Below are 57,671 nucleotides of genomic sequence, written 5' to 3'. Positions count from 1 at the left end.
GTGTAATCATTGGTGCTCTTATCGTATTGCTAGTTGTCCCGAATATTGGTGGTATTTTATCCAAAAACACAACACAAGATAAACAAGAAACAGCTACTGCTATTCCTAATAAAAATAATGTGCAAGGGAAAAATGTTTCTCTTAATGTAACAACAGATGTTACGAATGCAGTAAGTAAAGCAGAAAAAGCAGTTGTGGGGATTGCAAACATACAATCTCAAGGCTTTTGGTCACAGGATGGCATAAGCGGCAGCCAAGGAAAAGGTCGATCAACTGAACAAGAAACAGGGTCAGGTTCAGGAGTTATTTATAAGAAAGCTAACGGAAAAGCCTATATAGTAACCAATAACCACGTGGTAGAAGGTGCAGATCAGCTAGAAGTAACTTTATCGAACGGCACAAAACTTCCAGCAAAATTATTAGGCAGTGATATATGGACAGACTTAGCAGTAGTGGAAGTGGACGGTTCGAAAGTATCAACGATCGCACAATTTGGAGATTCTAGTAAATTGAAGCTGGGTGAACCCGTTATTGCAATTGGTAACCCACTAGGCGAACAGTTTGCTGGATCTGTAACACAGGGTATTGTTTCTGGTATCAATCGTACTGTACCAGTGGACATTAATAACGACGGTGTAGAGGATTGGCAAGCGGAAGTAATTCAAACCGATGCTGCTATCAATCCTGGTAATAGTGGTGGAGCACTCATTAATATTGACGGTCAAGTAGTTGGTATAAATTCCATGAAAATTGCTCAAGAAGCCGTTGAGGGAATTGGATTTTCTATCCCAATTAATTATGTAGAACCAATTATTACAAAGCTTGAGAAGTTCGGAAAGATTACAAGACCATCTATGGGTGTAACTTTACAGAATGTTAGTGACATACCGGCATATCACCAACAAGAAACATTACACTTACCAAAGGATGTTACAGACGGTGTTATGATTGAATCTGTTGACCCTAAATCACCAGCTGAAAATGCAGGTTTAAAAGAACTTGATGTAATTATAAAATTAGATGGACATAAAGTTAGCGATGTCCTTGAATTAAGAAAGTATTTATACGATAAGAAAAAACCTGGTGATACAATGAAGGTTACATTCTATCGTAATGGTAACTTAAAAGAAGTTACTGTAAAATTGTCTAATGAGTCAAGAATGTAATCACATGTGAATAAAAAAAATGCAGGGGATAAATGACCCCTGTATTTTTTTTGTGGATAAAAAACTATGGTATGATGGAATGTGGATAATATGGAATACAATCAAATTTTTAGGTAAAAAGCAGGAAAATTATTATGCAAATATGACCGTTGATTGGGTCTTAAGCACTTATCCACAAGTGTGAATAGAATAATATATATTGTGGAGAACAAATATTCCTATACAAAATGTGGATAGATAATGTGGATATGTGGATAAGTTCTGTGGATATCTTGTTTGTAATCTGTTTGTAAAGTGGGGATGAATTGTGAATATCTCAATTATCGCAGTTGGAAAACTAAAAGAAAAATACTTAAAACAAGGAATAGACGAATATTTAAAAAGATTAACCGCCTATGCAAAAGTAGAAATCATCGAAGTGCCAGACGAAAAAGCACCGGAAATTCTAAGCGAAACCGAAATGGAACAAGTCAAACAAAAAGAAGGAGAACGAATCCTAGCGAAAATCAGCCAGGATACACATGTGATCGCTCTGGCAATTGAGGGTAAAATGAAAACTTCAGAAGAACTTGCAGATGGATTAGACAAGCTCGCGACATATGGGAAAAGTAAAATTGCATTTGTGATTGGTGGCTCGCTTGGATTAAGCTCGGAAGTTATGCAGCGAGCGAATGAAAGTTTATCCTTTTCGAAGATGACGTTTCCGCATCAGCTGATGAGATTGGTGTTGGTGGAGCAGGTGTATCGGGCGTTTCGGATTATTCGGGGGGAACCGTATCATAAGTAAATGAGGTTTTAGAAAACGGGGGAATTTCATCATTTTATTAATAAAAGTAGTTTAATAGGTGAAGTCCAGTTAGCTTAGTTATATAAATATATCGCAGATAAAGGTAGTTTTTTATTGGGTCATTGTAAAATTTTCTCTGAATAAGAGTTTAAATGGATTTTTAAGTATGTGGTTGACAAAGTAATGAACTACTACTAAAATTAAAAATTATTTAGCAATAATTAATAGAATTTAATCATTAGCAGGCTATGATTGCTATGGATCACACTATAGCAGGAGCAGCTTCTGGAGAGATCGCAAGAATTTTGCGGCGCCGAAGGGTTCACAATCTCAGGCAAAAGGACAGAAGAGTACTGAATATTTATTTTTTGTGCTGATTATATTTAGCATAACAAATATTATTTATTATTCTTTTGGAAAAGAGATTGGATATCCTCCAATCTCTTTTTTTATTGGTTTAACTAAAATATTTAATTAGGGGGAGTCAGGATTGGCACAACAAGAATTAAAGAGGGGTTTATCAAATCGTCATGTTCAACTAATCGCAATTGGCGGCACCATTGGTACGGGATTATTCTTAGGATCCGGTAAAGCCATACAATTGGCAGGCCCTTCTATCATCCTTGCTTATTTAATCGTAGGAATCGCCGTTTTTTTTGTTATGAGGGCGCTTGGAGAACTCCTGTTGTCTAAAGCGGGATATCAATCGATTACAGACATTGCTGAAGACTATCTTGGACCTCGGTTTGCGTTTGTAACCGGATGGACCTATTGGTTTTGTTGGATTATGACTGCTATGGGTGATGTGATAGCAGTAGGTGTTTATGTACAATATTGGTTCCATATTCCGCAATGGATACCAGCGCTCGTCAGTTTGATGATTTTACTGGGACTCAATCTACTAACTGTAAAGATTTTTGGAGAATTGGAGTTTTGGTTTGCTTTAATAAAGGTAATCACGATTCTTGTATTAATTGTCATTGGGATTATATTACTGGTGATGGGATTCAAGACAACTCAAGGCATGGTTACGTTTAAAAATATTTGGGAACATGGGGGACTTTTTCCAAACGGAATCACGGGTTTCTTACTTTCGTTCCAAATGGTTGTATTTGCATTTGTCGGTGTGGAATTAGTAGGTGTATCGGCAGCGGAAACATCCAATCCAGAAAAAAATATTCCATCGGCTATAAATAAAATTCCTTTAAGGATTCTATTTTTCTACGTTGGCGCGCTTATTGTCCTTTTATGTATTAACCCATGGACGGAATTAAATGCAGCAGAAAGTCCTTTTGTTAAAACGTTTAGTTTAGTCGGGGTACCGATTGCAGCAGGAATCATTAATTTTGTCGTATTGACTTCAGCAGCTTCTGCTTGTAATAGCGGAATGTTTTCAACAAGCCGTATCCTATATAGTTTAAGCAATCATAACCAGGGGCCATCTAATTTTGCAAAACTAAATAAAAATCATGTCCCAGGTAACGCGTTATGGATCTCTACGCATGTTCTATCGGTGGGAGCTATTTTGACCAAACTTATTCCGGAACAAGCTTTTGGAATCGTGACAACCATTAGTGCTATTTGTTTTATTTGGGTTTGGGGCGTCATTCTAGTTTGTCATTTAAGATATAAGAAAAAACGTTCAGAATTACAGGCAAAATCAAATTTTAAAGCGCCATTAACACCATTTATTAACTACGTTGTCCTAATCTTGTTTGCCATCATTCTTATTATTATGCTGTTTGCTGAAGCTACACGGTCTGCCCTTTTGTTAACACCTCTATGGTTTATACTATTATTTATTTGGTATTCATATAGGAAGAAAGAAGAAAAAAATATTACATTATCAGCATAGAATCAACCATTAAATTATATCTGAGCCCTTATATATTAATGCTTACGGGATGCAGAACCGTACCATAAGTAAATCAGGTTTTTGAGATAAAAGTAGCAGCACCTCTAATTTGGTGGAGAGGTGCTTACTTCTAAAACTAAAACGAGTCACCTAAAATAAATTAATGAAAGTCTCCTTAAAGTTTTGTGCAGTTTTGGACAAGAATTGATTTTCTATCCATATAAGTGCAGTATCGGATTTAATTTTAGGTATGATTTCCGCATATGATAATGATTCTTTCAGTCCTAATTGCACCGCTATTTTAGGAACAATGGCGATTCCTATCCCTGAATCCGCTAATTTCATTAGTGTTGTTACATCTGGGCTTTCGCAAATAATCTTTGGATTAAATTCGTGGATGTTACATGTCTCAACAAACTTATGAAAAACACTATAATCGCCTTGCCCATGCAGTACCAAAAGAGGATATTTCTCTAATTCTTCAATTGAAATGGTTTTTCCCTTAAAGATATTCCAATTAGCTGGTTGGATGGCTACAAGTGGGTCGGATTGCAACGGATAGATGGAAATGTTATTAACATTTTGGGACTGTAAAGGTAATCTTATAATCCCTAGTTCAATTTCTTTACTTTGCAGAAGATCCTCTACTCTTTGGGAATCTTCCTCAAAAAGTTGAAAAGAAACGTCAGGATACTTTTCTTGGAAAACTTTTAAAACCGGAGGAAGGTAAGGTACACAAGACATAACAGTCCCAATAGATAATTTTCCTCTAATACCTGCTTGCTCCTCCTTTACCTCTGTTACCATTTCATTAATAGAATTTAAAACCTCTTTAGCTCTTTTATAAAAAGTCAGTCCAGCAGGTGTTAATTCAAATGCAAATCCCCCTTTATCGCGTTTAATTAATATGACACCCAATTCTTCCTCTAAAGATTTCAACTGCATACTTAGAGGAGGTTGAGCAATATGTTAGCGCTTCGCAGCACGAGTGATTTGTCCTTCTTCAGCAATTGTAACGAAATAGACAAGCTTTTTTAAGTCCATTATTTTAGCACCTTTTTCAATTATATATTTTATATATATTTACCTATTATTATATATATTTTACATACATTCAAACCTAGCAATAAAATAAATAGGTGAAGATAATGAGCGAAAATTATTTAAGGAGGGAAATATTTATGAAGCCAATTAAAAGTTTTCGGGAGTATGTGCAAATTTTAAAGGAATACAACGAGGTAGTTGCTATTAATCAAGAAGTAGATTGGAATTTAGAAATGAGTGCTATCATTCGTCGCGCTTATGAATTACCTGCTCCAGCACCACTTTTCAAAAGTATTAAAGATAGTACACTCGGCTTTGAAGTGTTAGGAGCACCAGTAGGAATGAGCCCCAATAAGGAACATCCATTTATACGAGTAGCTCTCTCCCTGGGATTACCAATAAATACTCCTGCCCCTGAGTTAGTTGAAGCATGGTCTCATCTTCCCGATGTTACTCCCATTTCACCCCGCTTAGTTACAGATGGTGAGTGTAAGGAAAATAAATTGTTTGATGATGAGATTGACCTTACTAAATTGCCTACACCATATATTCATGTTGGAGATGGAGGACGTTATATTAATACTTACGGTATTCTTATCGTCCGTACACCTGATGGCTCTTGGGTGAACTGGTCCATTTCACGTGTTATGCTCGAGGGACCCCCCCGTACAATGGCTGGTGTTGTTATCGCATCACAGCATCTTGGGAAAATATATAAAGAATGGAAAGCAATCGGTAAGGAGATGCCGTTTGCCCTGTGTCTAGGTGTAGATCCTGGTATTGCGATGATAGCAGGATATCCGCTTCCTGATAATGTGAATGAAGGTGAAATGATAGGAGGATGGTATGGTGAACCAATTGATGTTGTCAAATGCGAGACAAGTGATTTAGAGGTACCTGCTACAAGTCAAGTGAGATTGTGATTGAAGGAACCGCCTCCTTAGAAGAGATGATTCCTGAAGGTCCAATGGGTGAATATGCTGGTTATACATGGGTTGGACATGAAAAACCAGTACCACGCTTTCACGTAACCGCCATGACACATCGAAATAATCCAATCATGCCAGTATGTGCAGCAGGTATTCCACCTGAAGAAAATCACACCAATTGGGGAGTGGCTAATGCAGCAAGCATTCAAAATGAGCTGCGAAAAAAAGGATTACCTATTAAGGAATGCTTTATTCCATTAGAATCAGCTGTGCATTGGCTTGTAGTCACTGTAGATCGTCGTCAACAAAGAGATGATAATGAAGAATTGGCTCATGAAATTGGTAAAACCGTTTTTGCTACTAGAGGTGGTTCTTACGTCCCTAAAGTAATTGTTGTAGATGACGACATTGATCCAAGTGACATTAATCAAGTAGTGTGGGCTTTAGCTACTCGCCATCATCCAGATAAAAGAAAAGCTATGAAGGATCAAAATGTCTTACCTCTTGTTGCTTACCTAGATGCAAAGGAAAAAAGAGGAGGGCAAACAACAAAGATCGTTTATAACTGTTTATTGCCTTTAAAAAAATGGGCTGATAAGAGCCCTCTTGAGGCATCGTTTAGGGGTTACCCCGAAGAATTACGTAATCACATCATTGAAAACTGGGAAAAGTACGGGTATTAATTCCGTTTCATAGAAAAGCATTTATACCTTCATAGGAATTAGAATTTTTTTAGTAAGTGGAAGAAGGGATTTATAAGGATGAAGTTAATTTTAGGAATAACCGGTGCAACAGGAGCCATGTTTGGTGTTCGTCTTTTACAGTTTCTCAAGGATACGAGTATTGAAACACATCTCATTATGTCTTCATGGGCTGCTGTAACCATCCAGGATGAAACTCCTTATACCGCCAAAGAAGTTTCACAGCTGGCAGATTACTCGTACTCAAATAAAGATTTAGCGGCCAAGATTTCCAGTGGTTCATTTCAAGTTGATGGTATGATCATTGCCCCTTGCACAATGAAAACATTAGCTTCCATTCGTGTAGGTCTTGGTGATAATTTAATTACTCGCGCAGCAGATGTCATTTTAAAAGAACGCAAAAAGTTGGTATTGGTGACACGGGAAACACCGCTCAATGATATTCATCTTGAGAATATGTTAGCTTTATCTCGTATGGGAACCGTTATACTCCCTCCAATGCCAGCATTTTATAACCACCCTGAATCGCTAGATGACATAATTAACCATATTGTATTTCGAACACTGGATCAGTTCAACATACATCTGCCGAAGCGGAAGAAAAACGTTGGAATGGTTTTATCAAAAAAGAGAATAGCAATGATCAAGGAAACACTTTTTGATTAAAGAAGTAAATAAGTCTATTGTTCAAGAATTGCTTCTTAACTGAGGACAGTACCACAATAGTGGTAAAGCGTGTAGTGGATGAAATGGTTACTCTGAAAGATTGTGTTAAGTAAATAAAATCAAAATGACCGGAAAAGTGTTCCCCGGTCATTTTTTTTGAGATGCCTTTAAGTTGGTTAAATAGAATGACCGACAAATGTCTGCATTCTTGCAAGAACCCTTTTTTCACCCATTACTTTCATAATATCGTACAAATCAGGTGTAGTAGTTCTGTTAGTTAGAGCTACCCTAATTACCATCGCTACATCACCAACATGCCCTTTGTAATGGTTAGGGTTAGCTTTAAATTGCTTCATATCCTTTGCAAATCCGAGTTTCCCAGCAAGTTCTTTTATTTCATGGAACCAAGCATCCTTTTCATTATTAAACCTATAAGTTTTGCTGAAACCTAGTACAATTTCTTTCGCAACATTAAAACTTACATTTGTAGGTAACTTATAGTCACCCAATACATCCTTTTCAAACCATTCGTCATAAAAGTAAGCAATCATTGGCTTCACATCGGACCACTTTGCATAATCTTTTCTTGGTTTCTTCATTGTTCTTCCTATATCTAGAATGTGTACAGTATATTCCTTATTCTTGTCAATTAAACTATAAAGCTCAGAATCAAATTCCTTTGACCAAGTATATAAATGGTCAAATACTTGCTTACTGGTGAGCTTAGAGATAACATCCTTGCTGATGTCATTTAGTTTATTCATGTCTAATAAAGCACCACTGGCATTCATTTTATCCGTATGGATAAAAAAGTCTCTAAATGATTGATGGGAGTTTGCCATCCTCCATTCTTCAAAGTCAGAGTTGATGAGATTCATGAAGTATTCACTTATAGCCAATCCTGGGTATCCTTGTTCTTTGTAATACTCAGCGGTGCCATCAAGATCCTTCCGTTTACTAAATTTCCGTTTAGAAGCTCCGACTTGCTTCATGATTGGAGCGATATGTCCGTATTCTGGTATTTTAAAACCTAAGGTTTCAAACAACTGAATATGGATAGGCACGGAAGAAAGCCATTCATCGCCTCTAATGACATGGGTTGTACCCATCAGATGATCATCTATGGTATGAGCAAAGTGATAGGTTGGTAAACCATCCGTTTTCATAATAACAATATCTTGGTCATTTTCCGGTAACTCTATCGGACCTTTCACCAAATCATGGTATGTTATTCTCCTATCTGCTGACCCTAAAGATTTAAGTCTAATAACAAACGGTTTGCCATTTAAAATCTCTTCCTTGGCTTGTAGAAAAGAAATATCTCGATGTTTAGCCCACTTGCCATAATAACCTGTTCTTATTTTTAAGTTCTGCTGACGTATTTTTATCTTTTGTAAATCGTCCGCATCACAGAAGCAAGGATAAGCTAATCCATTTCGGACTAAATGCTTAATAAATACCTTATAAATTTGTATTCGTGAGCTTTGTTTATAGGGTCCATAGGTCCCCTTTTCGTCACCTATAAGGAGAGGTCCCTCATCGAAATCAATCCCGAAGTATGACAATGAATGTATAATATTTTCGATGCTGCCTGTTACTTCACGTTTTTTATCTGTGTCTTCAATACGCAGGAAAAAGACTCCATTACTTTGATGGGCTAATCTTTCCGATATTAAAGTTGCGTAAAGCCCACCAATATTCAATAAACCCGTTGGGCTCGGTGCAAAACGTGTTACCATAGCAGATGAAGACAAATTTCTTGGCGGATATAGTGAATAAATATCTGCCGGTAACTGCCTGACATCCGGAAATAACAGTTCTGCCATGTTCTCATTTGACATAATCATATCCCCCTATAGATCAAAATAAAAAAAGCCCTCCATCCTATTAAAGGACGAAAGGCATACTTCCGCGTTACCACCTAAATTGGTTAAAACCCGCTCATAATGCAGCAATTCATTATTCTGCTGCACATTTCTTTAACGGGAAATCCCCGGTAGACTTACTCCAATTTTTCAGTCGACTGCTCCAAGGCTTCTTTCATTAAGCTCGAATACCCATTTTCACCAGCATGGGCTCTCTAAGATTCGAGTGATTAATTACTCTTCCTCTTCATTGCATTTTACAATTGTGGATATAATTAGTGATACGATAATACATTATAACCAAACTGTCAACAATCAAATTTGGACTTTAAGGATGATAGTCTATTAGCTGGCGCCCTTTGCTCGTTAAAGTCGGGACTAACGGGACTAAAAGAAATGAGTGAAGAGAGGAGAACCGTTTTAGAAGTAAATAAGGTTGTTAGATGATCAATAGAAACTACACTTTGTTTTTTTCAATAAAACTTAGAATTTCACGGAGAGATTGATTATGCTTTTCTGTTGTTAACGTCTTAAACAAATCCCCTTTTTCCTCTATCCTTCTCCTTATATTTAAAATAGTAAATTCTGTAGGTTGTATACCTTCTTCTAATTCAGACCAGGTCAGCGGGGTCGCAACGGTTGCATGTCTTTTGGCTCTTGGCGAGTATACGACTGGCATGGTTCTTCCTCTCCATAACTGTAAGTAATCAAAATATAGTTTGTTTCCTCTTTTTGAAACTACTCTTTCAATGGTAATCTGCTTTGGCATTTGTTCTTGAAAATAATTTGCGATAAAGGTAGTAATACTTCTTGTTTGTTCGAATGAATAAATGGGTTCAATTGGTACAAATACTTGAAGCCCTGATGAACCTGATGTTCTTGGTACAGATAGCAGACCGAGGGATTGAAGAAGTTCCTTCAGTTTCAAAGCCACTTCTACTACCAAATGAAAGCTTGTATCATCTGGAGGATCTAAATCAAATACCATTTCCATAGGAAAATCGGGCTTATCATGGCGATCAAACGGAACGTGAAATTCAATTGCACCGTAGTTTGCAGCCCAAACCAGTGTCGCAGTGTCATTTAATAGCATTCGCTCTTTGTTTTTATAGAAAATACGGCTGATCCATTCTGGTGCAGACTCAGGAACCGACCTTTTTTCGATTTTCTTGCCAGCTATTCCATGCGGGTAAAGCCAAACCATTAATAGTCTGTCCTTTGCATGTTCAATCAGATAGTGCGATACATTTATTAAGTAGTGAATAAAGTCGATCTTTGTTATCCCTTGCGTCTCCCAAATCATTTTGTCTGGGTGTGTAATTTCAATCCGTCTGCCATCAACGACAATTTCCTCCACCAGAATGGCCTCCTATTTTTTCTCTATATTTTCATCGATTTGTTAAAACTATGTATTATAAATGCTCTTTTCTTAAACTTTATTGTTTTTGGTGACGAAAACCTTATATCCATCCTTATTTTGGTTAAGAATCCCAATCATCTTAAGAAAAGATGCCCCGAAACCAAGTCTATATTAGGATGGGAAACAATAAATGAAAAACAACAATATATGCAAAAATAGCCTATCTAAAAATTGGAGTGATAAATCTGGAACCTATTTTACCGATGGAGCCGGTTCCTAGTAGTACCATCCCAACGGGAGAGGAATGGATTGCACAAGTGAAATGGGATGGTGTCCGCGTTCTTACCTATGCAGATAATGGCGGAGTACGGCTGTATAATCGCAAAAAAAATGAGCGGACAATGCATTATCCTGAGATTACAAACATTAGTGAATATTGCACCAGTCGTTCTGTCATTTTAGATGGGGAAGTGATTTCTTTAGGTGAAAACGGTAAGCCTTCTTTTCAACGGGTGATGAGGCGAGATGGTTTGAGAAATATGGATCGTATAATGATTGCTGCCGAATCTGTACCGATTATTTATATGATTTTCGACATTGTCTATTTAAATGGAATGTGGATTAATGACAAGCCGTTTCATGAAAGAAATGAGATGTTGTCTCATATCATTACACCTAATAAACATATACAGCTGGTTCCATCAGTAAGCCAAACCCAAGGCTTATTTGACGCAGTTAAGGAACAAGAGATGGAAGGCATTGTGCTAAAAAGGGTGAACTCCCCCTATGCAATTGGGAAGAAAAGGGGAGATTGGCTCAAGGTGAAAAACTTTCAGGATATCATCGCGGTCATTGGGGGCTTTACTCTAAGACATAACACTGTTAATTCCATTTTGCTTGGGTTATATGATTCTGAAAGAAGACTGCATTATGTGGGACACACAGGGACGGGAAAAATGACAGTAAGCGACTGGAGAGAGCTAACGAATGAATTAAAAGAGTTTGTAACCGAGCATCTTCCCTTCCATAAGATACCGCAACGCCATGCGGATGCCGTTTGGGTACGGCCAGAAAAGACAGTAAAGATAAAATTTGCCGAATGGACAGAAGGTGGAGCACTGAGGCAGCCTAGTATTGAGGGATTCATTGAAATTCCACCAGAAGAGTGTTTGTTTGAAAGAGTTTAAAAAAAAGACTAAATGGACTATCCAAGTAAAAGAATATCCCAATGTAAAAAGAAGACAATAAAATGGAAAGGAGGGAAAAATAGATGAAGAGCCAACGAATTCCAGAACATAAACTTAATACTACTACCACCGCAGGACAGGTGATTGAGGAGATGGCAAATAAAGAATCATCGATGCCGAGTCCATCTAGCTCGATTGAAACAAAGGAAACCCATACAAACAAGGCGAAGTAAGTTCTTTCGAAATACCTGAACCCACGCTAATTTTTTGGTTTTATTAGTAAATGAATCATGGACTTTACAAAAAATGTCAATAAAATAACATTATCAAACATAGTTGAAATGGATGATTCATTGGAACAGACTATCTTGGAGCAGCAGGTCATTCAACAGCAGAATAAAACAAAAGAATACAGCTTATTAGGGTTTAATTGTCCTCATCATTAAAGGCTTTCAGCAACTGGGCTGAGGGTCTTTTTACTTTTTCGATATATTTACAAATCTATAAAAATAGATATAATGTTGTTATGGAACCTTCACTAATCTATAAAGCATTATCAAATGAAACGAGACAACAAATTCTATTATGGTTAAAGAATCCAGAAAAATATTTTGATGAAGAGCCTTATTTACAACAAGGGATTAGTTTTCAAGTTGGGGTATGTGTAGGGGAGATTCAATTGAAAACTGGACTGGCACAGTCTGTTATTTCTAGTTATTTATTGACGATGAAAAAGGCTGGATTATTAGAATCCGAACGAATTGGAAAATGGACGTATTATCGTCGAAATGAAAAAACAATACAAGAATTCGCCGAGTACGTTCAAAAGGAATTATAAATAGAGAGGAGGATTTCTTTTTTTTAAACAACACATCTACTTATATAGATATCTGATATTATATGTACATAAAAAGTACGATGCGACTATTTTTTGTCACGTGAAATATTTAGACTTTTAAAATCACTATAAGAATGGAGATTTCATAAATGAAAAAAGTAAGCCCTCTGCTTATTATTATACTGGCATTAGGTGTATTTGGAATTATTACAACAGAAATGAGTATTGTCGGGGTATTACCACAAATAGCGCAAAAATTTGCGATTTCAACTTCACAAGCGGGCTTATTAGTAAGTATATTTGCTCTTGTTGTTGCTATCTCTGGACCATTTTTAATATTACTAGTAACTGGGATAAATCGTAAGCTACTTTTATTAACAGCAATATTTATGTTTGTTATTTCAAATATTATTTATGCTTTTACAACGCATTTTGAGGTTATGCTTATTTTTCGTATTCTTCCTGCAGCGCTTCACCCACTCTTCTTTTCAATAGCGCTTGTAACTGCAGCTTCATTTGTACCGCCAGAGAAAAGCGGTCAAGCAGTTACGAAGGTTTTCATGGGAATTACAGTTGGATTTGCTTTAGGTGTACCATTGACTTCTTATCTTGCAGAACGATTTTCATTAGAAATTGCTTTCTTGTTTGGAGCGATTGTAAATGCTATTGCCTTTATAGGAATATTTATTTTGCTTCCTTCAATGCCCGTTAAAGAAAGAATGACCTTTGGTAAGCAAATTAGTATATTACGTAAACCAGGATTATGGCTAAATATTGCAACGGTAGTGTTTATTTTTGCAGCTATGTTTTCAGTATATAGTTACTTTGCTGAGTACCTTGCAAAAGTAACCTCCATGAATGGCTCTCTCATCAGTGTCATGTTACTAATATTTGGTGTAATTATGATTGTAGGTAATAATTTGTTTGGAGTGTTTTTAAAGAAAAGCATTATAAAAACCATAATATCATTTTTAATTTTGTATTTAATCGTTTATTTGTTGGTATATTATTTAGGCTTTTATTTCGTTCCAATGATTTTTATGGTATTTATTTGGGGAATTGTACATTCCGGTGGATTAATAGTTAGTCAGGCGTGGTTAATAAGTGAGGCAAAAGAAGCTCCTGAATTTGGCAATAGCTTATTCGTCTCGCTCTCAAATCTTGGAATTACTTTAGGAACCTCTATTGGCGGCTTGTTTATTTCGCAATTAGGAATTCACCAACTTATCTGGAGTGGCTTTCTATTCACACTGCTTTCTTTTTTATTGATCATAATAAAAATCAAATTTTTTAAATCTAGTACTCATCCATCGCCATTAAATTAACATTACTTATATCTAAAACTAGAGAAGGTTTATAAAGAAATACTTAAACCTCATTTAGATTTACGACGGAAAATCGAATCGTTAAATAAATGAGGTTTTCGTATATCAGCAAAGCCTATTAATAGTAGAGATTTCCACGTTTTTGTAAAATCCTAGCTAAAAGAATTAAATAGAAACTACAATTTCTTTTCTAACTTCCAGTTTTCTATATACAAGCGCAAGCACCATCGCTGGAATCGTACAAACAATCATTCCAATAAAGGCATATCTTGGCTCAATTTCGTATAAGTAGCCGCCGAAAATCGTAAATACGGCAGTGCTCCAGCTAAGAGCCAATGCTGAATATATTCCTTGTGCTTTCGGAATCTGTGCAGGTGAAATGTTTTTGATTAGGTATTTCATAAAGGCATAATGTCCCATAGCAAATGAGCATGCATGCAAGGTTTGCGCAATACAGAAAATGATTACATTAGGAAAGGCAAATACTAGTATCCAACGTACAGTTGATCCAAGTGCTGCCAGTGCCAGCAAGGAGCCTGCTGAAAACTTATGAAATTTCCGATCTGCTATTGAAAAGAAGATGATTTCTGCGACCACAGCAATATTAATAATGGCACCTATTAAATATTTTGGTGCATGGATTTCTTGTAAAAAGAGATAACCATAATTGTAATAGGAAGCATGTGCTGCTTGCAGTAAGATTACGATAATGAGTACCAAACTAAAGTGTTTGATATGGAATAATTTTAATATACCTCCTTTTTGTATTTTATCTGCTGGTGGCTTTTTAGATAAAATAACAGGTGCACGCATGAAACCAAGACATACTAATACCACTGTACCAAGTAAAAACGCCCATAAAATCACTTTATCTCCAAGCATCCCTGTAAAGACAGATAGAATCATGCCGGCCAAGATGAAACCAATGGATCCCCACTGACGGCTTTTCCCATAATGTCTTAATTCGTTACTTTGTACGAGGACGCCAGCAGCGCTGTCCAAGGTAGGCATCAATGCTGGGTAAAAAAAGTGAAATACTAATGTGACTATAAGTAAGCTGTTAAAGGAACCTGACGGAATATAAAACAAAATAGCAATTAACGTACCAATTCCCGCTCCATTTAATAAGGTTTTACTACTAAATTTCCCTGATAAATATGGGAAGGCAAATAATGTGGAAAGGCCCCTTGCAACTAAGCCAAGGCTCATAATCAAGCTTGCTTGTGGAACCGTAATCCCTTTAGCATGAATAATCCATCCTGTCCAATAAGGCAGAAAAATACCCCATGTCATAAAAAAACTAAAAAATTGCATACTCATCCATCGATGTGTGTTCATTTTATTTCCCTCCATTGTTTGCATGTTATCATGGAGATACGAGAAAATAATATGAGATATCTCATATTTTTGAGGTGGATGATGGAAATCTACAAAGGTGAGAAAAAGCGACTGCAGATGGAGAAGAACTCTATTGCGCATTTATTTTCTTTTCCAGTGGAAGAGTTTATGGAAGTGCACGAGTATCAACGGGATGAATGGATTATCCAAGAAGGCACAAGGACCAACTTTCTATTTTATGTTATTGAAGGAAAGGCAAAAATTTATGTAACACATCAAAATGGGAAGGTTTCTTTAATTAATTTTATCAACGCAAATGATTACATCGGGGAAATGGAATTATTAAATGAGGTGTACTATACGAAAGGAATTCAAGCTTTAACAAAGACCATTTGTTTCGCACTTCCTATTCATCGTTGTCGTACACAATTGATGGAGGATGCAAAATTCTTACGTGAATTAACCAAGTTTTTAAGCATAAAGGCAACACTTATGGCCGCAAAGTATTCACAAAGCCTTGCCTTTCCGCTTGAAAACCGGCTTGCGGATTTTATCTTGCAAACAGCTGATGAAGGAATTTATAAGGAGAAGCACGTAACGGTTTGTGATTATTTAGGCGTATCCTACCGTCACTTATTGCATGTACTAACACAATTTTGTGATAAAGGGTACTTACAGAAGGCAGGACGGTATTATCATATTAAACAATACCACTCTTTATATGAACTTGCAGAGATGTTGAAGAATAGGTAACTGTTTAGGATAGAAGAACGTTCTAATGTTACCAAATGTAGTGGAGGGAACCCTGTTGAAATCAATGTCAAAAAAGAATAAGATACTTATTTTATTATTCATAATAATACTTTTATGTATTGCTGGTCTATTCGATATTAAATATAAAGGCTTTTTCTATCGATTATTACCTAATTCCATTCAATCCTATTTAGCTGATATCTTTTAATTATATGACCTCTTGTCTTTTCTCGAACGATCACACTATTTATTTCACATAAATTATCCTGGACAGTTATAAATTGATTAATAGGTTAACTTGATGGCAGGAAATGGTTAAGTATTCCAGCATAGACTCGCTATCGATAACCCATTGATTTGTACGCAGGATTTCGTAAATGAAAGGGTGTGATAGTAATGAGCAAAGGGAAGAAGCCAATCCGTGGAGAAAAAGAACCTGAACTAACTGGCCGCATTGTTGTTCCTGGTGACAAGGAATATAATGCAGCTCGAAGGGAATTTAACACTTTTTTTAATAAATTTCCTCTGGTCATCGTTTTTGCCCAGAATACTCAAGATGTATCCAATGCGGTGCACTGGGCCCGATACCATGATGTTCCGATTCGTATACGATCAGGCCGTCATAGTTACGAGGGGTTATCAGTGGTTAACGCAGGCATTGTAATCGATGTTAGTGAGATGAACCGGATAGATATTGATCACAAACGCGGAACCGTCACTGTGCAGACTGGCTTAAGGGATATTGTTATATATGAAACTCTTGGATCTGAAGGATTAATGGTACCAGGGGGTCTTTGCCCTACCACCGGCATCGCTGGGCTCACTCTTGGTGGTGGCCAGAGTATTGCAGCCCGTACGCTCGGGCTTTCTTGTGATAGCCTGCTTGAGTTGGAGATGGTCAATGCTAATGGGGAAGTTCTCCATGCCAATGCTGATCACAATGCTGATCTTTATTGGGCATCGCGTGGTGGAGGTGGCGGTAATTTTGGGATCTGTACCTCTTTTCGCTTCCGTACTTATAAGATTGAAACAGTCGCGTATGCTAATATTAGCTGGGATTTGCGGTACCTGAAGCCTGTACTGCGAATTTGGCAGGAATATACAGAGCCCGGAGTTGATGAAAGACTTACACCACTACTTACCATCGCCTCAGGATTACAGTCAACTCTGCTTATGCAGGGGGTGTTCTTTGGTTCGGCCGAAAAACTCCGCAAGTTGTTGCAGCCGCTGCTTATAGTTGGTCCTCCGCAACAGGTGTTCATCGAAGAGATTCCATGGCTTCAAGCGGTGGAACGAATAGCAGCCACCCAGCCAGGATCTCCCGAGCCCTTTAAGAGTGTAGGTCCCTTCGTAGAACGATTGCTCCCAGAGGAAGCAATCGACTTAATATCTAACTTTATTAATGAACCACCAACTTCTTCGGTCTCAGTCTTTTTTCATGGTCTTAACGGAGCTGTCTCTAAAGTATCGAGTAGGGCAACAGCATATTACTATCGCAAGGCTCTTTCAAACATGTCGATATTTGCCACATGGAACAAAAAAGCTGGGGCTGCTTTGGGTATACGTTGGGTAGAGGACTTCTATAAAGCAATGCGCCCATTTACCCGAGGCGTATATGTTAATACCCCTGACTTATCAATTGAAAACTGGCCTAAGGCTTACTATGGAAGTAACTTTGAACGTCTTACTAGGGTTAAGGCTAAATATGATCCAGATAATGTTTTCAATTTTCCTCAGAGCATTCCGCCTGCCCGCTAATAGAGTAAACAATTTTTCTGCTTTTTTGCTGATCTTTCGCCATAAAACTAATCATGTTTACTAGTGTTATACCAGATCCTTAAGTTTATAGAGGTAAAGTAGAAGTAGGACAATGTTCTCCTGCTTCCTTTTTCCGTTGAGTCTGAAGAAGAGAGGCATCACATGTTTCATTGCTTTCCGAAAAGATAAAAGTTAAACTTTCTTGTATATTATGATGTTGAGCAGGTGCGAAAGGATGAATAGTAGGCAGAAGGATTTATTGAAGATTTTGCTCGTTCATGAGGATGGGGCATTACATATAAAGGATTTGGCACGGGAAGTAAATTGTTCGGAGAAAACTGTACGGTTTTTGGTTCCAATCATGTTATATATTTTTTAAATGAAATCTATCGTTTTCAATTAAAACTACCTTACAATGCTCCGGAATAAATTAGAGTAGCATTTAATTGATATTTTACCATTTTTATATTAACCAAATATCACCCAAAATTTATTTTTTGGTAGTATAATGAAAGCGGTATATAATCTTTGTTAAGGAAAAATTCCCAACATTGATTTACGAATTAATCTATCAATCCGGGAATATTGGTTACAACATGAAAGGTCACTTGATTCAGCAGAATTTGACCTCTTATTGTAAACTAGTAACAAGGATAAGGGAGTTAGCTATAACTGTCTTATTATGGATGATGCCTATTTATGAGCATTGCCTTAGGAAAAGGTGACAAAAATGCATAAAGGAGAAAAACAATGGCTTTTAATAATTTGGTAGCACGTGTCGAATTAAAAAATATTTCATTTGGTGAAGTTGCCTCTGTTATAGGAAAAGCAGGAGGAGATATTATATCCATTGATGTTATTAGTTCCAGTGGGGAATCTTCCGTACGTGACATCACAATTGAAGTAAGTGATAAGCACGAGGAACAAGTTCTTGAACATCTAAGATCTACCTCAGGTGTAAAAATAATTAACGTATCAGATCGGACATTTCTTGCGCATTTAGGTGGAAAAATCTCGATTAAATCAAAGATACCTATCAAAAATAGAGATGATTTATCAAGGGTTTATACTCCAGGAGTTGCTCGTGTTTGTTCCGCTATTCATGAAGATCCGAAGAAAGCTTACTCTTTGACGATTAAACGAAATACTGTCGCAGTAATTTCAGATGGCAGTGCTGTACTCGGTCTTGGAGATATAGGACCGCTTGCATCGGCACCTGTTATGGAAGGTAAGGCGATGTTATTTAAGCAATTAGCGGATGTTGATGCCTTTCCAATCTGCTTGGATACACAGGATACAGAAGAGATCATTCAAACAATAAAAAATATAGCACCTATTTTTGGCGGGATTAATTTAGAAGATATTAGTTCACCACGTTGTTTCGAAATTGAAAAGCGTTTGACGGAAGAATTAGATATTCCAGTTTTTCATGATGATCAACATGGAACCGCAGTGGTTGTCGTTGCAGGTCTTTTAAATGCTTTAAAAGTTGTGGGTAAAAAGATGGAAGACGTTCGTGTGGTTGTGAATGGAATCGGAGCTGCCGGAGTAGCCATTTGTAAAATGCTTATTAATGCGGGTGTAAAACGTCTCGTTCCTGTGGACCGTGATGGGGCAATCGTAAATGGTGGAACCTATCCTTATCCAATGTGGCAATGGCTAGCGGAACAAGATCAAGTTGAAAAGCAAGAAGGAACGTTGAAAGACGTTATTAAGGATGCGGATGTTTTTATTGGCGTATCAAGAGGCGGTATTTTATCAGCTGCAGATGTTCAGAAAATGGCTGAAGATCCAATCGTTTTTGCGATGGCTAACCCTAATCCTGAAATTTCACCTGAGGAAGCTCAGGATCATGTAAGAGTATTTGCTACAGGACGCAGTGACTACCCTAACCAAATCAATAATGTGTTAGCGTTTCCTGGTATATATCGTGGAGCTCTCGACTGTCGGGCAACTTTAATTAATGAGCCAATGAAGCTTGCTGCTGCTCGGGCGATCGCATCGGTTGTTACGGAAAAAGAACTGAACGAGCAATATATAATTCCTAGTATTTTTAACGAACATGTCGTTTCGAAAGTACGTCAAGCTGTTGTACAAGCAGCAATCTTAACAGGAGTGAACCGTCGAATTCCTAAGGATTTTAGATAGTAAGAAAAGCGGAAGCGCCGCAGCTCTAGCGTACGGATTTCGTAGTCTTCGACCGATATAAAGGAAACCGTGCTGAGGTAATTCACTCGCTATTGAAAAATAGCTCTTCCATTTTTACCTGATGTTGACTTATCGACCGGAGGAGACGGAGAAATCCGCTAGCTGCTTGCGCTAGACAGTGTCTATTTTTTATTTTTCTTTAATATGGACAGCTATTGGACTTTACTAAATAGGAGAGCGAAAAATATGTCAATCACACAAAGTCAAATGCGTACTGAAAAGGATTTTTTAGGATCAAAGGAAGTTCCTGCTGAAGCTTATTATGGGATTCAGACACTCCGGGCAGTTGAGAATTTTCCAATCACTGGGTATCATATCCATGGAGAATTAATAAAGGGTATGGCAATCGTGAAAAAGGCAGCTGCACTTGCAAATATGGATGTTAAGCGTCTCTACTCCGAACTTGGAGAAGCAATTGTTAAGGCAGCAGATGAAATGATAGAAGGCAAATGGCATGATCAAATAATAGTTGACCCGATTCAAGGCGGAGCAGGAACATCGATTAACATGAATGTGAATGAAGTCCTTGCCAACCGTGCTCTCGAATTGCTTGGGAAAGAAAAAGGGGACTATTTCCATTGCAGCCCTAATACTCATGTTAATATGTCCCAATCCACAAATGATGCATTTCCTTCGGCGATTCATATTGCCGTGTTAAATCTTTTGGAAAACTTATTGGCTACCATGGAAGAAATGCGTGCAGTTTTTGATGAGAAGGCTCAGGAATTTAACCATGTCATTAAAATGGGGCGCACACACCTTCAGGATGCTGTGCCGATTCGGCTTGGACAGGAATTTGAAGCTTATAGCCGCGTTATCGGTCGCGATATCAAACGAATTCAACAATCACGTCAGCATTTATATGAATTGAACATGGGGGCAACAGCAGTTGGAACCGGATTAAATGCTTATCCGCGGTACATTGAATTGGTAGTAAAACATCTGGCAGAGATTAGCGGCTTACCGTTAATCGGTGCTGAGCATCTTGTTGATGCCACCCAAAATACAGATGCTTACACAGAAGTATCAGCAGCATTGAAGGTTTGTATGATGAATATGTCAAAAATCGCCAATGACTTGCGTTTAATGGCGTCAGGACCAAGAGCCGGATTAGGTGAAATCACACTGCCTGCAAGACAGCCGGGTTCTTCCATTATGCCTGGTAAAGTAAATCCTGTGATGGCAGAAGTAATTAATCAGGTGGCATTCCAAGTTATTGGCAATGACCATACAATCTGTCTGGCATCCGAAGCAGGCCAGCTTGAGTTAAATGTTATGGAGCCTGTTCTTGTATTTAATTTGCTGCAATCCATCAGCATCATGAATAATGCTTTCCGCACTTTTACTGACAATTGCTTAAAAGGCATACAAGCTAATGAAGAAAGAATGAAAGAGTATGTTGAGAAGAGTGCAGGACTCATTACTGCAGTAAATCCCCATATTGGGTATGAAGCGGCAGCTCGTATTGCCCGCGAGGCAATCTTAAGCGGTGCACCAATCCGGGATCTATGTTTGAAATATGATGTATTAACAGAAGAAGAGCTAAATTTGATATTAGATCCGTATGAAATGACACATCCAGGAATTGCTGGTGCTGAATTACTCGAACGAGATTAATACTTTAATAGGGAATTCCTAAATAAAAATTTGGATTTTTTAGGTGTCTTAGTTCATTAACTTGTCCTTCAACTTGGGTCCATTTAAGGCTGGATAATTTATAACTTTTTAATTACAGCCTCTTAAGTTGATATAAGAAACTGCAAACCAAAGCCTCAACCTTTTCGAGAAACTGTTAAGGCTTTGGTTTTTGTGTGCGCAAACGTATGGGTGCAAATACCCACTTTTTACTAGATTTTCAAATAGCTTATAATTATCAAATAATCCTAGTTATTTTAAACTAGAAATAATAGTGATATAATATAAGAAGGAAAAAATTGATGCAGAAATGGTGTGACTAGGTCGCGCCATGGCTTGCTGTGACGCTTTAGCAGGATAGCCTACATCCTTTCTGCAAATATAGGGAATAAGGATGAAAAAAATGAGCAACCGTGATACTAGAACAGACGTTATTTTAATTGGTGCCGGAATCATGAGTGCGACTTTGGGAACACTCTTGAAAGAACTAGTTCCGGATTGGAATATTACTGTTTTTGAGAAGCTCGAATGGGCAGGAGAGGAAAGCTCTAACGAATGGAATAATGCGGGAACAGGGCATTCTGCACTTTGCGAGCTTAACTACACCGTAGAAAAACCGGATGGATCCATAGATATTAGTAAAGCGATAAATATTAATGAACAGTTCCAGGTTTCAAGACAATTTTGGTCTTATCTTGTAAACAGTAATTTAATCAGTAATCCTCATGACTTTATTATGCCATTGCCTCATATGAGTTTAGTACAAGGGGAAAAAAATGTAGAGTTTTTGAAAAAACGTTTTGAAGCGCTTTCGAACAATCCTCTTTTCCAAGGGATGGAATTTTCTGATGATCCGGAAACATTGAAGGAATGGATTCCGCTTATTATGGATGGCCGTACATCGAAGGAACCTATAGCTGCAACCAAAATTGACACAGGAACGGATGTCAACTTTGGTGCTTTAACACGCATGTTGTTCGACCACTTAGAGAGTAAAAACGTTCATATCAAATTTAAACATAAGGTTAATGATATTAAACGTACTGCCGATGGAGCTTGGGAATTAAAAGTAAGGAACGATAGAGGCATTGTCGAACGCCATACAGCAAAATTCGTCTTTATTGGTGCCGGTGGCGGAAGCTTGCATTTACTACAAAAAACAGGTATTCCTGAAAGTAAACATATTGGAGGATTCCCAGTAAGCGGATTATTCCTAGTATGTAACAATCAAGAGGTTGTAGAGCAACATCATGCAAAAGTATACGGAAAAGCTGCAGTTGGTGCTCCTCCAATGTCTGTGCCGCATCTTGATACACGATATATCGACAACAAAAAATCATTGCTATTCGGACCGTTTGCCGGCTTCTCACCAAAATTCTTAAAAACGGGTTCTAATATGGATTTAATCGCATCTGTAAAACCGAATAATGTCTTTACGATGTTAGCAGCAGGTGCAAAAAACATTCCTTTAACAAAATATCTCGTTCAACAACTTATGTTATCGAAGGAACAACGTATCGAAGAGCTACGAGAATTTGTTCCTAACGCTAAAATTGAAGATTGGGATATCGTGGTAGCAGGCCAACGTGTTCAAGTTATTAAAGATACGGAGGCTGGAGGCAAAGGAACGCTTCAATTTGGTACGGAAGTTATTACAGGTGCTAATGGCACCATCGCTGCATTGCTTGGCGCTTCTCCAGGTGCTTCTACCGCTGTTCAGGTTATGCTTGATGTAATAAACAAATGCTTCCCGCAACATATGAAGGAATGGGAACCGAAAATTAAAGAAATGATTCCTTCTTATGGCTTGTCACTAAGGGAGCATCCAGAGCTTATCGAGGAGATTCATACTTCAACAGCACAGGCGCTTGGCTTAAGTAATAACGATGAGTCACAAAAGGAAAATGCATACGTATAAAATTGTTAAAAGGGCATCTTTATGGGTGCCTTTTTATTTTTATATAAAAATTGAAAAAGATATATTTCATGAATTTAGTTTTAAGCATTAGTTTTTAAAGCGTTATGGTAAAACATGTTATAAGTAATTTATTATCTTGTATTGAAAAAAGAGAAGTTCATCATAAGATACTTCTCTTTTTTTTAGTTAAATTTGAAAAGTGAACTCGGCTTATCCTATTTTCTTAGGTGTTGGCTAATGTCGTCGACTTATTTTCTAAATTAATATTATGAAATAATAATATGATTAGTAGTTTTTTCTTTATAGTCCAATTTTGCACAAAGAGCTGAACGAGATTTAATCCCTGTTTTGCACAAAAAGTATGGTGATATTTGGTCTCTACATTTTTAAAATAAAGAGTTATATTATATTCAAGCAATTGCTAAAAGAATAAAAATACTTTTTTGCACAAACTTCGTGCAAGGGAGGTATTTATCTAATGTCATTAGATCAGCGCAGTACCGCAATACTTTCATATTTAATTAAAGCGCAAACGTATGTCAAAGTTGAGGAAATAATTGAGAATTATCATATTTCCAGGAGAACGGTTTATTACGATATTGGAAAAATCAATGATTGGTTAAAAGAAAACGATTTACAACCAATTAAACATGTTCGTTCAGCAGGTTTCCTTATTGAAGAAGAAACAGCTAGAGAGATTCCTAATAAGTTAGGGACATTAAGAACATGGCATTATGAATATTCCGCGAAGGAGCGGAAAGCTTGGCTGGCTATTTATTTAATGGCGCGAGACAATCCATTGTACCTTGAGAATCTGATGGGGAAAATTCGTGTAAGCCGTAATACCACCATTGAGGATTTAAAAGGTTTAAAGCTGGAGTTGGACAGGTTTCATTTAACATTGGAATTTGATCGGAAATCGGGTTATGTGATCATCGGGGATGAAGAAGATAAACGAAAAGCAATCGTACATTTTCTTCAGCATGTTTTGCCAAACGAAAATTGGCAGTCGTTTTTAGCCAAAATTCCAATGATACTAAATAAGGATTCAAACCAATTTGCTTTTGAGAAATTGAAAGCGGTTCAGCAAATTGTAGGGGAAAGTGAACAGGAATTAAATATTCAATTTACCGATGAAATTTTGTACAGTCTTTCTTTTCGTCTCCTATTGTTTTGCAGGAGGGTTTCCCAAGGGAAGAAGATCAAGATAGATCCAATTGAAAAGGACGTTTTACGGGAAACGAAACAGTACGAAGCTGCACAAAAAATTGGAGATAAACTATCTGCCCTCTTTGAAGTTGATTTCCCGGAGGATGAAATTTTCTATATTACAAAGCATCTGTTGAGTTCAAGGGTTCAATTTTCAGAGGATATAGAGTCTGCTAAAAACAGCAGTGACTCGGAAATTCTAGCAAAAGTTGTTACACAGATGGTTACAGACTTTCAAAAGTATGCTTGTGTTTTCTTTAAGAACCGTCAAGAAATCGAAAAAAGCCTTCTTATCCATGTCCAGCCTGCATATTACCGTATTCGCTATGGTTTGGAATTTGAAAGTGATATGACCGAGTTTATTAAGGAACAATACCATGACATCTTTCTATTAACCAAAAAGGTAATTACTCATCTGGAAGCCGTTGTTGGAAAAGAAGTAAATGAAAATGAAATTGCCCTCATTGCCATGCATTTTGGGGGATGGATGAGAAAAGTGGGAGCCAAGCCTGCCGAACGAAAGAAAGCATTGCTTGTTTGCACAAACGGTGTTGGCACTTCAAGACTGCTCTTGCATCAATTGGAGGGACTTTTTCCCACAATAGATTTAATTGGCAGTGTTTCTTTGAGGGAATATGAAAAAAATCGATATGATGCGGATTTTATTATTTCAACAATTCCACTTCAGGAAAAAAGCAAACCGGTCTTTGTTGTAAATCCAATTTTAACAGAGGCAGAAATGGAAAGCTTATTAAAAAGAGTGAACGTCTACTTTGATCATAGTTCCAAACAAAGTTCTTCCGTTGATGTATTGATGGAAATCATTCAGAAACATACAACGATTATCGATAAAGAACTATTACAGCAAGAACTGAAACAATATCTTTATAAGCCTGAAAAGGTGGCAAAGGAAATAGGAAAGCCTTCTTTAAGCAGCATTCTTCAAATGAAGTATATTCAATTGAAAAAGGAAGTATCTGATTGGAAGCATGCTATCCAGACGGCAGCAGATCCTCTTCTTCAGGAAGGAGCAATATCAGAAGAATATGTTCAAGCCATGATACACAGTATCAATAAGATGGGGCCATACATTGTAATTTCACCGAAAGTGGCCATACCGCATGCACGACCTGAAGATGGGGTTAAAAAGCTGAGTATGAGTTTGTTAAAGTTATCAAAAGCAGTACCATTTTCGGAAAGTAGAAAGCATGATATCCAAATTGTGATTGTGTTAGCTGCGATAGATGGAGAAACTCATTTAAAGGCACTTTCACAGTTAACGGAAATGTTTTCTAATCCAGATAATCTAAATAAAGTACTAATAGCTAGATCTACAGAAGAAATATTTGATCTAGTTACTGCCTACTCTTTGTAGGAGAAGTTGTAGCAACAGTGAGGGGAATCCGTAATGAAGTTTTTAGAAAAGAATCTAGTAGAATTTGACGTTGATGTTACCTCTCCAGATGAAGCAATCCGAGCAGCCGGCAGATTACTTGTGGGCGAAGGATTGGTAGAGGAAAATTACGTGGAGGCAATGGTGCAATCTTATCATAAAAATGGACCGTATTTTGTCCTTGCCCCGCAAATCGCACTTCCACATGCAAGACCGGAAGATGGGGTAAAGGAAGCATCTGTTTCCTTTATACGATTAGCGAATCCCATTGTTTTTGGAAGCGCTACAAATGATCCGGTGAATTTGGTATTTGCTCTTGGGGCATCATCAAGCAATGAACACTTAGAGATATTGCAAAAATTAATGACCCTATTAAACAATCAGGATAACGTTAAAAGATTAGTGGAGATAACATCTTATTCGGAAATGGAACAATTATTAGGAGGAATGGAATCATGAAAATTTTATGTGTATGTGGATTAGGGCAAGGAACAAGCTTAATTTTGCGAATGAATGTAGACACTGTTTTACGTCAATTAGGGATTCAAGCAGATGTAGATAATACAGATGTATCCAGTGCTTCCAGCGAAAGACCTGATTTCATTATTACAAGCAATGAATTGGCTGAATCATTAGAAGGCCATCCTAGCAAAATAGTAATTGTAAACAATTACTTTGATTTAAATGAAATTAAAGAGGCGTTAGAAAGCCAACTTAACTAATATCCTTTAGGGGGAGGACAGCTATGCAAGTACTTACTTGGATCGCAAATAATATATTCGGTGTACCGGCGTTTCTAATTGGAATTATTGTTTTAGTAGGATTGTTGTTGCAGAAAAAAACAACTAGTCAAACGATAACTGGTACATTTAAGGCGATGATTGGTTTTCTAATCATCAATGCCGGCGCCGGTATTATTACTGGTGCATTAAATATATTCCAGCCAATGTGGGCAGAAGTATTTGGATTAAAAGCAGGCAGTTTAGGTCAGTTTATGGGGCAAACTGCATTTAATATAAAATTTGGTTCTGCTGTAACATTAGCGATGTTTCTTGGATTTTTAATCAACGTATTGTTAGCGCGTTTTACAAAGTTTAAATATATATATTTAACAGGACACATGATGTTTTGGACTACAACGATATTTGCCGGAATTATTGTAGAAACAGTAGGTTCCAGCCACGTATCTTTAGTAAAATTAGTCATTTTCTTATCTATTTTTATGGGCTTATATTGGACTTTCCAACCGGCACTTGTTCAACCATTTATGAGAAAAGTAACCGGCGGGAACGCTATCGCATTAGGTCATACGTCTGCAATTGTTGCGATTCTCTCTGCTTTACTTGGGAAAGTTTTTGGTAATAAACAAAACGATTCGGAAAAGATCAAATTACCAAAGGGTCTTGAGTTTTTAAGAGATTCTAATGTTATCACTGCTTTAACAATGGGTGTATTATTCTTGATTGGCGCCATTATCATCACTGTAAAAGGTACACCAGGATCCCATGCTTTAGTTAAACAAGCTGCTGGGCAAAACTTTCCTATGTACTCTATCATACAATCATTTACATTTGCAGGCGGTATTGCGGTTGTATTGCTTGGGGTAAAAATGTTCATTGGTGAAATTGTTCCTGCCTTTAACGGTATTGCAACAAAATTAGTGCCAGGTGCTGTCCCTGCACTTGATTGTCCAGTTGTGTTCACCTTCGCTCCAAATGCAGTTATTCTTGGGTTTTTAGGAGCATTCTTCGGTGCATTAATTTGGTTAGTTGTAATTGGAAATACCGTATCTTATGTGTTTGTTCCAACTATGATTGTATTGTTCTTCCATGGTGCAACCGCAGGGGTTTTTGGAAACTCTACCGGCGGTGTACGCGGTGCATTAATTGGGGGATTTGTAACATCTACCGTCGTTGCTTGGGGCCAATATATTATGGTTCACTTCTTGGTTTCCTCAACCATTCCTGATACAGCAATGTGGGCGGCCGATTGTGACATGTTTGTACTCGGACCAATTGTGAAGGCGCTTGCTCATTTACTCTTTTAATCTTATAACCTTGTTTTGAGTAAAGGGCTGGCAGTTGCCCTTTACTTATTTGGTGCGCCCAGCATGGGTGCAGTCTATAGGGTGAAAGTCCCGAACTGTGAAGGCAGAAGTAGCAGTAGCTAAACGCAAGGGTGTCTGTGGTGACGCAGAATCTGAAGGAAGCGGGCGGCAAATCTCCGGTCTGAGGGACACGAACTTCATATAAGGCTAGGTATCATTGGATGAGTTTGCCAAACAAAACGAAGTCCTTTCTGCCAAAGATGATACAGAGTAAATGAAGCAGATAGATGGGGAGAAAGACTGTACTCTTACCTGGGGAGGTCTGGCTGAAATGCCGAGCACACTCGGTAACTTACTTTGTGAAGGGTAATTGAACAGCCAGAAGTCAGCAGAGGTCATAGTACCTGACTAGCTTAAGATGGTTAGGGAAGGACTGAACATTTAAGGAGAATATACACTAGGCGTTCATTGTTTATGATGATACAGACAATCCAATTGGACTTACTTAAAGGAGGAAGTGGTGAATTCCACAGGGGACTTTAAGAGGGTGGAATAAACAATGGCACAAATAGCACGTATATTCACGTGAAAGGATGTATCGAAATGATGGAACGAATACTGTCACGGGACAATCTACTTTCGGCATTGAAACGTGTCGAAAAGAATAAGGGTAGCCATGGAGTAGATGAAATGCCTGTAAAATCCCTACGAGCGCATATTCTACAAAATTGGCAAGAAATCCGAAATTCAATAAAGGACGGAACCTATGAGCCTATGCCAGTCAGACGAGTCGAAATCCCGAAACCAAATGGCGGCGTTCGTTTATTAGGTATTCCTACCGTGACAGACCGTTTTGTCCAACAAGCGATTGCCCAAATATTAACCCCAATCTATGACCCAACCTTTTCCGAACATAGCTATGGGTTTAGACCCAGAAGAAGGGCACATGATGCCGTTAGGGAAGCAAGGCAATATATAGAAGAGGGCTACAGATGGGTAATAGATATGGACTTAGAAAAGTTCTTCGACAAGGTAAATCACGATATGCTTATGGGACTCCTAGCAAAAAGAGTCAAGGATAAGACGATTCTAAAGTTAATTAGAAAATACTTAGAGTCGGGGATTATGATAAACGGTGTGGAAACTATCAGCGAAGAAGGTGTTCCTCAGGGTGGACCATTAAGTCCACTACTTTCCAATATCATGTTAGATGAATTAGATAAGGAACTAGAGGAAAGAGGACACAAATTTGTCCGCTACGCAGATGATTGTAATATTTACGTAAAAACCAAGAAGGCAGGTTTACGCGTCAAGAGTTCTATCACTACTTTCATTGAAAAGAAGCTTAAACTAAAAGTAAATGAAGAGAAAAGTGCGGTGGACAGACCGTGGAAACGAAAGTTTCTTGGATTCAGCTTCACATCAAACCGTAATCCAAAAATCCGTATCGCAAAAGAAAGTATAAAGAGAGCTAAAAGTAGAATAAAAGAACTAACATCAAGGTCAAAACCCATTCCATTGGAATTGCGTATTGAGAAACTAAATGAATACCTTGTTGGTTGGTGCGGATATTTTGCGCTGGCAGACACGCCAACTCCCTTTAAACAACTGGATGAACATATTCGAAGAAGACTCCGAATGTGCCTTTGGAAACAATGGAAACTACCCAAAACAAAAATTAAAAGGCTCATATCCCTTGGCGTTCCAAGAGAGAAGGCCCATGAATGGGGAAATTCTCGTAAGAAATATTGGCGCATTTCGAATAGTCCTATCTTACACACAACACTAAATCTAAAGTTTTGGAGAAATCAAAAGCTTAAAAGTCTGTTAGATAGATACAACCATTTGCGTCATACTTAAGTGAACCGCCGTATACCGAACGGTACGTACGGTGGTGTGAGAGGTCGGGGGTTAGTCACCCCCTCCTACTCGATTTTTAAATTTATTTTAGATGGAGGATGATCAGCATGAGTTTCGTTCGTACTTTAAAAGGTGATATTCAACCCGAGGAGTTAGGATTTACCTATTCCCATGAACATATTGTCTGCCGTCCGGCTTACTGGGCAGAAAGAGGAGCAGACGATCTATTGCTTGATGATAAGGAAAAATCAAAATTAGATGTTCAAGATTTTAAAAATCATGGCGGGCGTTCCATTGTGGATGCCACTGCCGTTGATTATGGCCGTGACGTGCAAGCAGTAAAGGAGATTTCCGATGAATTAGATATTCATATTGTTGGAACGGCAGGATTTAATAAAAGCTTCCTTTGGGATGCCAAAATAAAAGAAGAATTAAAGTCAATCATCGGAAACTACAATACTTACGCAGAATGGATAGATCGTGCAAGTATTAATGAATTAACAGAATTCGTTGTTCGTGAGGTAGAAGAAGGCTTAGAAGGAACACCTTTTAAAGCAGGACAAGTAAAATTTGGAACCGGCTATAATCGTATTACTCCTTTAGAAGAAAAAACATTGCGTGCTGTTGCACGTGCCCATCATGAAACAAAAGCTCCGATGCATTCCCATACAGAAGCAGGAACCATGGGGCTAGAGCAGATTGAACTTTTGAAAAGCGAAGGAGTCGACCTTCAATATATGAGCTTTGGCCACATGGATCGCAATCCGGATCCATATTATCACGAACAAATTGCCAAAACAGGTGCATTCTTGAGCTTTGATGGAATTGCCAAAATCAAATATGCTCCGGAAAGCACGCGCATTCATTGTATTTTGGAGCTTGTTAAAAAAGGGTATGAAGATCAAATCCTAGTAAGCGGGGATACGGCCAGAAAAACATATTACAAGCACTATGATTACGGTCTTGGGCTAGAATACATCATTGCAAAATGGGTGCCGCGTTTTATTGATGATGCCAACCGCCAAGGTTTTGACGGGGAAAATCTAATCCGTAAATTCTTTATCGATAATCCAGCACGATGCTTTGCTTTTAAAAAATAATAAGGGGGCTTTCAGCATGCTTTTTCAACAAGAAAATTCATTTGAAGTAAAAGAAAAAATTGAGAAAAGCTTGGTGGCCATTTTACCAATTGGTGCCGTAGAAGCACATGGTCCGCATCTGCCGCTTGGAACCGATAATTTCTTAGCTGAAAGACTAGCTGTACGTGTGGCTGAAAGTACCGGTGCTTTCGTTCTTCCAACCCTGCCTTATGGACAGGTTTGGAGTTTAAAAAACTTCCCCGGAAGCATCAACATCAGCAACGAATCGTTAATTAGCTTTATTTATGATATTGGTGTTAGTCTCTATGATCAAGGATTCCGAATTTTTGCCATGATTAATGGCCATTTAGGAAACGCAGTTGCCATGAAAGAAGCAGCTCGTAAGCTTTATGCTGGATATCCCGATTTTAAAGTTCTTTACCTCTTCTATCCAGGTGTAAGTAAAGTTACAGAAGAAGTTCGAGAGGCGAAATCCGCTCATTCAAGTTATTTTCATGCATGTGAAATTGAAACATCTTATATGCTTTATTTGGCAGAAGAGTATGTGGATATGTCCAAAGCCCTTCCAGAAGACCCGCAAATACCAATGAGTGCGGATGTAACCCCAACTCCATGGGAGGAGTTCACTACTACTGCGGTATTAGGCAATGCAACCCTTGCTACAAAAGAAAAAGGTGAAAAAATAATTGAAATCGCCATTAAAAATATGATTAAGCTGATTGAAGGTGCGAAGGATGGATTTAAAAAAGCTGAATAAATTGGATGACTTTTTACTATTTAATTTTCTTGCAAAAGATAAGCAAAATGCAGAAGAAATTATAAATGCTGGTCTTGGATTTGTTGTTCCCGGCATCGTATCTTCTGATTTTTCTAGAATAGAAGATGGAATAAAAAAAGTAGAAGAATTAAAAGAAGTTTCTCCTGTGGTCAGTATTGGCTTGGGGGATAATGGAAATCCCGCCAATTGGGACAAAGTCCTTCATATTGCTACTGGTTCTAACCCTGGGCACATTAATCAGCCATTTGAAAAATCAAGTTATTCTATAGGTTATTTAAAGGCAAAAGGGCTCGATCAGGCGGTAAATGGTCTTGTTTCTCCAGCCGGCAAGGTAGGATATGTGAAACTATCGGGCATTGAAATGAGAGTGGAAGATTTAGTAGATTTAGCTGTTTCGCTGGGAGTGGAATCTATAAAATTCATGCCTTTAAAGGGGCTTACACATCTAGAAGAGCTAGTCTATTTATGCAAAGTAGCTTCCGAAAAAGGAATCGTCTCTATTGAGCCTGCAGGAGGTATTTCAGCAGAAAATATTGTGGAGATTGTGAATGCCGTTAGAGGTACGGGTATTTCCGTTTTCATGCCGCACATTTTTGGTTCGACCATTGATAAAACAACCGGGAGAACCATACCTGAGGAAGTAGAAAAAATCGTTAGCCTGGTTAGGGGATGAGGATATATGTTATCAAACTACTTTGAAATAGCAAAAGAAAAGATTGAATTAGTAGAAAAAAATGAGATGGGCAATATGAAAAAGGCGGCAGAGAAAGTAGCAGAAGCCATCCGAAACGGCGGTATCATTCAACTTTTCGGATGCGGGCACTCTCATATTTTAACAGAAGAAGTATGCTATCGAGCTGGCGGTCTTGTTCCTATTAATCCTATCTTATATGAACCATTAATGCTTCATGAAGGGGCACTGCGCTCCTCCGAGTTAGAACGTCAAAATGGCTTAGCAGATGAATTTATGAAGGATCAAGACATCCGCAAAGAAGATGTTATGTTTGTTTTCTCCACTTCCGGGCGCAATCCGGTTCCTGTGGATGTTGCTCAAACAGCAAAAGCAAAAGGTGCATTTGTCATTGGAATAACTTCTTTGGAATATTCCCAGAGCCAGCCTTCCAGACATGAGAGCGGCAAACACTTATTTAATTCTGTCGATTTAGTCATTGATAATTATTCGCCTAAAGGAGATGCAGCCCTTTCTTATGATAAGGTCAGTGTTCCATTTGGTCCTACTTCAACAGTTGTTGGAGCGGTTATTATTAATGCCATCCTTGCTGAAGCTGTAAAAATTCTGGCTGACAACGGATTTGAGCCACCAGTATTTTTAAGCGGAAATATTGAAGGGTCAGATGAGCATAACCAAAGGTTAGTAGAGAAATACCGTGGAAGACTTGCTTTGTTGAAATAATTGATGTACCTAACAATAAGTAAATTATTAGAATAGTAATTTTAGAAGCATCATTGACTGAGTCGCCCCCTCCAAAAGTTATTTGTGCTTTACAATGGAAGGGGGCATTTTTATTTTTAGGTCTCCCGTAAGATAGGTAGGGTACAACAACGAAAGGATCCGCCGGATTTAATGATTTCTGTGATATCCACTTCAATAACTTGAAAGCCATGGTCACGAAGTTGCTGGTTTACCTTTTTGTTGACAGGCAAACTCAATAATCGCTTGTTTCCAATACTTAACATATTTGTACCCAATTGAAATTGTTCTTCTTCCGACACTTCAATTAACTCATAGCGAGAAGCAAAATAATCGATGTATTTTTTCGTTAATGCATTTGGATAGATAAGTGCAATATCAGGTGAAACGACATTAAATATACAATCCAAATGTAAGTATTTATCTTTAAATGGGATGGGAACCACATTAAATTGATTCAGAAGGCGCTGTAACTGATCTGCTGCTTTTTGATCTGTGCGGTTGCTCAGCCCCACATAAATGGTTTCCTGGTCAATCACAACATCTCCGCCTTCGATTCGTTCCTCGACTAAATTATAATAAGAAATTTCTTCATCCTCCAACCATTGCTTTAAAACGTCTTCCTCTCCTGCACGGACTTCTGTCGCCATCTTAGCAACAAAGATGGTTTGTCCCAGTGTAAAACCAATATCCCTAGTAAAGACTTGTTCAGGATATTTTTTATGATAAGGCAATAAAATAACCTCGATGTCATTATCCTTTAGTGTTTTGACCAATTCCCCGTGCTGCTCGAGCGCTCGTTCAATATGGATACCTTCATTCTTAAAATGCTCCTGGGTTTCATTAATAACTTCGCGGATTGTCATATATTGAGGCTGACAAAGGATTACTCGTTTTAATATGTCATACTCACTCATGCAAAAAGTCTTGCTGTTTGTCGTAGGGCTTTTTGCCATTTAATTGCCCTCCAGTCTACCTTTTTACATTAGGATTTCCTAAACTAACGTTATTATTTAGAAAATCTCATCCAAGTCGCTTTAATGAAAGAAACAAAAAGAAAAGGAGAGCAATGAACGTAATCAGCTCTCCTTTTCTTATATATTCATGTTATATTTAATTTCGAATGAGATAATCAAATGCGCCTAAAGCGGCAGTAGCACCTGAACCCATCGAAATAATGATTTGTTTATACGCGCTATCTGTACAGTCACCTGCAGCAAATACGCCTGGGATGCTTGTCGCTCCATGCTTATCTACAATGATTTCACCAAAGCGAGTGCGCTCAAGAGTTCCCTCTAACCAGTCGGTATTTGGCACAAGACCAATTTGAACAAAGACACCTTGCAATTCAATATGATGTTCTTCGCCTGTTTCACGGTCAACGTACGAAATACCGTTTACTTTGTCGGTACCCGTAATTTCTTTTGTTTGCGCGTTCTTGATGACTGTTACATTTGGAAGGCTGTATAGACGATCTTGTAATACAGAATCTGCCTTAAGCTCTGGTGCAAACTCAAGAACTGTTACATGTTTTACAATTCCTGCAAGGTCAATAGCCGCTTCAATACCGGAATTACCACCGCCGATAACAGCAACGTCTTTTCCCTCAAATAATGGACCATCACAATGTGGACAGTAGGCTACACCTTTGTTTTTAAACTCAGCTTCACCTGGGACTCCAATATTGCGCCAGCGTGCACCAGTTGAAAGGATAACCGTTTTACCCTTTAGAACAGCTCCATTTTCTAACTCCACTTCAATGAAGTCTTTCTTTTCTAGACGTTTAGCACGTTGTACATTTATCACATCAACATCATAATGTTTTACATGTTCCTCTAGACTTGCTGCGAGTTTAGGGCCTTCTGTGTATTTTACGCTGATAAAGTTCTCGATGCCTAGTGTATCCATAATTTGGCCGCCGAAGCGTTCAGCGACAATACCTGTTCGAATGCCTTTACGGGCTGCATAGATTGCTGCACTGGCTCCGGCAGGGCCACCGCCAACTACAAGCACGTCATATGGTTCTTTATCAGAAAGATCGGAGGCATCTGTAGTATTTCCCATCTTAGCAAGAATTTCTTCCAGTGTCATACGGCCACTGCCAAATGATTCTCCATTTAGGAAAACAGTTGGTACTGCCATAATGCCTTTGCTTTCTACTTCTTCCTTGAAAGCTGCGCCATCAATCATGGTGTGGCTAATACCTGGATTAAGAACACTCATGATGTTCAGTGCCTGCACAACATCAGGACAGTTGTGGCAGGTTAGACTTACGTAAGTTACAAAGTGATATTCATCTGAAATGCTTTTTATTTGATCGATTACTTTTTGTTCGATCTTAGGTGGTCTGCCGCTCACCTGAAGCAGAGCCAGCACAAAAGAAGTAAACTCATGTCCTAGAGGAATTCCAGCAAAAGAGATTCCTGAATCCTCCCCGACACGGTTTACACTAAAGCTTGGTGTTCTCTCCAATGTTGTTTTTTCTACTTTAATTTTAGATGACATGGTCGCTAGCTCATCCATTAGAGCTAGCATGTCACCGGATAATGAATCGGAGCCTGCACTGACTTTAAGCAGCACATCGTTCTCCAATAATTGAAGGTATTGATTTAGTTGTGCCTTAATATCTGCATCAAGTATCATTTGAAGCACTCTCCTTAAATTTTGCCTACAAGGTCTAGGCTTGGCTTAAGTGTTTCAGCGCCTTCTTTCCATTTTGCTGGGCAAACTTCACCTGGATTGTTGCGAACATATTGTGCTGCTTTAATTTTGTTAATAAGGGTGCTTGCGTCACGGCCAATGCCATCTGCGTTAATTTCAATAGCTTGAATAATACCATCAGGGTCAATAATGAAAGTACCGCGGTCAGCTTGTCCTAATTCTTCAATGAACACATCAAAGTTGCGGGAAAGAACATGTGCAGGGTCACCTATCATTGTATAAGTAATTTTACCAATTGCTTCTGATGTATCGTGCCATGCTTTATGTGTAAAATGAGAATCTCTTGAAACAGAGAATACTTCAACGCCAAGTTCTTGAAGGGCAGGGTATTGATCTTGAAGATCCTCAAGCTCTGTTGGGCAAACAAATGTAAAGTCTGCTGGGTAGAAGCAAACAACACTCCAGTGACCTTTCATATCTTGTTCGGTTACTTCTAAAAATTCACCGTTTCTGTAAGCTTGTGCTTTGAATGGTAGTACTTCTTTTCCGATTAAAGACATAATGTATATTCCTCCTAATATTTTGATGATTTATTAGTAATAACGAATAATAATTTGCTTTTAATTATGATTCGTTATTTATAATAATTTTAATACAAAAACTATTATTATATACTTTTTGTTGTTTTGTCAAGAAGAATGATTCTTATTCGAAATAACTATTTTTTTGTTATGATTGCTTTATTTACATAAATAAATGAGATTACCGCATATTTTCAATTGATATTCCAATTTCTCAATTAAAAGGTATATTAGGATAAATAATTGAGGTTCAACTAAATATATTGATAATAAACAAGAGGTTATCCATTATAGATAAGCCTATTAAGATGAACTACGGGGTATTTTGGATAAATTAGGGTAAAAAAGCTGCATCCATAATAGGTACGATAACATTTATGTCAGACGGTTTCTAAGCAGAAATTCGATTTTGTTCTGCTGCCTTTTTGGTACGTCCGATTGCCCATCCCTACGTAAGATCGTTTCCTGATCAAATACAAAATAACCGCCTACCATTCGTTTCTCGACTAAGTAATAGATATAAATGGGGAAATATTTAAAAACAAGAGGTGCTGTCAATTGATGCACCTCTTGTTTTTAAATATATATCATTCTGAAATGATTAGATTTGTCGGAGACTTTTTAAATTGATTGATCAAAACTTGATTTATGTTTTGATCTGTAATAATATAATCAATTTTTTCAAGTGGAGCTATTCCAATGGTAACATTCTTCCCAAATTTTGAACTATCAGATGCAACATAGATTTCATTAGATAATTCAATCATTTTCTTTCGAGTAATGGCTTCTTCAATATTGTAGTCAGAAATCCCTTTTTCGATTGTAATGCCACTGGCACAAATAAACGCCTTTTGAATGTTTAATTGATTAAAATTAAATAAATATTCATAGGTGACGACGGATTGTTCGTTTTTTCTTATTTTTCCACCTATGATAATCAGTTCGACATCACTATTCATTAGTTCAAGAATGATCGGGATGGAATTGGTTATTACTGTAAGGTTCTTTTTATTTTTAATATATTTTGCAATTTGAAAGGTAGTGGAGCCGCTATCTAGATAAATACAATCCCCATCGTTGATATATTCACTGCATTTTTGTGCGATGCTATTCTTTTCCTCTAGATGGCTGATCATGCGTTCATCTATAGTAGATTCTCCAAATTGCGATTCTATTAATTTAATTCCACCATAAATTTTCTTGATTTTCCCTTCCTTCGTAAGCTGGTTTATGTCTCTGCGCAATGTATCAACAGACACTTCCAATTCTTTCGTTAACTCCGTTATCTTCAATACTTTTTTTATTGTTAATAGATCCATAATTTTTTTTTGTCTTTCAAGAGGAAACATCTTCTTCACCCATTTTTAGTTAGCATTTTAATTTAAAGTGTACTGATTACTCATTCTGTTTTCAATATATTTACAAAAACAACATTAAATATTTAGCATATGTTAAATAAAATTTAGTCATAAATTGTGCATGATTTACTTAAAATTTATGCACAATTTACATACTATTTACATAATCATTAATTGAAATTTACATATAGTTTTTATACTTAAAATGTACTCAAGGAGGTGAACAGTTTGCTTAAATTGCAATACATAGGCAAACAATACAATCAAAAGGTCATTTTAGAAAATATCAATCTTGAAATTAACACAGGAGAAATCGTTTCACTATTAGGGCCAAGTGGCAGCGGTAAAACGACGTTATTAAATATTATCCTGGGCTTAACTAAAATGGATCAGGGGAAAATCATTTTTAATGATACGGATTTGAGTAATGTACCAATGAAGAAGCGAGGATTCAATATTGTCTTTCAAGATTATGCCCTTTTTCCTCACTTAAATGCATATGAAAATATTGTATATGGCTTAAGAAATAAAAAGGGATTGGTGTCAGAGAGAGAAATTCAGGAATATATCGAGTTTCTAGAGTTAGAACCTCATTTGAAAAAGAAAATAGGGGAATTATCAGGCGGTCAGAAACAAAGGGTTGCGCTTGCAAGAACATTAGTGACAAAACCGAAAATATTATTGTTAGATGAGCCTTTAAGTGCATTGGATGGGGTCATTAAAGAATCGATTAAGGAACGTATTAAGTCTATTGCGAAGGAATTTAAGCTTACAACTATTATTGTCACACATGACCCAGAGGAAGCATTAACATTATCAGATAAAATTCTCATTATTCATAATGGGAGCATTTCGCAGTTTGGAACACCTTATGAAATTATGAATCAACCAAGTAATGATTTTGTGAAGGAATTTATTCTCAAGCAATTACAGATTAAAAGACAAAACATTTATAACTTATTTGGTGAAAAGTATGCTTAATGTAAAACATGAAATGCGGATCTTTTTTTTCATTGTAATATGTGTATTTGCGGCCTTTCTTGTATTGCCTTTAATCAGTTTATTTGTTCGTTCCTTTGAAACAAATCACGGATTTGGAATCTCAAATTATGTTTCTATTATGTCTAACAAAGAACTAATAGAGTCGATTGGAAACAGCATAAAAATTTCTAGTATTACTGCTGTAATTACTACTATTTTAGCATTTGTTTTAGCCTATACCATCCATTGCACGAGAATCTACCGTCCGTTAAAAGCTGTCATTAAAACGGGTATTCTTATCCCTATGTTGCTGCCAACAATTACATATGGATTTGCTATAATGTATTCTTTTGGAAACCAGGGATTAATCACCAAACTTTTCGGGAGAAATTTATTTGAGATTTACGGATTTAAAGGATTATTAATCGGCTACGTGATTTATACATTACCGCCTGTGTTTCTGCTTATTAATAATTCCTTTACGTATATGGATAAAAAATTCTTTATCGTATCAAAGCTGATGGGGGATGGAGCGGTAAGAAGTTTTAGGAATACAATCATTCGTCCATTATTGGGAACTATAGGTGGAGCCTTCATTCTCTCCTTTATCTTGAGCTTTACGGATTTTGGGATACCTGCTTCAGTTGGGGGAACATATAATGTTGTTGCAACAGGGCTTTACCAAGTTATGCTCGGTTCTATTCCAGATTTTAATAATGGTGCAGCCATAGCGGTACTGATGTTATTTCCAGCTATGTTTGGGGTTTTACTGTTAACTTATCTTGATAGATATAATTTTCATTACGATAAATTTGCTGATATAGAGTTAGTTCAGAATAAAAGTAGAGACATTTTCTTAGGATTGATATCTTCTCTTATTTTAATTGGAATGGTTGCTATTTTTGTCGTCATGTTTGTAGCACCGTTGGTAGTTAGTTATCCATACAATCTTATTTTTACATGGAAGCATTTTTCTGATGTTTTTCAATCGAGCGATTTAGTAAATGTTTATAAAAATTCATTATTAGTAGCTGTCTGTACTGCCATATTTGGTACGGTTATTGCCTATTGTTCAGCTCTTTTGAATGTACGCACAACTATTAAAGGTAAATCAGCAATGGATATTATTTCAATGATTACAAATACAGTACCGGGTATGGTATTAGGCTTATCTTATTTATTTCTTTTTAATAACAGCAGTTTAAAAGGGACATTTTTCATCATTATCCTATGTACAATTGTTCACTACTTTACGACGCCTTATTTAATGGCGAAAAATTCCCTAGCTAAAATGAATCCATCTTGGGAAACGACTGGAGAACTATTGGGTGATAGCTGGTTATCAACAATCCGACGTGTCATCATACCCAATTCGGTATTAACCGTAATCGAGATGTTTAGATACTATTTTATCAATGCAATGGTAACCATCAGTGGAATTATCTTTTTGGTTACAGCCCAAACTTCAGTAGTAGCAAGCAAAATTAAGGAATTGCAGCATTTTGCTAAATTCAATGAAATCTTTGTTTTATCTATACTCATCTTTTGTACAAATTTATTGGTTAAATTGCTTTGTGATTTTTTTCAAAAACGACAATTAGTGGATCGTTAATGAGTGATTCTTTAATAAAAAAATTAAAAGTGAGGGATAGTGTATGTTTAAAAAGCTTAAGGGAATATTGCTGTTTCTTGTTGTAGTAGGTTTAGTAATTTCGTTAGTTGGCTGTAATCATTCAACAGATGCAGCAAATGCTGAAGTAAGGAAAGTGGTTATTTTAACGAATGGTGATGACGAAGCAGTTGCAGCGATGGAAAATGCATTAAAAGGAGCAGGGTATGAAGGAAAATATGTAGTTCAATCTTTGGGTACTTCTGAATTAGGAGGCAAGCTAATGGCAGAGGGAGATAAGATTGATGCTAATTTAGTTACCATGAGCTCTTATTTTGTACAAAGTGCTCAAGAAAAGCACAATATGTTTAAAGATTTATCATTCACAACCAATGCGTTAGAAAAATATCCGTCTTATTATACGCCGATTTTAGCTAATACCGGTTCCATTTTCATCAATACAGAAGTCATCAAAGAAAAGGGATTACCAATGCCAACTTCTATTAAGGATTTAACGAAACCGGAATTTAAAGGCCTAGTGTCAATTCCAAATATTATGGACTCTTCAACAGGTTGGTTATTAGTCCAAGCCATTATTACTCAATATGGAGAAAAAGCAGGGAAGACCATTCTACATAAATTAATTGCAAATGTTGGTCCACATCTTGAAAGCTCTGGTTCAGGTCCTATTAAGAAAGTACAAGCAGGAGAAGTTGCCGCAGGTTTTGGACTTCGTCATCAAGCGGTATTAGCGAAGGAACAAGGTGCACCAATTGATTATATTGATCCAACGGAAGGTAATTTCTCTCTTACGGAATCCATTGCAGTTGTGAAAAAAGATGATGCAACTACAAAACTAGCAATGAAAATGGCCGAGGTTATCATTAAAAATGGCAGAAAAGAGCTATTAAACTATTATCCAGTTGCCTTGTATAAGGGAGAAACAATTAGTGACGTTCATAAGCCTGCTCATACTAAAAAATTTGAAAAGCCATTAACCGTTGATCTATTACAGCAGCACCAACAGTTTTTTAATTCAGCAAAATAAAGGGATGAAGGAGCGTAGGGAACATGAATAACTATAAACTTTTGACACCAGGTCCATTGACTACTACTAAATCTGTTAAAGAGGAGATGCTTTTTGATCGTTGTACTTGGGATCAAGACTATAAAGATATTACGCAAAAAATAAGATCACAACTTCTTGCACTTGCAGGTGCTACGAACGAAGAGTATACCGTTGTATTAATGCAAGGAAGTGGTACCTTCGCCGTTGAATCTGTAATGAATACTGCTATAACGGATCATGACAAGTCATTAATCATTACAAACGGTGCATATGGTGAACGAATTGTAAAAATGGCGAAATACATTGGTCTTACATTCAGAGAGTATAGTATTCCATATAATGAATATCCAAATGAAGCGGAATTAAGGAGTATTTTAGATGAAGACCAAGAAATTACACATATAATTATGGTTCATTGTGAAACAACGACAGGGATATTAAATCCGATTGAAGTGGTTGCAAACCTGTCCAAGAGTTATGGTAAAACACTAATCATTGATGCAATGAGCAGTTTCGGTGGAATGGAAATCAATGTTCCTGCCCTTGGAATTGATTATTTAATAAGCAGCGCCAATAAATGTATTCAAGGTGTGCCTGGATTTGGTTTTGTCATTGCAAAACTGGAGAAACTATTAACTTGTGAAGGGAATTCTCGAAGTTTATCACTAGATTTATATGATCAATGGAAGGAAATGGAGAACGACGGGAAATGGAGGTACACTTCACCAACACATGTAGTTGCGGCTTTTTCAAAAGCAATGGATGAATTAATAGAAGAGGGCGGCATTCCAGCTAGACATGCGCGCTACCAAAATAATAATCGAATTTTAAGAGAAAGACTTGAAAAAGTAGGAATTCATGCCTATATCGCGGAAGAAAAACAATCACCGATTATCACTACCTTTCTTTTTCCAAACGAACAATTCAATTTTGAAGACTTTTATTCCTATGTAAAAGAGAGAGGTTTTGTCCTCTACCCAGGAAAGTTAACGGATGTAGATACATTCCGTATTGGGAATATTGGTGAAATTCATGAGGAAGATATACAAACATTATGTAATATTATTGAAGAATATATGGGAGTGATGGCCAAATGATTAAGATTGAAGGAGTCATTTTGGATTGGGCAGGGACAACAGTTGATTTTGGTTGTTTTGCACCTGTAAATGTTTTTATGGATATATTTAAAAAAGCAGGTATTGATGTAACAATGGAGGAAGCAAGAGCACCCATGGGAATGCTTAAGATAGACCATATTCGCGCCATGTTGTCGATGCCAAGAATTTCTGCTTTATGGAGTGGAAAATTTGGAAGAGAGTTCAATGAAAAAGATGTTGAGAACTTATATGCTGAATTCGAACCTTCACTCATGTCTTCTTTAATAGATTATACAGATCCAATTCCAGAGGTTATAGAGACTGTACAAACATTAAGAAGCCAAGGTTTGAAAATCGGTTCAACAACAGGATATACACAAACGATGATGGATGTTGTTGTTCCAAATGCATGGAAAAAGGGTTATAGTCCAGATTTTTATATTACTCCTGACCAAACAAATTCTCTAGGTAGACCCTATCCATATATGATTTATCGAAACATAGAAGCATTGAATTTATCGGCATCATGGAAGGTAGTAAAAGTCGGAGATACAATCTCAGATATAAAAGAGGCGGTTAATGCAGGAGTTTGGTCAGTAGGTGTTATTATTGGCAGCTCCGAAATGGGACTAAGCATAGATGAATTTAATGCTCTATCCGAATCAGCTCAAGAGAAAGTCATCTTGAGAACGGAACAAACCTTTTTACAAAATGGGGCTGATTTTACAATCAGGTCAATGAGCGAACTGCCTCCATTAATTGAAAGAATTAATCGCCTTATTTCAGAAGGTAAGAGGCCATATGTAAAAATGATGTAAATAAAGCTTTATGTGGTATAGAAGCTTTATCTTTTCGTTGATATTCGAAATACTCACTTCTATAATGAAATGGTTAACCATTATAGAAACGAGTGTGGAATGGCAATGGCTATTTTAAAAAATGATTGGGCACCTTTACTTGAAGAAGAGTTTGAGAAACCGTATTATCAACATTTAAGGAAGCATTTGCACGAGGAATATCAAACGAGAGTGATTTATCCGGACCGTTATGATATATTTAACGCGCTTCATTTAACTTCGTATAACGATACGAAAGTCGTCATTATTGGTCAAGATCCTTATCATGGCCCGGGTCAGGCCCACGGATTAAGTTTTTCTGTTAAACCTGGAGTTAAAATTCCCCCATCATTACAAAATATTTATAAGGAACTGCATACTGATTTGGGATGCTATATCCCCAATAATGGTTACCTTGTAAAGTGGGCCGAGCAAGGAGTTTTAATGCTTAATGCAGTTTTAACCGTCCGGGCGGGAACCCCAAACTCTCATAAAGGTCTTGGTTGGGACATTTTTACTGACAAAGTTATTGAAACATTGAATCAAAGGGAGACACCAGTTGTGTTTATCCTTTGGGGGAATTTTGCTCAGGCAAAACAACAATTGATTACCTCATCCAGGCATTTCATTATTAAGTCTCCTCATCCAAGCCCGTTTTCAGCAAATCGAGGATTTTTTGGCAGCAGACCAATTTCCCGGACAAATGCTATTTTACGGGAAATTGGGATGGAGGAGATTGATTGGCAAATACCAAATTTATAGATTGTTGTTTTTTGAGCAGGTTTATTCCTGATAAATGAAAAAATAATTCCCATGCTTACAACAAGTAAGGGAATTATTTTTTTTTTTTCATCTATTTATTAACATTAACGGTTTTTAACAGGCTCTGCGTATATGATATATCGCCATGGAGCATTCCCTACAAACAAAAAGGGATAACAAGTTGCAAGCAATAAACTATCCTCTCAACATCAAGTTTAATAATCGAATGTTGATTTTATCGTTTTATCTTCAAAATGTACCATAATTCATCTTTATTTATTTCCTATCCATTTAATTACCTGTTTATTCCTATCTTCGAATTTATTATAAATATTTTAAAAGATTTTACTCATTACTAATTTACAAATGTAGGAGATAAATATTATCCTTTCTACTATGTGTCCCTATATTATTGTGAGGGAAAATTAATGAAGGCAAAAATAGGGGCAACCGGTGTGACCTAATTTCTACTTGTTTCGTTTACAGATAAGATTAATGGAAATTTTTTTGAAAAAGATGCAAGAAATTGTAGATTATTGTATAGCATAATTAATTTGTAGGATATAAACCGTGAAACAAGATAGACAATAGAAACAAAAATATGAAATAGTAGTCTAGTTATTGCTAACTAAAGAAAAAAAATTTCTATTTGAGGGTAAGTTACAAAAGGAGAAGCAGAGGGAGATTATTTTATTGAAATAATGTTTAGTTACACTAATTTGGATACATTTGGTTTGTAATATTTTTATGGATTGGAATACCCTTCTATCTGGATTGAAAACTTTGACAATGCATCAAGTATATGAAAAACTGATTATCTTAAAGGAGTGGAAAACAATCATCATGGAAGGAAGTTATAACATTTATATCGTTATACTATCTATAGTTATTGCGATATTAGCATCGTTTTCAGCTTTAAATATAGCGGCAAAAATTTCGCATGCAAATGGGAAGAGCCGATGGTTTTGGCTTATAGCAGGTGCGTTGGTTATGGGAAGCGGCGTTTGGTCCATGCATTTTGTTGGAATGCTAGCTTTCCATTTAAATGCTCTTGTAAAATATGACGTTGGATTTACTTTGCTCTCTATGTTAGCAAGTGTCATTTCCTCTTTTATTGCATTTTATATCACCATGCCAAAAGACATTAACAGGTATCAACTGGTTATTGGCGGATTTATTATGGGAAGCGGTATCGTAACGATGCATTATGTAGGAATGAAAGCAATGATTATGCCAATGGGGCTTAGTTATGATAAAACTTTGTGGATATTATCGGCAATAATCGCTTTTGTTGCTTCTTATGCTGCGCTATTTTTATTTCTTCGATTTCGAAATCAATCCTCATCCAGCTGGCTGAAGTGGTTGTCCGCCGTCGTTATGGGCTTTGCTATTTGTGGTATGCACTATACTGGAATGAAGGCTGCAAGATTTCATCATGTTTCGGGTATGATGATGGAACAAAACCATTCAATGGATTTTTTTCTTTTATATGGCGTTACAGTAATGATTTTTCTTATTTTATTCATTTCATGGGGTGCAATGTTTTTTGATCGGCATGTGCTGGAGAAGCTCGCTTATCAAGATTCCATTACAGGCTTGCCCAATCGTAATGAAATGAACCGCTTTTTTAATACATATGTCGGAACGGAAACGATTGGCGTTTTGTTTTTGGATTTGGATCAGTTCAAAGCTATTAACGATACACTTGGTCATGATGTTGGAGATTTACTTGTACATGAAGTAGGGAATCGCTTGCGGAAATTCATTCGAAGGGATCAGCAAGCATTTCGCATTGGAGGAGATGAATTCTTAATTATTTTAAAAGATTGTAGTTTGGAAAAGGCCGAAAAGCTGGCAAAACAGGTGTTGCAAAGTATTAAAGAGGTTTATCGGATTAACGGAAATGAGTTATATGTGACGGGGAGTATCGGCATAAGCATCGGTTCGATTCAGGAATTAAATCGTTCAGAATTGTTAAAATCAGCTGACACAGCCATGTATAAGGCAAAGGGATTAGGAAAGAACCAGTATTGTGTTTATACCAATGAAATGGGGATTCAAGAAGTCAGGAAAATGGAATTAGAAAAGGATTTGCAAAATGCACTTGAGCATAACCAATTCTACATCGTTTATCAACCGAAATGGAACGTCAAAACCAATAAGTTATTTGGATTTGAAGCGTTAATCCGGTGGAATCATCCTAGATTGGGAGTCGTTTCACCTGGAGAATTTATTCCGATTGCGGAAGAGAGCGGAAAAATTATTCCAATTACTAGGTGGATAATAGAAGAGGCCTGTATGCAATGCAAATCTTGGCAATCTCAAGGACTAGTACAGCCTGTTTCTGTCAATTTGTCCGTTCGTCTTTTTGAAACGGATCAATTAACAGAGTTAATCGGGAATTTATTAGAAAAGGTAGACTTGGACCCGCATTTTCTTGAACTTGAAATCACGGAATCTATGGTTTTTTACGACATAAATGATATTATTCGACAACTGGAAATTATTCGTGATATGGGAGTTAAAGTATCAATGGATGACTTCGGAACAGGATATTCTTCAATCGGTTTATTAGATAAGATACCTATGGATGCCATTAAATTAGATCGGTTATTTACATTTGATTTAGACAATCCTAGCAAACGCGCGATCATCCAAGCGATTATCTTGATGGCTGAAAATCTTCACTTAGAAGTAATTGCAGAAGGTGTTGAACAGCAGGAACATATTGATTTGTTGACTCAGCTTGGATGTTACGTTATGCAAGGTTTTTTCTATGGAAGACCGATGGAGAATAAAGAGATTTCAAAATATGTGAAAAGAGATGTTACGGTTTAAGTAACACCTCTTTTTTTAAATTAGAGTTTACCTATATAAGTTAATGATTTTAAATCCGCAGAATCAGCCCCACCATCTAATATTTTGCGAACATCATTTAAGGTAGTATTAATATCTACTGATTCTCCTTTTATTCCGGAGTAAGTTTCTGCTACATAAAAAGGCTGGGTAAAATATGCTTCTAATCGTTCTCCTCTATGGTAGGTTTCTTTTTCAGCTGTTGGAATTGCCTCAAGTCCTCTTACATTCACTAACGAGCGTAATTCTCGGTAACGACGCAACAGTTTTTGGGCTCTTTGTTGAATAAAAAGATGGTTTTGGTCTAGATGTGCCCCCTCCAAAACAGATGATGTAGAGTAAATTGGGTTTATGGCAGGGAAGCTATGGCGTGCTGCGAGGTCTGCGTCAAAATACAATAATGTTTCCAAAGGACCATAAGGAAGATCTTCATCAACCACCGCCCCTTTTAAATCAAGCAGAAATGTGGTTACTGTTTGAATATTTGCAGTATGTAATTGGTCTTGGAGATTAAATATTTCCCCTGTCAGTACATGAGAGCGATCCGCGGTAAAAATAATATCTTGATTTGCACCTAAGGTGATGATTTGCTCATAAGCTTTTTCGATAGAGTCCACTACGACATCCGCATATTCCGTAATATCATTTAATTCAGGATGGTTTTCTTCGGGTTTTAGTAAAATAACGGAATACCCATCGTTCTTGAGTCTATAGAATAATTCTCCAAGTAATACCAGCTGTCCCATGCCAGGACGAGCTACTAATCCGACTGTTCCTCCCTTGGCAATAGGTGCAAATAAATCTAATGTTTTAATTTTAGTTTCAATCATCTCGACAGACTCTCCTCTTAATATCAACTCATCTAAACTGCATTGGGCTAATGATGCGAGGGCAACTAATGTCCGTACTTCAGCACGTTCAATTGGAATTTTCCCGGTACACAGATTGGATACGGTGGCTGGACGTAAGCCCATTGATTTAGCTGCACTCGTAAGGTTTGGAACTCTCCTTCGCAATAATGAAACGTTTAACCTCAAATTATCCAATATTTACACCTCCTTACTTTAGGTGGTAATATATATTACTCTGAGGAGCAATAAATAATTACTCTATAGAGTAATTATTTTTACTTAAAATAAGATAATTGAAAATGAAGTCTTAATTGTAATAAAAAACGGGACAGAATTCTGTCCCGTTAGCATATGTAATTAAAGTGCTCCTTTAATCACCTTTTTATAATAGAGAACTGATAGTACCCCGAAAATGGAGTATAAGACAGTGTATAGAAGCATGACCGCAATCATTGGTGTCCAGAGTTCGGTGCCAAATAGGAACCAGCCGGATTTTACAGCAAAATAACTATGGAGAAGTCCGATGGCTAAAGGGATACCAAAATTAAAGATTTGCTTTGCTTGAATACCTTTTAATAAATCTCCTTGAGTGAAACCAAGTTTTCTCAGAATGGTATAGTTTGGCCTTTCGTCTTCACTTTCATCCATTTGTTTAAAATAAAGAATGCATCCAGATGTGATTAAAAAGGTTAATCCAAGGAAACCAACGATAAACATAGCGAGTCCCATGATTTGTTTCTGGCTGTTGCTTATTTCATAACGAGATAGATTATCGGACTTCTCATTGAGGCGCAACTTATTGAAAATGTTATCTGCCTTTTCAATATTGTCTCTATCCTTTATATCAATTCCAATATAAAGAGATTTTTTTTGAATCTTAGGATTAAGATCTGTCTTTAATTGCTCAAAAACGGTTTTGTCTACAACGGCTACTGGTAAACTTCCACTCGTGAAATTGTATGGAAGAATCGATTCGTCTATTATTCCTGAATATTTCAGAGTATAGGTCTGGCTTTTTCCACGTAGTTTAATATGTCCGGAATCTTTGAAGGATATCACTTTTCCAAGTACACCGCTATTCCCCATAAAGATGGATTCATCCTTTGACAAATGGAGGTTGGATACCGCTTCGTCACTGATGACAGCTAGAGTCATAACATTCGGATCAAAGTTAAGTTCTTTTAAACTTGTCTCCATGATATCCTTAACATTAATATCAGCATAAAGGACAGGGATCCTTTTTTCATTATAAGGAATATTCTTTGCCGATAAAGCGTCCTCGAACTGTTTAGCATCCTTGCTGGTTGTCATGGAAAAATTGGCCGGAGCATTGTTTTTGGCGCTTTTCTCTGCTGAATAGTAAGAAATATAGCTTAATGATAAAAGACCAATGGCAAGCGCAGACACGGTTGTAATAATTGTTAATAATAAGGCGTTTGATTTCATCCGAAACATAATGGATGATAACGATAATACCTCATTAATATTTAAATAACCACCTTTACTTTTCCTAACCATATTGGTGATGAATGTAACAGAGCCTTTATAAAATAGATAGGTACCAATAATAACGGAACCAAGAATAAAAATCATGGCGATAAATAATTCATTTATAGTTGTAAAGTTACCGCCGAATAATTTCGATGAGACATAATAGCCCGAAACGATGAAAACAATGCCGATTACCCCGATAATCATTTGAAAAACGCTTATCTTTTTAACTTTTCCTTCTGTTGAGGAAATTACCCTGAATAAGGACAGGATTGTTTGTCTTTTAATATAAACATAGTTTATCAACAAGATAACCAAGTAAATGACACTGAAGACGATAAGAGTTTGAATCATTGCCTCAATGGAAAAATGAAGGGTTGCATTCGTTCTTACACCCGTAATTTTAAATAATATCATCATGACTAATTTTGAACAGGAAAACCCTATAAAAGTTCCAATTATTAGGGAGCCGTAATAAAGAAGGAAGTTTTCGGCACTCATAAGGCGGAATATTCCAGTCTTTGTCATTCCAATCAACTGAAATAAACCAATTTCTTTGCTGCGGCGTTTCATAAAAAGCTTATTTGCATATAAAAGAAAGATAGCAACAATTGCAACTAGCAGAATGGATGCTGCTTTCAATGCTGCAGCTCCTTTAACCGAACCTTTTGCTTCATCCATAGATGGATCATATTGCAGTGTGACAAATGCGAAATACAGGGCGACACTAAAAATTAAAGCAAAGACATAGAGATAATAATTCTTAACATTCTTTTTTAGGTTGCGAAGCATGAGCTGATTAATACTCATTTTGTACACCACCTAATACAGCCTGTGTTTTCATGATGTCATTAAAGAATTGTTGTCTAGTTTCTTCCCCTTTATTTAGCTGTGTGAAGATTTTTCCATCTTTAATAAAAATAACTCTGCTGCAATAGCTCGCCGCGACTGGATCGTGTGTAACCATGAGAATCGTAGCTTTACGCTTCTCATTTAAGCTACTAAGCTTATTTAATAAGTCAGAAGCAGATTTTGAATCGAGTGCACCGGTTGGCTCGTCCGCAAAAATAATGCTTGGTTCATGAATAAACGATCTAGCAGCAGAGGTGCGTTGTTTCTGACCGCCGGAAATTTCGTTTGGATATTTATCTTTGATTTCATAAATACCGAGATCAGTCGCTACCTCTTTAAATTTTTGTTCTGCTTCTTTTTTCGGTACCTTTGTAATGGATAAAGGTAAAAGGATATTTTCTTTGACGGTCAGAGTATCTAGTAAATTATAATCTTGAAAGATAAAGCCCAAATGATTTTTTCTGAATCCGGCTAATTGTTTTTCTTTCATCTGAGTCATATCTTTTCCTTCAATTCTAATGGTTCCATTACTCACTCGATCGATGGAGGAAAGGACATTAAGTAAGGTAGTTTTTCCAGAACCGGACGGGCCCATGATACTGACAAACTCCCCTTTGTATACACTAATATCGATACCCTTTAATACTTCCTGTTTATTGAATTTATTTCCGTAGATTTTATATATGTTCGTTGCATCTAATATTTTCATATTGACTCGCTCCTTGGATTTGATAGTTCTATTATAAAAGAGCCATTATTTTGTTATCCTTCGATTGAACGAACAAATGAGAAAAGCATGTGACATTTTTGTCACATGCATGAAATTTGGTGAAACTCATTTTTTCTTGGGAAGGCTAATATAAAAGTCGTTCCTGTTCCTGGTTTTGACTCCACATTTATAGAAATGGACAGGGATTTCGCCGCTTTTTTTGCTAAATAAAGTCCCATGCCTGTTGCAGCATGATCTTGATGGTCAGTAGTGGAGGTAAAGCCTTTTTCAAATATCCGCGGTAAGTCCTTTGGGTCAATGCCGCGTCCAAAATCTTCGACCTCCAGATATACCTGTTTATTAATTTCATAGGTTTTAATGTAAATATCGGATGCATCGCTGTATTTTATAGCATTTGTTAATAGCTGTCTGATGATAAAGGCTACCCATTTTCCATCACTAATCACTTCGGGAACTTTTAAATCCATATCAAATCCAATGCCTTTTTGCATACACCATGATTGCAATGTTTTTATTTCCTTAACCAATATTGAGTGTAAATCCACTTTTTCGATATATAAATCGTTCTTCATAAATGGAATACGCTTTTGATGAAGCTGAGTGTCAAGCAGCAAATGGATACGCAGCCATTCATGGGTTAATTGCGCTTTTAGCTTTTCATCTTCTATTCGATCTATAATTAAATTCATTGCGGTTAAGGGTGTTTTTACTTCGTGAATCCAAGATAATAATTCATCTTTTTCTTTTTCCAATGACATTAGATGCAGGGAGGTATTCTTTTTCAGCTGTTCGGTTTGGTTTGTCATACTATCTTCGATTATTTTTTCAAAGGGGCTTTCTGCTGCGGTTATTCTAGATAGATCGAGATCAGCCTCCCACTCATCCATGCTCTTATAGAACTTCGTTTCCTTTTGGTAGCGCATGACAATGAATAGGATAAAAATGATAAAAGATAAAAAGACCATATATAGAATGGACGTTAGCGGGATTGCCGAATCAATAAAAGCGACAAAGACAAATAGTAATTGCAAAAAGAGAAAGAGAGAAATCCAGCTCCATCTTTCGATTAAATATTTTCTAAGCATATGAAATTCCCTCTTCAATTGCTATATAGCCTTGACCAACCTTTGTTTCAATATAGCGTCCTAAGCCAAGCTCATCTAATTTTTTTCGCAAACGGTTTACATTCACTGTTAAAGTATTATCACTAACAAAACGCTCATCTTCCCATAAGCTTTTTATTAGTGCCTCTCTGCTAACAATTTTATTTTTTTGTTCAATCAACTGTTTTAATATGAATATTTCATTCTTTGTCAGCTCTATAGATCCCAGTTCATTGGCGACTATGTTTTTTTCGTAATCAATCGCAGCCCCGCACCAGGTTTTAAGGGAAACCTCTTCTGTATTGTAATTATATACACGACGGAGGATTGCCTGGATTTTTGCAATGAGTACATCAAAATGGAAAGGTTTTTGGATAAAATCATCCGCTCCGAGCTGCATAGACATGACCATATCAGTAGGATGATCACGTGAAGATAAAAAAACGATGGGAACCTTCGAATGGGCACGAATCATTCGGCACCAATGAAAGCCGTCAAATTTGGGCAATTGGATATCAATAATGACTAAATCCGGTTTTATTGCTGTAAATTCCTGCATAACATTACTAAAATCCATTATTCCATATACTTCATAAGACCAACTGGATAACCGATCTTTGATTTCCTGAAAAAGAGTAGCATCATCTTCAATTAGTAAAAGTTTAAACACTAATATCACCACACGATTTGTATTTCTTTAAAAATATTGTATAGTAAATCCTAATTTGGTGCTATTAGGGTTTTCATTAATGTCGTTAGTAGGAGGCATGTGAAGAGATCGATGTTCCATACAGCAATTGTAAAGGAAGAAAGGTGAGTGATGAAAAAAGTCAAATTCTATTTGGAAGCGTAATGCAATGAAGGACAATTAAATGTCTTTGATGAAGAGAAATGTCCTTCATAGAGTGAATGAAGGACAGTCTGATGGTTTAAAGGAAAGTATTTGTCATTCATAAAGCATATGAAGGACATTTTGCGGAATTAAAAAGAAGTATTTGTCCTTCATAAGTCCGATGAAAGACGTCCCAAAGATTTATAAGCAAATTTTGTCATTCATAACTTGTTAAAGTTAGCCTGTTTACAAGTTAATTGAGCTCCAGCTACTCCTGGAAAAGTCTTTATTTCACAGTCTCCCTCTATTAGCAATAGCAACAATATCAATTCCTCTCATTTCACACCATTCCCGCACTTCTCCCGTAATAACAAGAGGGAAATCACATAATTCCTCCATGTTTCGGGCGCCTAACATCGTACAAATCGTTTTCATCTGTTCATGCCAGTTGATTAGTTCCTCTATTGCTCGTTCCGTCCCCTCATTTTGAAGAACACGTAAGATTGGACTTGCTAAGCCGATTGCTTTTGCCCCGAGAGATAAGCATTTTACCGCATCTAACGGGTTTCGGATCCCGCCTGATGCGAATATCGTCATATCATTCATATATTCTTGAGCTTCTAATAAAGAAATAGGAGTCGTCTGCCCCCATCCTCTTAAATAGTCATATTCCTGTTTTTCTCTCCGACGATTTTCAATTCCAATAAAATTCGTTCCTCCGCGCCCGCTTATGTCCACATATTGAACACCAATCTCTTTTAACAATCGAAGTGTATTTCTACTCATCCCAAATCCGACTTCTTTTACGATAACAGGGATTTTTACGTGTTTTATGATTTTCTCAATTTGAGAAAGCCAGCCTGTAAAATCACGTTCTCCTTCCGGCATGATCAGTTCTTGCGGCGCATTCAAATGAATTTGTAAAGCGTTGGCTTCTAACATCTCAATAGCATTCAAGGCAAAGTCAAGTGGGACATCGGCCCCAACATTAGCAAAAATAGTTCCTTCAGGGTTATTCCTGCGTACAATTCGATAGGTGTCTGCAAGTGATTCATTACGTAAGCCTGCATGCTGAGAACCAACACCCATCGCTATACCTGTTGCTTTAGCTATTATTGCAAGCTCGGCATTGATTTTCCCTGTTTTTTCACTACCACCTGTCATTGCATTTATATATAGAGGACTTTTCAAATCCAAGTCAGGTAAGACTACATGAAGATTAATATCGCTCCATCCTATATTGGGAAGGGAATGGTGAACAAAGGTAAGATGGTCAAAATGTGAAGGTGGGAGGCGGTCATCTAATAGAGCAAGCTGCACATGTTCATCTTTTCTTTTTTCACGTTCCTTATTCTCATCAAATTCCATTAACAATGTCCTCCTTTGTTCCAGTAGCATACTATTAGTATGGGATAAGGAAAAACACCTTACCCATTTTTTCTAGTTAGAAAAGGACAGAGGTTATGATAGTAACATACATTTTTACAAAAAAACAAATAAAACTGCGACAAATATGCCGCAGCTTTATACGTTTAAGCTGATTTATTTTTTGCAAGAAGCTCAGCTTCAATATGAGAGTTCTTGGATGATTCACTCATCCGCCAATATGTGATTAGACTTATGAAGATACATGCTGCAACATAGTAGAAGAAGACAGATTCGACTCCTGCATTCTTCAACCACAATGCAACGAACTCGGCAGTTCCGCCAAATATTGCAACAGTAAGGGAATAAGGAAAACCTACACCAAGCGCACGTATTTCAGTAGGAAATAACTCTGCTTTTACAATGGCATTAATCGAAGTATAACCGGTTACAATAGCAAGACCGATCATCATTAGAATAAAAGCAAAGATTGGGTTTTGTGTTTGTTTCATTAGTAAAAATAATGGGACGGTAAGTAATGTTCCCAGGATGCCAAAGCCCAGTAATAGCGGCTTACGGCCAATCTTGTCTGATAGTTTTCCTGCCAGTGGTTGAAGAATAACAAATATAAGTAATGCAATAAAGTTAATCCAGCTGACTGATTCTTTATCAATTCCAACTGTATTAATCATAAATTTTTGTAAATAGGTTGTATAAGTATAAAATGCAACGGTTCCTCCAAGTGTTAAACCAACAACGGTTAGAACTGCTTTTGGATATTTCATTAAGACTTTAATTGTCCCGGCATTTTTACGAGTTTCTTTATTCATTTCAGAAAATTGATCAGATTCGTCCATTGTTCGACGTAACCATAGGACAACTAAAGCTCCAATTGCTCCAATGACAAAAGGGATTCTCCAGCCCCAGGAAATCATTTCATTTTCATTCAATACTTGTTGTAGAATAATTTGAACCCCAAGAGCTAATAATTGTCCAGCCACAAGTGTAACGTATTGGAAACTAGAGTAGAATCCGCGCTTCCCACTGCTGGACATTTCGGATAAATAAGTAGCGGAAGTTCCATACTCTCCACCTAACGAGATTCCCTGAATCAGCCTGGCGACAATTAAAATAATAGGTGAGATAGCTCCAATGCTATTGTATCCAGGAGTACAGGCAATAACTAAGGAACCTAGGGCCATAATGGTGACAGAAAGTGTTAATGCGGCTCGGCGGCCGTATCGGTCAGCATAGCGTCCCATTATCAGGCTTCCTATTGGGCGCATAAGGAATCCAATAGCGAAAACGCCCGCTGTGTTTAATAACTGAATAGTAGGATTTCCTTTTGGAAAAAACTCAGCTGAAAAATAAACGGCAAATGCGGAATAAACGTACCAATCATACCATTCAATCAGGTTCCCAAGCGATCCTTTAAAAATGTTGGTCGTAATGCGTTTTGTTGCAGCACGATCATTGGCTTGCTTCATTTTAATTCCCCCTTTTATTTAAGTGATCATTTTACCTTTTGATTGTTTATCCAACCCTTTGTTGGTTGTAAACGGATTCAAAATAAAGAATGCTAAGTATTTTCACTCGTATGTATTCTTTATGCAAGTTTCGTGCCAAGTCATTGTTTTAAAGTTTATAAGGATTGTGTAGGGATGAAAATAAAAGAAACCGGCAAAAATATCCGTATTGTAACGGAAACTTTTGCCGGTTAACCTTTCTGGAAATCTACTTATCATACAATTCCTCAAAGTATTTTTTTGCTCCCGGATGGAGAGGAACAACAAGACCTTTCCCTGCGTCGATTCTATTAATACTGTTCGCTGCTTGATGTGCCATTTGCAATACATCCAGATTTTCAAAGAAAATTTTCGTCATTTTATAGACTTGATTCTTTGATAAATCGGATCGCACCAAGAGTATGTTACGGATGGCAACTGTTGGAATGGGATCTTTATTTTGATAGACGCCAGCAGGTATCTCTGACTTCTCAAAAAAAGGGAATTGTTTCGTTAGATGATTGATATCAGAAGACTTGATAGGCACAATCATGACTTCTTTTGAGCTTTGCAACTTTAAAACCGCATTATTAGGAAGACCAGATGTAACAAACGCTGCATCGATTTTTTTGCTTTTTAATTGTTCAATTGCTTCTTCATAAGAAAGATATTCAGGTTTTATATCATTATAGGTGATTCCTTGTTCATTTAGAATGATGCGTGCGTTTGCTTCTACTCCACTATTGGGGGCGCCAACGCCGACTCGCTTTCCTTTTAAATCAGACACGGATTTAATCTTATTAGCGCTCAGTGTTACAATTTGCACATAGTTGGGATATAGCCCTGCCATTGCTTTAAAGCCTTGAGTGGATCCATCTTTCAATTTGCCCAGTTCATTAAGTACGGAAGAAGCTGCATCAGACATGACAAATGCCAAGTCTGCCTTGTGATTTTCCAATAGCTTTATATTTTCAACGGATCCATCTGTTGATTGAATCGCGGTTTTGTAGTGAAGTTTCTTTTTATATACTTTCGCCAGTGCCTCGCCGATAGTGAAATAGGGGCCGGAAGTATCACCAGTTGCAATGGTTATGAATTTTTGTTCGGGATTAGGAGTGCTTACTCCTTTGTTCGAGGCTTTCATACAACCAGCTGTCCCTAAAATTAAGAGTAGTATTATCATAAGTGAAAGGATCTTTTTCATTTTGATTCCCTCAAATACTGCTTTAGTTTTTCACGTAATCCTCGTTCACTTATGGCTAATTGCTTGGCGGTATTGGTTCGATGGCCGTTGTTTTTTTCTAAAGTATAAAGGATATACTCCTTATTAACCTCCGCAAGTGTTCGTCCTTCCGCTATAAATAGACCGCTTTCTTTTGCAGGTGCAAAAGTAAATTCCTTGTTAAAGACCTCATTGGGAAGATCTGATGCTTCTATGATATCCATATCTGAAAGTGCCATTGCATATTCTAAAATGTTCGATAGTTCCCGTACATTACCTGGATATGGATATTGATATAAAGTTTTTTTGGCTTCCATACTGCATTTTTTGGGCGGAATGTTCATGCTTGCAGAATATAGATTCAAAAAATGCTGGATCAGCAGAGGTATATCTTCCTTTCGTTCACGTAAAGGGGGGACGTGGATAGGAATCACGTTTAGACGATAATAAAGATCTTCACGGAAATTTCCTTTTGCTACTTCTTCTAAAAGATTTCGATGGGTAGCGGAAATGATTCGAACATCCACTTTCTTTGTCTGGTCAGAACCAAGCGGAGTAACCACTTTTTCCTGAATAACCCTTAAAATCTTAGCTTGGAGGGTTAACGGCATCTCTCCAATTTCATCAAGGAAAATTGTTCCACCATTAGAACGTTCAAAGAGTCCTTGTTTTCGTTCGAATGCGCCGGTGAATGCACCCTTTTCATGCCCAAACAGTTCACTTTCAAGCAATGTTTCAGGAATCGCAGCACAATTGAT

At 37.1% G+C, this 57,671-nt stretch carries 50 protein-coding genes, 1 riboswitch and 1 other annotated feature (2 of these 52 running past the window's edge); of the genes, 32 read left to right on the top strand and 18 right to left on the bottom strand.

The features are described from left to right. From NSQ59_RS26965 to NSQ59_RS26955, 3 genes are all read left to right on the top strand, one after another. A protein-coding gene (locus NSQ59_RS26965) for a S1C family serine protease (RefSeq protein WP_055741606.1) crosses the window boundary here: on the top strand, positions 1–1,166 show its 3' portion. It extends 88 nt beyond the left edge of the window; 1,166 of the gene's 1,254 nt are visible here — the last part of the coding sequence; its start codon lies off the left edge, out of view; its stop codon occupies positions 1,164–1,166. Between the two features lie 307 nt (positions 1,167–1,473). Further along, positions 1,474–1,953, top strand: a complete 480-nt coding sequence (gene rlmH, locus NSQ59_RS26960; RefSeq protein ID WP_055741605.1) for a 23S rRNA (pseudouridine(1915)-N(3))-methyltransferase RlmH — start codon at positions 1,474–1,476, stop codon at positions 1,951–1,953. A gap of 275 nt (positions 1,954–2,228) precedes the next feature. Beyond that, positions 2,229–2,309: riboswitch (glycine riboswitch) on the top strand. Between the two features lie 134 nt (positions 2,310–2,443). Beyond that, positions 2,444–3,808, top strand: a complete 1,365-nt coding sequence (locus NSQ59_RS26955) for an amino acid permease (protein ID WP_340833108.1) — start codon at positions 2,444–2,446, stop codon at positions 3,806–3,808. A gap of 150 nt (positions 3,809–3,958) precedes the next feature. Here the strand turns inward: NSQ59_RS26955 and NSQ59_RS26950 are convergent, their stop codons facing one another. Next, positions 3,959–4,774 (bottom strand): LysR family transcriptional regulator, encoded by an 816-nt coding sequence (locus NSQ59_RS26950; protein WP_340833206.1) that lies wholly within the window; start codon positions 4,772–4,774, stop codon positions 3,959–3,961. A 215-nt stretch (positions 4,775–4,989) separates the two neighbouring features. Here NSQ59_RS26950 and NSQ59_RS26945 point away from each other — a divergent pair, with 215 nt between their 5' ends. The 3 genes from NSQ59_RS26945 (at position 4,990) to NSQ59_RS26935 (ending at position 7,148) form a co-directional block, all read left to right on the top strand. Continuing rightward, positions 4,990–5,775: a UbiD family decarboxylase gene (locus NSQ59_RS26945; RefSeq protein ID WP_340833107.1), complete on the top strand. Its 786-nt coding sequence runs from the start codon at positions 4,990–4,992 to the stop codon at positions 5,773–5,775. Then, the gene (locus tag NSQ59_RS26940; protein ID WP_340833106.1) at positions 5,772–6,464 is read left to right on the top strand and encodes a UbiD family decarboxylase; all 693 of its coding nucleotides are present in this window, start codon (positions 5,772–5,774) and stop codon (positions 6,462–6,464) included. The genes NSQ59_RS26945 and NSQ59_RS26940 overlap by 4 nt, the downstream gene beginning before the upstream one ends. A 78-nt stretch (positions 6,465–6,542) precedes the next feature. Beyond that, entirely contained in the window at positions 6,543–7,148 is a 606-nt protein-coding gene (locus NSQ59_RS26935; RefSeq protein WP_445669225.1) for a UbiX family flavin prenyltransferase, read from the top strand. 176 nt (positions 7,149–7,324) lie between these two features. Here the strand turns inward: NSQ59_RS26935 and gltX are convergent, their stop codons facing one another. Continuing rightward, positions 7,325–8,989 (bottom strand): glutamate--tRNA ligase, encoded by a 1,665-nt coding sequence (gltX, locus tag NSQ59_RS26930; RefSeq protein ID WP_340833105.1) that lies wholly within the window; start codon positions 8,987–8,989, stop codon positions 7,325–7,327. A gap of 46 nt (positions 8,990–9,035) precedes the next feature. Further along, positions 9,036–9,273: a binding site (T-box leader), on the bottom strand. Between the two features lie 197 nt (positions 9,274–9,470). Next, entirely contained in the window at positions 9,471–10,370 is a 900-nt protein-coding gene (gene ligD / locus NSQ59_RS26925) for a non-homologous end-joining DNA ligase (RefSeq protein WP_340833104.1), read from the bottom strand. Positions 10,371–10,636: 266 nt separating this feature from the next. On the opposite strand from ligD (NSQ59_RS26925), the gene ligD (NSQ59_RS26920) reads away from it, so the two are divergent. The 4 genes from ligD (NSQ59_RS26920) (at position 10,637) to NSQ59_RS26905 (ending at position 13,723) form a co-directional block, all read left to right on the top strand. Next, positions 10,637–11,560 carry a non-homologous end-joining DNA ligase gene (gene ligD / locus NSQ59_RS26920; protein ID WP_340833103.1) on the top strand — a complete coding sequence of 308 codons (924 nt, stop codon included), beginning with the start codon at positions 10,637–10,639 and terminating at the stop codon, positions 11,558–11,560. Positions 11,561–11,643: 83 nt separating this feature from the next. Beyond that, positions 11,644–11,793 (top strand): hypothetical protein, encoded by a 150-nt coding sequence (locus NSQ59_RS26915; RefSeq protein WP_340833102.1) that lies wholly within the window; start codon positions 11,644–11,646, stop codon positions 11,791–11,793. A 293-nt stretch (positions 11,794–12,086) separates the two neighbouring features. Then, positions 12,087–12,398 carry an ArsR/SmtB family transcription factor gene (locus tag NSQ59_RS26910; protein WP_055741885.1) on the top strand — a complete coding sequence of 104 codons (312 nt, stop codon included), beginning with the start codon at positions 12,087–12,089 and terminating at the stop codon, positions 12,396–12,398. 149 nt (positions 12,399–12,547) lie between these two features. Then, positions 12,548–13,723, top strand: coding sequence for an MFS transporter (locus tag NSQ59_RS26905; RefSeq protein ID WP_340833101.1), 1,176 nt, complete (start codon positions 12,548–12,550; stop codon positions 13,721–13,723). A gap of 165 nt (positions 13,724–13,888) precedes the next feature. Here NSQ59_RS26905 and NSQ59_RS26900 read toward each other — a convergent pair whose 3' ends face one another. Further along, a complete protein-coding gene (locus NSQ59_RS26900; RefSeq protein WP_055741597.1) occupies positions 13,889–15,061 on the bottom strand; it encodes an MFS transporter in 1,173 nt (390 codons plus the stop codon). 81 nt (positions 15,062–15,142) lie between these two features. Here NSQ59_RS26900 and yeiL point away from each other — a divergent pair, with 81 nt between their 5' ends. From yeiL to NSQ59_RS26825, 15 genes are all read left to right on the top strand, one after another. Continuing rightward, the gene (gene yeiL / locus NSQ59_RS26895) at positions 15,143–15,814 is read left to right on the top strand and encodes a transcriptional regulator YeiL (RefSeq protein WP_340833100.1); all 672 of its coding nucleotides are present in this window, start codon (positions 15,143–15,145) and stop codon (positions 15,812–15,814) included. A 55-nt stretch (positions 15,815–15,869) separates the two neighbouring features. Beyond that, positions 15,870–16,022 carry a hypothetical protein gene (locus NSQ59_RS26890; RefSeq protein WP_163258604.1) on the top strand — a complete coding sequence of 51 codons (153 nt, stop codon included), beginning with the start codon at positions 15,870–15,872 and terminating at the stop codon, positions 16,020–16,022. Between the two features lie 188 nt (positions 16,023–16,210). Continuing rightward, positions 16,211–17,572, top strand: a complete 1,362-nt coding sequence (locus tag NSQ59_RS26885; protein ID WP_340833099.1) for an FAD-binding oxidoreductase — start codon at positions 16,211–16,213, stop codon at positions 17,570–17,572. Positions 17,573–18,322: 750 nt separating this feature from the next. Continuing rightward, a complete protein-coding gene (locus NSQ59_RS26880) occupies positions 18,323–19,720 on the top strand; it encodes an NAD-dependent malic enzyme (RefSeq protein WP_055741594.1) in 1,398 nt (465 codons plus the stop codon). 246 nt (positions 19,721–19,966) lie between these two features. Further along, positions 19,967–21,397, top strand: coding sequence for an aspartate ammonia-lyase (aspA, locus tag NSQ59_RS26875; protein WP_340833098.1), 1,431 nt, complete (start codon positions 19,967–19,969; stop codon positions 21,395–21,397). A gap of 421 nt (positions 21,398–21,818) precedes the next feature. Then, positions 21,819–23,333, top strand: a complete 1,515-nt coding sequence (locus tag NSQ59_RS26870) for a malate:quinone oxidoreductase (protein ID WP_340833097.1) — start codon at positions 21,819–21,821, stop codon at positions 23,331–23,333. A 478-nt stretch (positions 23,334–23,811) separates the two neighbouring features. Beyond that, a complete protein-coding gene (locus tag NSQ59_RS26865; protein ID WP_340833096.1) occupies positions 23,812–25,917 on the top strand; it encodes a BglG family transcription antiterminator in 2,106 nt (701 codons plus the stop codon). A gap of 33 nt (positions 25,918–25,950) precedes the next feature. Continuing rightward, positions 25,951–26,394, top strand: coding sequence for a PTS sugar transporter subunit IIA (locus tag NSQ59_RS26860; protein ID WP_340833095.1), 444 nt, complete (start codon positions 25,951–25,953; stop codon positions 26,392–26,394). Further along, positions 26,391–26,657, top strand: a complete 267-nt coding sequence (locus tag NSQ59_RS26855) for a PTS sugar transporter subunit IIB (RefSeq protein ID WP_340833094.1) — start codon at positions 26,391–26,393, stop codon at positions 26,655–26,657. Before NSQ59_RS26860 ends, NSQ59_RS26855 begins: the two co-directional genes overlap by 4 nt. Positions 26,658–26,680: 23 nt before the next feature. Beyond that, on the top strand, positions 26,681–27,982 hold the full coding sequence (locus tag NSQ59_RS26850) for a PTS ascorbate transporter subunit IIC (protein WP_340833093.1): 1,302 nt from the start codon (positions 26,681–26,683) through the stop codon (positions 27,980–27,982). Between the two features lie 603 nt (positions 27,983–28,585). Further along, on the top strand, positions 28,586–29,842 hold the full coding sequence (gene ltrA / locus NSQ59_RS26845) for a group II intron reverse transcriptase/maturase (protein WP_340828527.1): 1,257 nt from the start codon (positions 28,586–28,588) through the stop codon (positions 29,840–29,842). Positions 29,843–29,949: 107 nt separating this feature from the next. After that, on the top strand, positions 29,950–30,942 hold the full coding sequence (locus NSQ59_RS26840) for a phosphotriesterase family protein (RefSeq protein ID WP_340833092.1): 993 nt from the start codon (positions 29,950–29,952) through the stop codon (positions 30,940–30,942). A 16-nt stretch (positions 30,943–30,958) separates the two neighbouring features. Continuing rightward, on the top strand, positions 30,959–31,699 hold the full coding sequence (locus tag NSQ59_RS26835) for a creatininase family protein (protein WP_340833091.1): 741 nt from the start codon (positions 30,959–30,961) through the stop codon (positions 31,697–31,699). Beyond that, the gene (locus NSQ59_RS26830; protein ID WP_445669249.1) at positions 31,668–32,393 is read left to right on the top strand and encodes a KDGP aldolase; all 726 of its coding nucleotides are present in this window, start codon (positions 31,668–31,670) and stop codon (positions 32,391–32,393) included. The genes NSQ59_RS26835 and NSQ59_RS26830 overlap by 32 nt, the downstream gene beginning before the upstream one ends. A 6-nt stretch (positions 32,394–32,399) precedes the next feature. Further along, complete coding sequence (locus NSQ59_RS26825) at positions 32,400–33,134, top strand: SIS domain-containing protein (protein WP_340833089.1); 735 nt, start codon at positions 32,400–32,402, stop codon at positions 33,132–33,134. Between the two features lie 116 nt (positions 33,135–33,250). On the opposite strand, the gene NSQ59_RS26820 is transcribed toward NSQ59_RS26825, so the two are convergent. From NSQ59_RS26820 to NSQ59_RS26800, 5 genes are all read right to left on the bottom strand, one after another. Then, the gene (locus NSQ59_RS26820) at positions 33,251–34,108 is read right to left on the bottom strand and encodes a dimethylarginine dimethylaminohydrolase family protein (RefSeq protein ID WP_340833088.1); all 858 of its coding nucleotides are present in this window, start codon (positions 34,106–34,108) and stop codon (positions 33,251–33,253) included. Between the two features lie 157 nt (positions 34,109–34,265). Continuing rightward, positions 34,266–35,795 carry an alkyl hydroperoxide reductase subunit F gene (gene ahpF / locus NSQ59_RS26815; RefSeq protein WP_340833087.1) on the bottom strand — a complete coding sequence of 510 codons (1,530 nt, stop codon included), beginning with the start codon at positions 35,793–35,795 and terminating at the stop codon, positions 34,266–34,268. Positions 35,796–35,809: 14 nt separating this feature from the next. After that, entirely contained in the window at positions 35,810–36,373 is a 564-nt protein-coding gene (gene ahpC / locus NSQ59_RS26810; RefSeq protein WP_340833086.1) for an alkyl hydroperoxide reductase subunit C, read from the bottom strand. A 396-nt stretch (positions 36,374–36,769) separates the two neighbouring features. Next, positions 36,770–36,952 carry a hypothetical protein gene (locus tag NSQ59_RS26805; protein ID WP_055741586.1) on the bottom strand — a complete coding sequence of 61 codons (183 nt, stop codon included), beginning with the start codon at positions 36,950–36,952 and terminating at the stop codon, positions 36,770–36,772. Between the two features lie 29 nt (positions 36,953–36,981). Then, positions 36,982–37,743: a DeoR/GlpR family DNA-binding transcription regulator gene (locus NSQ59_RS26800; protein WP_055741585.1), complete on the bottom strand. Its 762-nt coding sequence runs from the start codon at positions 37,741–37,743 to the stop codon at positions 36,982–36,984. 237 nt (positions 37,744–37,980) lie between these two features. Here NSQ59_RS26800 and NSQ59_RS26795 point away from each other — a divergent pair, with 237 nt between their 5' ends. The 7 genes from NSQ59_RS26795 to NSQ59_RS26765 all read left to right on the top strand — a co-directional run bounded on the left by NSQ59_RS26795 (position 37,981) and on the right by NSQ59_RS26765 (position 46,944). After that, entirely contained in the window at positions 37,981–38,733 is a 753-nt protein-coding gene (locus NSQ59_RS26795; protein ID WP_340833085.1) for an ABC transporter ATP-binding protein, read from the top strand. Beyond that, on the top strand, positions 38,726–40,345 hold the full coding sequence (locus NSQ59_RS26790; protein WP_340833084.1) for an ABC transporter permease subunit: 1,620 nt from the start codon (positions 38,726–38,728) through the stop codon (positions 40,343–40,345). The genes NSQ59_RS26795 and NSQ59_RS26790 overlap by 8 nt, the downstream gene beginning before the upstream one ends. Before the next feature lie 43 nt (positions 40,346–40,388). Then, positions 40,389–41,390, top strand: a complete 1,002-nt coding sequence (locus NSQ59_RS26785) for an extracellular solute-binding protein (protein WP_340833083.1) — start codon at positions 40,389–40,391, stop codon at positions 41,388–41,390. 23 nt (positions 41,391–41,413) lie between these two features. After that, the gene (phnW, locus tag NSQ59_RS26780; protein ID WP_055741581.1) at positions 41,414–42,508 is read left to right on the top strand and encodes a 2-aminoethylphosphonate--pyruvate transaminase; all 1,095 of its coding nucleotides are present in this window, start codon (positions 41,414–41,416) and stop codon (positions 42,506–42,508) included. Then, positions 42,505–43,326 (top strand): phosphonoacetaldehyde hydrolase, encoded by an 822-nt coding sequence (gene phnX / locus NSQ59_RS26775; protein WP_340833082.1) that lies wholly within the window; start codon positions 42,505–42,507, stop codon positions 43,324–43,326. Before phnW ends, phnX begins: the two co-directional genes overlap by 4 nt. Before the next feature lie 105 nt (positions 43,327–43,431). After that, positions 43,432–44,106 (top strand): uracil-DNA glycosylase, encoded by a 675-nt coding sequence (locus NSQ59_RS26770; protein WP_340833081.1) that lies wholly within the window; start codon positions 43,432–43,434, stop codon positions 44,104–44,106. Positions 44,107–44,949: 843 nt separating this feature from the next. Continuing rightward, positions 44,950–46,944, top strand: a complete 1,995-nt coding sequence (locus NSQ59_RS26765; protein ID WP_340833204.1) for a bifunctional diguanylate cyclase/phosphodiesterase — start codon at positions 44,950–44,952, stop codon at positions 46,942–46,944. A gap of 20 nt (positions 46,945–46,964) precedes the next feature. Here the strand turns inward: NSQ59_RS26765 and NSQ59_RS26760 are convergent, their stop codons facing one another. The 9 genes from NSQ59_RS26760 to NSQ59_RS26720 form a co-directional block, all read right to left on the bottom strand. Beyond that, the gene (locus NSQ59_RS26760; protein ID WP_055741578.1) at positions 46,965–48,008 is read right to left on the bottom strand and encodes an ATP synthase subunit B; all 1,044 of its coding nucleotides are present in this window, start codon (positions 48,006–48,008) and stop codon (positions 46,965–46,967) included. Positions 48,009–48,170: 162 nt separating this feature from the next. Beyond that, a complete protein-coding gene (locus NSQ59_RS26755; RefSeq protein WP_055741577.1) occupies positions 48,171–50,114 on the bottom strand; it encodes an ABC transporter permease in 1,944 nt (647 codons plus the stop codon). Next, a complete protein-coding gene (locus NSQ59_RS26750) occupies positions 50,104–50,865 on the bottom strand; it encodes an ABC transporter ATP-binding protein (protein WP_055741576.1) in 762 nt (253 codons plus the stop codon). Before NSQ59_RS26750 ends, NSQ59_RS26755 begins: the two co-directional genes overlap by 11 nt. 101 nt (positions 50,866–50,966) lie before the next feature. Beyond that, on the bottom strand, positions 50,967–51,971 hold the full coding sequence (locus tag NSQ59_RS26745) for a sensor histidine kinase (RefSeq protein WP_340833080.1): 1,005 nt from the start codon (positions 51,969–51,971) through the stop codon (positions 50,967–50,969). Further along, the gene (locus tag NSQ59_RS26740; protein WP_126648537.1) at positions 51,964–52,659 is read right to left on the bottom strand and encodes a response regulator transcription factor; all 696 of its coding nucleotides are present in this window, start codon (positions 52,657–52,659) and stop codon (positions 51,964–51,966) included. The genes NSQ59_RS26745 and NSQ59_RS26740 overlap by 8 nt, the downstream gene beginning before the upstream one ends. Before the next feature lie 453 nt (positions 52,660–53,112). Beyond that, positions 53,113–54,189: a type 2 isopentenyl-diphosphate Delta-isomerase gene (gene fni, locus NSQ59_RS26735; protein WP_340833079.1), complete on the bottom strand. Its 1,077-nt coding sequence runs from the start codon at positions 54,187–54,189 to the stop codon at positions 53,113–53,115. Positions 54,190–54,353: 164 nt separating this feature from the next. Beyond that, positions 54,354–55,673 carry an MFS transporter gene (locus NSQ59_RS26730; protein ID WP_055741572.1) on the bottom strand — a complete coding sequence of 440 codons (1,320 nt, stop codon included), beginning with the start codon at positions 55,671–55,673 and terminating at the stop codon, positions 54,354–54,356. Between the two features lie 247 nt (positions 55,674–55,920). Next, positions 55,921–56,895: a TAXI family TRAP transporter solute-binding subunit gene (locus tag NSQ59_RS26725; protein ID WP_126648536.1), complete on the bottom strand. Its 975-nt coding sequence runs from the start codon at positions 56,893–56,895 to the stop codon at positions 55,921–55,923. After that, positions 56,892–57,671, bottom strand: partial view of a sigma-54-dependent transcriptional regulator gene (locus NSQ59_RS26720; protein WP_055741570.1) — the 3' portion only. Its footprint extends 585 nt past the window's final position; only the last 780 of its 1,365 coding nucleotides appear in the window; its start codon lies off the right edge, out of view; it ends in the stop codon at positions 56,892–56,894. Before NSQ59_RS26720 ends, NSQ59_RS26725 begins: the two co-directional genes overlap by 4 nt.

Source organism: Margalitia sp. FSL K6-0131, assembly GCF_038008735.1.
In the GTDB taxonomy this organism is placed as follows: Bacteria; Bacillota; Bacilli; order Bacillales; family Bacillaceae_C; genus Margalitia; species Margalitia shackletonii.
Note: the sequence above shows the minus strand (reverse complement) of the source record. Positions and strands in the feature narration are given on the sequence as shown.

Excerpts from the sequence above, each read along its gene's own strand:
- NSQ59_RS26750 (WP_055741576.1), bottom strand. The coding sequence starts at position 50,865 with ATGAAAATATTAGATGCAACGAACATATATAAAATCTACGGAAATAAA.
- NSQ59_RS26800 (WP_055741585.1), bottom strand. The coding sequence starts at position 37,743 with ATGTTTCCTCTTGAAAGACAAAAAAAAATTATGGATCTATTAACAATA.
- ahpC (WP_340833086.1), bottom strand. The coding sequence starts at position 36,373 with ATGTCTTTAATCGGAAAAGAAGTACTACCATTCAAAGCACAAGCTTAC.
- NSQ59_RS26935 (WP_445669225.1), top strand. The coding sequence starts at position 6,543 with ATGAAGTTAATTTTAGGAATAACCGGTGCAACAGGAGCCATGTTTGGT.
- NSQ59_RS26900 (WP_055741597.1), bottom strand. The coding sequence starts at position 15,061 with ATGAACACACATCGATGGATGAGTATGCAATTTTTTAGTTTTTTTATG.
- phnX (WP_340833082.1), top strand. The coding sequence starts at position 42,505 with ATGATTAAGATTGAAGGAGTCATTTTGGATTGGGCAGGGACAACAGTT.
- yeiL (WP_340833100.1), top strand. The coding sequence starts at position 15,143 with ATGGAAATCTACAAAGGTGAGAAAAAGCGACTGCAGATGGAGAAGAAC.
- NSQ59_RS26770 (WP_340833081.1), top strand. The coding sequence starts at position 43,432 with ATGGCTATTTTAAAAAATGATTGGGCACCTTTACTTGAAGAAGAGTTT.
- ahpF (WP_340833087.1), bottom strand. The coding sequence starts at position 35,795 with ATGATACTTGATGCAGATATTAAGGCACAACTAAATCAATACCTTCAA.
- NSQ59_RS26855 (WP_340833094.1), top strand. The coding sequence starts at position 26,391 with ATGAAAATTTTATGTGTATGTGGATTAGGGCAAGGAACAAGCTTAATT.
- NSQ59_RS26860 (WP_340833095.1), top strand. The coding sequence starts at position 25,951 with ATGAAGTTTTTAGAAAAGAATCTAGTAGAATTTGACGTTGATGTTACC.
- NSQ59_RS26835 (WP_340833091.1), top strand. The coding sequence starts at position 30,959 with ATGCTTTTTCAACAAGAAAATTCATTTGAAGTAAAAGAAAAAATTGAG.
- NSQ59_RS26840 (WP_340833092.1), top strand. The coding sequence starts at position 29,950 with ATGAGTTTCGTTCGTACTTTAAAAGGTGATATTCAACCCGAGGAGTTA.
- gltX (WP_340833105.1), bottom strand. The coding sequence starts at position 8,989 with ATGTCAAATGAGAACATGGCAGAACTGTTATTTCCGGATGTCAGGCAG.
- NSQ59_RS26785 (WP_340833083.1), top strand. The coding sequence starts at position 40,389 with ATGTTTAAAAAGCTTAAGGGAATATTGCTGTTTCTTGTTGTAGTAGGT.
- NSQ59_RS26915 (WP_340833102.1), top strand. The coding sequence starts at position 11,644 with ATGAAGAGCCAACGAATTCCAGAACATAAACTTAATACTACTACCACC.
- NSQ59_RS26745 (WP_340833080.1), bottom strand. The coding sequence starts at position 51,971 with ATGCTTAGAAAATATTTAATCGAAAGATGGAGCTGGATTTCTCTCTTT.
- NSQ59_RS26850 (WP_340833093.1), top strand. The coding sequence starts at position 26,681 with ATGCAAGTACTTACTTGGATCGCAAATAATATATTCGGTGTACCGGCG.
- phnW (WP_055741581.1), top strand. The coding sequence starts at position 41,414 with ATGAATAACTATAAACTTTTGACACCAGGTCCATTGACTACTACTAAA.
- NSQ59_RS26825 (WP_340833089.1), top strand. The coding sequence starts at position 32,400 with ATGTTATCAAACTACTTTGAAATAGCAAAAGAAAAGATTGAATTAGTA.
- NSQ59_RS26765 (WP_340833204.1), top strand. The coding sequence starts at position 44,950 with ATGGAAGGAAGTTATAACATTTATATCGTTATACTATCTATAGTTATT.
- NSQ59_RS26910 (WP_055741885.1), top strand. The coding sequence starts at position 12,087 with ATGGAACCTTCACTAATCTATAAAGCATTATCAAATGAAACGAGACAA.
- ltrA (WP_340828527.1), top strand. The coding sequence starts at position 28,586 with ATGATGGAACGAATACTGTCACGGGACAATCTACTTTCGGCATTGAAA.
- NSQ59_RS26865 (WP_340833096.1), top strand. The coding sequence starts at position 23,812 with ATGTCATTAGATCAGCGCAGTACCGCAATACTTTCATATTTAATTAAA.
- NSQ59_RS26790 (WP_340833084.1), top strand. The coding sequence starts at position 38,726 with ATGCTTAATGTAAAACATGAAATGCGGATCTTTTTTTTCATTGTAATA.
- NSQ59_RS26730 (WP_055741572.1), bottom strand. The coding sequence starts at position 55,673 with ATGAAGCAAGCCAATGATCGTGCTGCAACAAAACGCATTACGACCAAC.
- NSQ59_RS26725 (WP_126648536.1), bottom strand. The coding sequence starts at position 56,895 with ATGAAAAAGATCCTTTCACTTATGATAATACTACTCTTAATTTTAGGG.
- NSQ59_RS26755 (WP_055741577.1), bottom strand. The coding sequence starts at position 50,114 with ATGAGTATTAATCAGCTCATGCTTCGCAACCTAAAAAAGAATGTTAAG.
- NSQ59_RS26885 (WP_340833099.1), top strand. The coding sequence starts at position 16,211 with ATGAGCAAAGGGAAGAAGCCAATCCGTGGAGAAAAAGAACCTGAACTA.
- ligD (WP_340833103.1), top strand. The coding sequence starts at position 10,637 with ATGGAGCCGGTTCCTAGTAGTACCATCCCAACGGGAGAGGAATGGATT.
- aspA (WP_340833098.1), top strand. The coding sequence starts at position 19,967 with ATGTCAATCACACAAAGTCAAATGCGTACTGAAAAGGATTTTTTAGGA.
- NSQ59_RS26870 (WP_340833097.1), top strand. The coding sequence starts at position 21,819 with ATGAGCAACCGTGATACTAGAACAGACGTTATTTTAATTGGTGCCGGA.
- NSQ59_RS26880 (WP_055741594.1), top strand. The coding sequence starts at position 18,323 with ATGGCTTTTAATAATTTGGTAGCACGTGTCGAATTAAAAAATATTTCA.
- NSQ59_RS26945 (WP_340833107.1), top strand. The coding sequence starts at position 4,990 with ATGAAGCCAATTAAAAGTTTTCGGGAGTATGTGCAAATTTTAAAGGAA.
- NSQ59_RS26905 (WP_340833101.1), top strand. The coding sequence starts at position 12,548 with ATGAAAAAAGTAAGCCCTCTGCTTATTATTATACTGGCATTAGGTGTA.
- fni (WP_340833079.1), bottom strand. The coding sequence starts at position 54,189 with ATGGAATTTGATGAGAATAAGGAACGTGAAAAAAGAAAAGATGAACAT.
- NSQ59_RS26820 (WP_340833088.1), bottom strand. The coding sequence starts at position 34,108 with ATGGCAAAAAGCCCTACGACAAACAGCAAGACTTTTTGCATGAGTGAG.